The organism is Bradyrhizobium sp. AUGA SZCCT0105, assembly GCF_018129565.1.
In the GTDB taxonomy this organism is placed as follows: Bacteria; Pseudomonadota; Alphaproteobacteria; order Rhizobiales; family Xanthobacteraceae; genus Bradyrhizobium.
Genome location: NZ_JAFCMK010000011.1, coordinates 115344 through 162402, shown reverse-complemented (window position 1 = coordinate 162402; position 47059 = coordinate 115344). Strand labels below are relative to the sequence as shown.

Below are 47059 nucleotides of genomic sequence, written 5' to 3'. Positions count from 1 at the left end.
GAAGTGTCCTTCAGAAAATGTCGCTATCGGATCAACCGCTTCATTTCAGAAAGACGGTTGCCAACTGACCTAAAACGAGTTCGTGGGCACCGTCAAGACCCTCGCTCTCGGCACCGTAAAGGCGAAGATCGTTCCGGCTGAGCGCACCTCGGACAAGTCCCCCGACTTCCGAATCCTCGCGGGCGCCAACATCGAGTTTGGCGCCGTCTGGAAGAAGAAGTCCCAGGATACGGGCCGCGAGTATCACTCGGTCAAGCTGGACGACCCGAGCTTCCCGGCTCCGATCTACGCGACGCTGGTCGAGGTTGAAGGCGAGGAAGGCCACTCGCTCATCTGGTCTCGCCCAAACCGCGACTGAGCGGTCGCGCAAGAAGGCCCCGCCGCGAGGCGGGGCCTTCCAGCGTGAGCGGAAAGGAGAACGATCATGTGCAAGGTCTTGAACGCGCGAAAGGTCGGCAAACACTCTAACGCGACGCGGGTCTACATCGGCCGCCCGAGCAAATGGGGCAACCCGTTCGTCATCGGACGCGACGGCTCACGCGCCGACGTCATCGCGAAATATCGCGCGTGGATCGTCACGCAACCCGCGCTCATGAACGCGCTCGACGAACTGCGCGGCCGCGATCTCGTTTGCTGGTGCGCACCGCTCGCGTGCCATGGCGACGTGCTGATAGACCTCGCCAACAGGCGCTGATCACGCGCCTGTTCCATCGAGCGTCGCCAGACGCTCGGGCATGTCGAGCAACTTGATCGCCGCGGCGGTTGAGGCTTCCGCGATCGTCGGATAGGTTTCCTCCGAGCTTACCGAGACGCCGTCCGGGAATGTTACGGTCGCCTGGTAGCCTTTGCCCTTCGGCGTTGCGGAAAAGTTGAATCGTCAGCATGTCACAGTGTCTGCTGTGCCAAACCACATTACCGATAGGGATGCGGGTAGACGAGACATTCGCTCGGGATGTAACCCGGATCGGCGCGCTTCCTGATCGCTGCCTTGGCAGTCAGTTCGTCGCGCGGTAGCGCGGTCAACCCGGAAATGAGCGCATTCGTTTTGGAATCGCGCTCGTAGAGCGCGCCGGTAAGGCTTCGCTTGCGCAGCGGCGCAACGATCGCGTCGTCCGTGCCGCGCGTGTCTACCCCTCGCTTTGCCTTGATAGCTTCCTCCGATTGTTCATCGCGCCACCCTGGTTTCGCTGGCGCCATTTCCGTTCAGGCGCCTCTCGAGCAAGTTGATGCTCCCGAGCACGGCCTCAAAACTTGGAGGGTCGCCGAAGATCATGCCTTGCATGGCCCTGTAGTCGGCGCGCAACTGCTCGATCATCTCGTCATGAGGCGCGAGCGCGAACGAGCCGGGTGCAGCGGTTGCGAGGTCGTAGTCCGGTCGATTGAAAAACATCCTGGCGTGCGCAACGCAGTCCGCGCCGAGCGCGGCGTCTTCGATGGCGGCAGCACTCACTGGCGCTGCGGTGAGCCGGTGCAGGTCATAATAATGACGGGACACTCGCTGTCCTCCGCCGCGCAGTTCGCCGCGCTTGTCAAACCAGCGCCGCAGGCCGTGGAGGATGACGACCTTGTCCCAGAAGGTGCGTTCGGGATCGACGGTCCGGACAGCCGGCACCGTCAGGTCAAGCGCCGGCAGATCATCGTCGACATATGCTTTGATCGGCACTTCGCTGTTCGGGTCTAGCGCGGAATTCGCGCCCGACTCGATTTTGATTGCGGCCCGTACATAGTCCGACCGAGGTGTCGCGGCGGGATACCAGATCAGCAGGGTCTGCCGATCGGCGTCGGCGTCGTCCGCTTCCACCCGAGCGTCGCCGGCGCTAAGGCCGCGGCCTGTAGCCGTTCTCGTAAGATCGCCGTCAGTTCGGCCTGCAATGGGCCGTTGATGTAGGCCTGGCAGGCTTCCTTTATCGTGTCGAGGCGCGCACGGCGTTTGTTGCGGCTTAAGGCTTCGAGCTCCTCAATAGTCGCCGGTTCGCCGATGTCGTCCCGAAACACCGTGACGTCGATGTCTTCGGAGAAGCGGTTGATCAAGCCGAACCCTTTGGACAAGGAAGTGCCGCCCTTGAAGAGGAGACGAGGCCCTCCCCCGCTCAAGCCGTTGAACAAGGCATCCAGCGTCCAGCAAACCCAGAAGTCCTTCTCGATGTTCTGGGAAGCCGTGCCGGGTCGCTGCGCAGTCGTGTCAAAGGCGCTTAGTCTAGCATCGCGGCAGGTCCAGCTGCGAGAACTTCATCGAATGCCGGGTTCATGCCTTTGCCGCCTTCGTCGTCGCGCGTTTGGCGGTCCGAGCTTTCAGTGCCGAGTGCGGTTTCGGGTTTGACTGCGCCCTGATGGTCTTGTGGTGATCATCATCACCTGCCTTGTGGTGTCGCTGGCGATCTTGGTCGGCCGCAGCACGAACATCGTCAAGATGTTGACTACGATCGTCAGGATCGGTCTCGATCAACGGCTTGAGGAAGACCAGCATCCATGTCGGAAGCGCGGTCATGCCCGCGGCGAGATCGGCCCTGAGCGGCGGTCCCACAGCCGGATCTTCGAAGAGCTTCGCGAGCTTGCGCTGGACTTGCTCGCTTTCACCATCGCGAACCAGGACATCGCGTAGCCAATGAAGCGCCTGGACGACGCGCATTGCGGGCCGCCCGGCCCAAAACAACTTGCTGGCGGCGGTCGGACGAAAGGTGATTGCCACATTGCCAAGCTTGATTGCACGGCGACGGGCATCGGTGTGCACGACGATTTTGGCGGGAACGGCGTCGGTGAGACCCAGATCGTTTGCGGCGGTCATACCGTCGACAAGCATCCGCGTTTGGTCGCGGCGCCCGACGGCGTCGATGACGGAGCGCGGATCAGGCGGATTTGGTTTCTGGGTGAGTTTGTTGAACCCGGGCTGATCGTAAAGGCCGCGATCGATCCGCCTGAGGGCTTCGGCCTTCGTCAACCGCTGCAGTGTCGACGGCGTCCCGCGACGCCAAATCGACGAAATCACTGGGAGTCCAAACTTTGCGCGGCTCATCCGCACGGATGCGGCCGAGCATCGCTGTTTTCAGATCGGGTGAGTCGCTGTTCATGTCCGAAAATTGTAGCACTTTTTCGGACGACCTGCGAATCTTATGTCCGAAACTAGTATACAAATTTCGGACAACTCCCTGCCCTCCATCCCGCCCGCTATCGGCACAGCCTTTCAAAGAATGCCCCAGGCCCGATACCTCCCCCTCCCGGTGGCTTCGCGCAGACCCAGCTCGCCGACCTGATCCAGAGCGGCGCGGGACGTGATCCCTAGTTCCTCGGCGATCATGCCGACGGAGACGGGCCGGGTCAGCACATATTCCAACAGCGCGGGCAGCCGGGATGTCGAGCGACGACCATCGAGCTTGCGGGCCAGGAGAGTGCGGGCCATCAGCCAGCGGTCGTGCTCTTTCAGCCCGGCCTCGGCGGCGGCCGCCTCGAGCCCGACGGCAAGACACCCGGCGCGGTCGCGCGGTCGCCGCCGCTCGCGCGGAATGGCTTTGAGGCCGTCATGGAAACAGGACAGGTGCTAGCGGGTCTTGCCGCGTTCGCGCAGCAGCGCCGCGGCGAGCAGCCGGCCGAGCCAGGGCATGTACTGTAGCGGTTCGAGCGCGCTCCAGGCGTCGGCGGCGCTCGAATGCCGCTTCCGCTGTGACCATCACCACTAACCAGCCTTTGGGTGCGACCCAGTCTTATCTCCCGCGTGTGGAGCGAGACAAACGTCGTTTGGCGTCATCACTCGACGCTGTCGCCACGAGTTCTTTCCAGGTGTCTGGCGGATTTCCGCGGTCCAGCATCTTCCGAAACACGGCGTAGGCGTCGTTAGCGCTTTCATAGGCGCGCAGCGTCGAGTCATCGTTCACCCAGGCGAGGATGACGATTTTCACGTCCGCCGACTGCTGGTAGCGAAAGAACAGCCGGAACTGCTGCAGAAATTTCGCGCGGAACCAGTGCTTGTATTCGTCGCCGAGCGTGCCGCCCTGCCGATAGATGTCGCGGGTAGGGTCACTTGGGATATCTTCGAACGCCACCTTCAAGACGGCTGCGAGGAGCTTTGCGGCGCGCTTCTTCTTATATCCCGTTGGGTCTTTCTTGCGCGCCTTCTCGACCGCCGCGATCATCGCTTCGAGCTGGTCGAGAAAAAGCGGATGCGCATAGATCGTCCAACCGTTGACCTCGAAGGTGTCGTCGCTCACGCATCATCTTCCGGCAGAGCCGCGTCAAGGTCCACCTTGACGCCCTTGACCAAGCCCTTGCCGCGCGCCATCAGCGACTTCGGCACCGGCCGAATCCGGGCCGGCTCGTTCGCCATGTCGCGGGCCAGGAATGCGAGGAACGTGCCGATCACCGGATCGCCGACTTCGGCGCTCGATTGTTTCTTCGCGATCACGACGGTGCCGTCCGCGAGCCCGCGAAACACGACCTGGTCGCGTTTGCCGAGGGCGAGCATCTTGCGGATAGCGGCCGGCACGGTCGTCTGACCGCGGTCCGTGATGGTCGCGGGGATTTCGAGGATTTCAGCGGTCTTGGCCATAACCGGCTCCTTGCATGGTCACACCACCCCATGTAATGCATTTGCATTGTAAGTCAAGTTCAGCCGGGTCGCCCGCGCTGACACACGGGGGTTTGGACCGGACTGAATCCACCTATTCGGTGGGACACTCCGGGTGGCGAACGAGCGGGGGGAAGTAGTATGGCGCTGGTCCGTGTGCTTGAGATCGAGAACTTTCGGGCGGTGAAGGGCCTTCGTTGGTTGCCTGGTCCAGGTGTAAATTGCCTGATTGGGCCCGGCGACAGCGGCAAGTCGACGATCCTTGCTGCCATCGATCTTTGTCTTGGCGCACGCCGATCGCTTTCCTTCACTGACGCCGATTTCCATGCTCTTGATTTCGGCCGACCCATCCGCATTGCGCTGACTCTTGGCGCCCTCAATGACCCCCTAAAGAACATCGACACCTATGGCGACTTCCTCGTGGGCTTCGATGCGGCCACCGGGTTGGTGGAACCGGAACCCGGCGCCGGGCTCGAAACCGCGCTGACGCTGCAGCTCACTGTGCAGGACGACCTCGAGCCAGAATGGACGCTTGTCTCGCCACGGGCCCAGGCTGCAGGTCGGACACGCAATCTCAACTGGGCCGATCGCACGCGTATCGCTCCCGCCAGGCTTGGCGTCACCGGGGACATGCATCTGACGTGGCGGCGAGGGTCTGTGCTGACCAAGCTCACCGATGGCAACACGAACACATCAAAGGAGCTGACGCGGGCGGCTCGTGAGATGCGCGAGGCCTTCGACCAAAAAGAACTCGAAGAACTCAAGGAACCGCTCAAGGTCGTCACGGACGCGGCCGGGGATATGGGCGTACCCGTTGGAGCAGCCGTACAGGCATTGATTGATGCCGGTTCGGTCACGTTCACCGGCGGCACCATCTCGCTCCATGATGAAGAGGGGGTGCCGCTACGTGCTCTCGGTCTTGGTTCGTCGCGGCTGCTGATCGCCGCCCTGCAGCGGAAGGCGGCCGACAAGGCAACGACGTTTCTGATCGACGAGCTGGAATATGGGCTCGAGCCGCACCGGATCATCCGCCTGCTCGGTGCGCTGGGCGCCAAGGAAGAAGTGCCGCCGCTGCAGGTTTTTGCTACGAGCCACTCGCCGATTGCCGTCGCCGAGTTGAACGCACATCAGCTTCATATCGTCCGCAGCAATGGCGGGCAGCATACCGTTCGCCGTGCGAGCGACGCCGGGGATGTCCAGGGCACGATCCGCGCCCACGCCCATGCGTTGCTCGCCTCGTCCATTGTGGTGTGCGAGGGCGGAAGCGAAATCGGCCTGATGCGCGGTCTGGATCAGCATTTCACCGCTGTCGGCGACAAATCGCTGGCAGCCTGCGGTGCTACTATGGTCAACGGCAACGGCGATGAAACCTTCAGCCGCGCGATCGCCCTGCAGTCCCTTGGCTACCGGACAGCCATCCTGAGAGACAGCGACAAGCCCGCTCCAGCACCGGCAGAAGCCGCTTTTATCGCGGGCGGCGAAGGTGTTCGCATGGGGCGGCGGGCGAGCGCTCGAACAGGAATTGTTCGCCGCACTACCGGACGGTCCTGTGAGCGAACTGCTCGAGCTCGCTATTGAGACGAAGGATCGCACGTTGATCGAAGCGCATATCAAGACAATCTCCATTGGCGCGAAGGCGCTCGGCGATCTGGAAACCGAGGCGTTGATAGACGGCCTCACTCCCTATAGTCGCACCCTCCTCGGAAATGCGGCAGCGCGCTTTGGATGGTTGAAGACCATCAGCACGATGGAGACGGCGGGTCGGACTATCGTCGGACCCGCCTACGGCGAGGCTGATGCCAGCCTCACCAGCGTCATGGACGGCGTTCTGGATTGGGTCGAAGATGGCAGCCGCTGAGATCGACCTGCGTTCGATAAGCCGCGGGTTGGTGATAGCGCCAGCGGGCTGTGGCAAGACCCAGCTCATCACCGATGCTCTCGCGCGGCATGATGGGTCGAAACCCATCTTGGTGCTGACGCACACCAACGCGGGGGTCGCTGCGCTTCGCGGCCGCCTCGAAAGGGCTGGCGTGAAGCCGAGCGCTTACCGCGCCACGACACTGGACGGCTTCGCGATCAGGTTGATTTCGACGTTTCCGCAGCGAGCGGGGCACGATCCACGAATCGTAACCGGCGCCCGGCCGAACTACGAAGCCATCCGTGACACGGCAGCGCGGCTCGTTGCCGCCGGGCATCTCCATGACATCCTCGCGGCCAGTTTCGGATGCCTATTTGTAGATGAGTACCAGGACTGTTCGATCCGGCAGCACGCCCTTGTAACCTGGCTGGCTCAGAGTCTACCGACGGCCATCGTCGGAGATCCGTTTCAGTCTATCTTTGGATTCGGCGGCGACCCGTTGGCAGATTGGCAGGCGGACGTATTGCCGTTTTTCCCGATAGCGGGAGAACTCACGACCCCTTGGCGATGGAACAACGCAGGAGCGCACGATCTGGGCAACTGGTTGTTGTCGATACGGCCCGACCTTGCGGCAGGTAAACCGATCGACCTTCGGACAGCACCCGGCGGTGTCCAGTGGATTCAGCTCGATGGCCGGCAGGACGACGCGCTGCGGCATGCGGCCGCCGCGGTGGACGCGCCGGAAGAGACGAAGGTCTTGATCATCGGCGACAGCACTGACCCTCGTGGGCAGCGTCGTTTCGCCCGGCAAGTCGAGGGAGCGGTGACGGTCGAGGCCGTGGACCTGCGCGATCTCACTGATTTCGGCACCGCGCTCGACCTCGCCAGACCGGAGGCGCTCTCCGTCGTGGCCGATTTCGCTGAAAATTTGATGAGCGCCTTTTCTGCAGATGACCTCGTGCGGTCGGTCGCAGCGGCGAGCGCCGGAAAACTCGGTCGCGCCCTTTCCGACATCGAGCAGACGGCCGTTAGATTCGAAGCGTCGCGGTCGCTCGCGGACGTCGCCGATCTCCTCGCCGCCATCAATCGCGCGGGCGGCGTCCGATGCTACCGCCCGGCAGTGCTAGCGGCGGCGCAGCGGGCTCTGCAACTTGCGGCTTCGGCCAGCGGGCCGTCGTTCCGAGACGCGACGGTCACGATGCGGGAACAGTCCAGGCTCATTGGTCGGCCGCTTGCAAGGCGTTCCGTCGGAAGCACCCTGTTGCTGAAAGGGCTCGAAGCCGACATCTCGGTTGTCCTCAACGCCGGCGCACTCAACGCGCGCAATCTCTACGTCGCGATGACACGTAGCTCACGCCGGGTGCTTGTCTGCTCGGCCTCGCCGATACTCAATCCGCCATGGTGACGCTACGTGGGCTCGATCCAGAACACTTGGCCTGCGGTCATGTAAACGACAGCGCCCCGTTGCGCATTCGTGACGCGCAGATAGTCGCGCAGCTGCGCTGCGTGCGCGCCGTGCGCCGCCGCGGTCGGATTCACGTCCGACTTCCAGTCGATGACGAGCGCAATGCGGTTTCCCTCGATCGCTGCCGCGTCTGCGCGTCCGGCGAGGTAGTGCGGCGGGTTTGCCGCCCAGAGCGGGATTTCAGGAACGAGTTGCCCGAGAAGGGGCGCGAGTTCGGGGAGGGCCAAAGTTCGCAGGGCCGTCTCCGCCATTTCGAGCGCGTCGGGTCCTCCTTCGTCCCTCTCGTCGCGGACGTTCGATTGCAGCTGGACGAGTAGCTCGGCCGCGCGCGCTGCCGCCTGATCTCGGAACGAGCCGAGCTCGCCAGTGAGGAGCTCTTCCATAAGCTTGTGCAGAATCGTACCGCGCAGCGCGCCCGCTCCATCTATCTCCGGCAGCGCATGGGATGCGTCGTCGACAACGAACGCATCCACAATCTCGGCGCCGCGATCCGCGTCGCGTTCGCTTGGGCGGTCCCATATGATCGGCGGTGAAGCAACCGCCAGTCTCTCGCCTTCGGCGGCAAATACGGTTTCGGTCTGATCATTAGCGACGGACTGCACAACGCCCGAGACGGGCTCAGGCAACATGTCAGCTTGGATCTCGGGAAGTTCCTTTTGCCCGAGATTTATCACCCTCGACCATGAGCGTGAGGGTGCGCCCGGAAGCTCCGGGATCACCAGCAGATCTCGGGCGCGCGTCGTCGCGACATACCAAAGCCGTTCGCGCTGCCGTGCCTCGCGAAACTCCTCCTCTTCGCGGGCAGCCGCAAGCGCAGGCGGTTCGATACCTCCGATGATCCAGTGGATCGTATCGTCGGATTGCCGATAGACAAACTGGTCCTGGGGCTTGAACTGGCTCGATGAGTTCACCGTGATGACGACGGGCCATTCGAGACCCTTCGCACTGTGCATGGTGACGATCTCCACCGAGTCTTCGGAGGCGTCGACCCTTCCCTCCGGATGCCGGCGCTTGCCCTGCCATCCGCGTTGGAGATCGAGCGCGAAGGCGCGGAGACCAGCGACGTTGTAGGGCCTGGCGAGTTCGACGATAGCGTCAAGGTTCGCGAGTGCACGCGCATTCCGCTGGCCGTGCCGTGCCGCCATGACCACTCTCAAGTTAAGGCGCTCGATCGCGAAGGCGACAAGTTGCATCGGCGTGAGTTCGGCGGCCAGGCGATGAAGCGCTTGAAGCTTTACCAGGACGTCCCTTGCAAGGGGATGGGCCACTTCGTCCGATGGCGTGCGAAGCTGGAAGCGGCGACGGCCGTCCTGGTCGGGAGAGAGCGCCGCCGTAATATCAAGAAGGTCTTCGTCACGCAGGCCGACAACTGGGCCTCGCATGAGCGCGCCAAAGGCCAGCGTGTCCAGCGGGTCTGCAATCGCGCGAATGAGCACGAGAACGTCCTGGAGCTCCTGCCGCCGGAATAGCGCATGGCCCGCTTGAGAGGCGACCGCGATGCGCCGGTCTTCGAGGGCGCGCTCGTAGCGCCAAAGATCCCTGTGGGTCGGCGCGAGCAACGCGATGTCACCTGCCCGCAGGTGCCGCTCCGTCCCGTCCGGTCGGCTGATCTTCAGTGCGCCGATCAGGCGCGCGCAGAGCTCGGCGACGGCCGACGCTTCTGCTTCGCGCTGTTCCTCGGCGTTCGCGTCTCTCTGAACGTCGACTGTCAGTTTCGCGGCCGCTCCGAAAGGCAATGGCGGCACCTCGAGGGTCGGCGCGAGCGGTACGAAGCCCGGCTGGCCCGCCTTATCGAGAACGTCCTGGAACACGCGGTTCACGTGCGCGATAATTTCCGGGCGCGACCTGAAATTCGCGGTCACCGCAAGCAGGCAGCCATTCTTTGCCTTCGCAATGACGGACTTGGCGAGCGCGTAGGACTCCACGTCAGCGCCGCGAAAGCGATAGATCGCCTGTTTAGGGTCGCCAACGAGGAACAGCGCCCCGGGTCGCAAGATGGCGCTGCTCCAAGTCTCGGGATGGGAGTGCGCGGCGATGCAGACAACGATTTCCGCCTGCACTGGGTCGGTGTCCTGGAATTCGTCGACGAGCAGGTGCGCGTAGCGGCCAGCGAGCCAGGCGCGAATGTCGGCATTCTCGCAGATCAGCGCTCGCGCCTGCCGCAGCAAGTCATCGAAGTCAAGGACGGCCGCCTCGCGCTTTCGCCGATCGTACGCGTCGATCACCCCGCTCAGGTGCGCAGCCAGTTCGTGCACGAGGCCTTGCGCGATGGCGCCGATCAATGCCCGGTAAGCCGATCGAACCGTTTCGAAGTGTTCGGCTGCTTCCTGTCCGCGACGCCGCCCGTCTGCTTCGCCGAGCGCCTGCCTCCAGGCGCGCACCCTGTCGTAGGGCAGCAGGTCGATGCTCCTCTGCCGCATCATGCTGATGCGCGGGGGCTTCGTCAGGCGCCAGAGCGCGGAAAATCCGCTGTGCGCGTGATCGCCCTCGAAGAACGCAGCTAGGCGCTCAAGATCTCCGATGAGATCCGCTGTCCACGTCTCTCTGGGTCCCGCGGCGTACCAGCGGGAAAATGCCGTGACCGCGTCCGCGAAAGTGCGGTCCGGCCGAGACGAAAAATCCGGGGCGGGCACGGTCGCACCACGATGCTTTCGCCGGAGGTCGGCTAGTTCGCGGATCCGCTCCACAACGCCCAGGGGGTCGTCCTTTGCAAGAACCGCGACCGGGCCGTCCTGCTCGCCGTCCTGCGCCAGCATCCCCTTCAGCCAAGCCGCAAGCACCTCATCGAAGAGGGCGTCAGCGATGGTTTCGTCGACCACGCGGGAACCAGGGTCTAGGGCGGCGTCGATCCCGTGCGAGCGAAGGATGACCTGGCAAAAGCCGTGAATCGTCGTTGCCGTGATTTCCCCGATGCGCGGGGCGGCCGCATCGAGCTGCGCACGCATCGCGTCGCCTAAGGGAAGCGCGAGAATTCCCGAGAGTGCGGGGGGCAGCCTGTCATTGCGGAGCTCGTTGATGGTCCAGCGTATACGCGCCTCGAGCTCGCTCGCCGCGGGCTCGGTGAAGGTGATCGCCGCGATCTTTGCAGGATCAATTCCGGTCGCGATCATCATCGCGACGCGAGCGGCCATCAACGACGTCTTACCGGTGCCAGCCGCGGCCTCTACCAGCATGTTGCAGTTGAAATCAGTGAGTGCCCGCCTGCGGGCGTCGAAGTCGGGCACGCTCACGGGCTGCTCCAAAGCTTGTCGAGCGCACCGTTTGCCTGAGCAAACGAACGACGCTTCACACGGCGATACGAATCCAGGTCCGCCGGCAGGGCAACGGAGAGCGGGTCGAAGAATGCCGGCGCCGGTCCAGGCGCGATCTCGCCACTGCGCTGCAGGCGAGCGCCCGCGTCGGTGAACACGACCGCCTGCTCAATGGCCTTTTCAAGCTCCTCGTTTGTCAGGCTTAGGGTGCGCGCGGGGTCGTGCTTGAGGTACGTCAACTGCGAGCTCACGCTGCGAAGCTCTGGAAGCAGGGAACGCACCGCAAGGGCGTAAAAGACGCGCTGAAGTTCAGCACCGCGATCGAACACGACCGGCTTTTTTCGGTCAGGCGCCGTCCCGACCTTATAGTCAGTGACGATCGCTGCGCCGCGCGCCGCATCTTCGTCGAATCGATCAATCCTCCCCCGGAAGGAAACGCCGGTCTGCCCGATCGGGACGGGTGCGAGTGTGATCCACGGGTGAGGCGCGTCGCTTGGCTCGCCGAAGGAAAGCTCTGTCCAAGTCACGCCGCGCTGTTCGCCCAGAGCTTCTGTAAGGCCTCGCAGCGCACGCTCGCGAGCCATCGCTATTGTATGGCTCCAGAGAAGGCCGGGTGGAACGGCCCTGGCGATCGGCCACGTGTCGGCAAGGCGCGTCGCCTCTCGATCCAGAGCGATCCCGATCTCGTCGGCGTTTCGAGGGACGCCGTCGCGCAGCACGCCTCCGATGAGGGAGTGAACGAGTTCGCCGAACGCGCGATGGTCGAGCGCGAGCGGCTGTGGGTCTAGGTTAGGCTCTCGCCAGTGAAGCGCGTATTCCCAGACGAACCCCAGGGGATCGCACAGAAGCCGGTGGAGAGACGTCGTGGATTGAAATCCCGCGAGGGCATCAACGATAAGCGGGTGGTCGGGGCGGACCCGCCCATCGTGCGCGGTGTGCTGCTCGCTGTCCCACCATGCTCGCCAGCAGGCACGACTTGCGCGCACCTGCGGGTCCTTTCCGGCGTCGGCGGGGCGGGCATAGAGGCGATCGCTCTCGCTGAAGGCGTGCGCGGGGATTGCGCTGCGCCCGACAACGCGCTCCTTATCTCTCGGCCACAAAGTACTGGCTGCCTGCAGAGACCCCGTCGCACTCCTGTAAGCGCGTGAAAGTGTATAACTCTGCGATTGATCGATGATGATGTCATGCATCGCCTGATCATTTTCGGCCGCTTTAGCAGACGGGAGTCTGAGATGTCCCAGCAGGTGTTGCGGCAACAATGGGCTCTCGCTTGACCGTCTCGGCCACGCGTTTGCGTCAAGCCCAATGAGGCGAACATGCGCGCGAGGGGCTGCCGCTAGGTGACCGGCCGGTCCCCACGCGATCGAGTTTCCAGGTTCGCGTCCGTCGGCCACGCGCAGCGCCTGCAACGAGAGCTCGATGGCTTGCGGGGGCGCCATACGCAACGCGTCGCGCCACAAAGTCAGTGCGGGTCCCTTCAAGAGACGGCGCCCGACCGCGTCCGCAGCTGCGATGCCGCGGGCCAAGTCATCCAGAATCGGCAACAGTGCGCGCTCCGCGAGATCGCCGTTTGCTCGCTCGCCCCGCGCTTGCTCGAGAGCGTGCCGCCAAAGTCCGGGACTTGTCAGGGCCGCGCTCCGCCGCAGGCCCTTGGCCCAGTCACTGGGCAGGCCTTCTTTGGCCGGGCTGCGCGTGAGTCGCGCAAACAGGAGCCTCACGCGCTCTTGCGACAGCCCGCGCAGCAGGATGTCCCCGAGGGCAGCACAGGCCTGCCCTTCGCGGGTCGCTAGCGCCGGGATACCGTGTGTGAAGTGCACGGGAAGGCCCGCCTCCCGCGAGAGAACGAGAAACGCGTCGTCCCACGCCGCTGGCGTAGCGGCCGAAATGCCGATCTCGTCGGGAGAGGCTTTTCCGGCCGTCACAAGCGCGCGCGCCCAGCGCAACGCCTCTCTCACTTCGCTTCGTGGATCGGCGCAGAGATCGGCGCAGAGGAGCAATGCTGCGCCTGAGGGACGTGTCTCAATCTCTCCAGCGAACCAGGCGCGCCCACTGTGTTGTGATCCAATCCATCGGACCGGCACGGCCTCGCAGAGCGCCTGTAAGAGCGGACGCCAAACGGGCTTGACGTCGGGAACGCCTTGAATGGTGACGGCGCCGACTAACTTCGGCGCGAATTGAATTCGCTGCAGGGCCGTTTTGACCAGATCAGGAGGCGACAACATTCCTGGCGGCAGGGCGCCTCGCACGCGGCGCTCAAGCAAGGTGAAGTCTCTGAGACGCGCATTGTCGGGCAATGAGGCCGGGACTTCCATGTCCCACCAGTCTCGGAGAGCGGACAGCACAGCCACCGGCATCCCGGGCAGCTGGCAAACCTTGTCAATGTCCTCGTATCCGCCGGACTCGAGCGCCTGCCGTATGGCCGGATACAGGATTTCTTGCGTTGCCGGTGCGATGAATCCCCCGGCGATCCGTGCGGCGAGCAGGGGGAGCGTCAGGATTTGGCGACCTGTAGCCCCTTCCCGCGCGGCATCGAGACGCCGTATTCGCAGCGCCAAGGGGCCGTCGACAACCTCACTATGAATCTGCATGTGGCGCCCCCCACCGGTGCCGCCCACTTCGCGCCTTATTTGTCATCCGGCCGTACCGGGTTCGCGTTAACAGCCGCAGTATTGTGGACCGCGCCGACATCTTCAAAGAATCTCCAATGGCCGGTACCGCCCTGCCTTCGCCTCGCGCAGTCCAAGCTCCGCGACCGGGGCCTAGCGCGGCGCGTGCGGTAACCTTCAACTTCTCGGTGATCATCCCGTGGTGATGACCGGCCCTGGCAGGATGTAGTCGATGAGCGCCAGCAGGTGGAAAATGCCGGAATTTTGCATCGGCGTCACGGGCGCCGGATTCTCGGTTAAATGTCTGGTTCAAGGTATCTTATCAAATAACGGCTCTCTCTCAAACTATCCATCAATTGCTAACGTATTGAAATCGCTAATTCCTCATGCGCAGGGCTAGACGGCATACACAGACCGAGGCCGAAGGGATGGGGATAGAACCGGGATGAGCGTGGTCTTTATAGGGTGCCCATCATGAAGGTCTTTTGGTCCTGGCAAAACGATGTATCGCGAAACGCCACCGCCACTTCATCAGAGATTGTCTCGAGGAGGGCCGCCCATCTTGGCCACTAAAACGATCTTGCTCGGCTTTCGGCTCATTCCAGGTTGCTGCGACAGGGCGGAGGTCGACGGTGTAAATTGCCAGCAACTAACGCCGATATGGCGTATCGACATGGTCCTGAGCTGCCGATTTTCCTTTGGCCGCCCGTCGGAATGACCTCACGGCGCGAGTATATGATGGCTTCTTTTGATCTCATCGACCTCCTGGCGGGGGCAAATGAAAACCTCGGCATCGAATTCAAGGCGTGGATGGACCCAACGAACCTTGAGGCGCGGGCGAAGCTCGCCCGACATATTGCCGCGCTGGCGAACCATGGGGGCGGATACCTGATCTTCGGGGTTGACGATAAGACCCGGAAACCTCTCGGCGCGACGGAGTTGGATCTGGCTCTATTCGGCCAAGACGCGATCTCGAACATCGTCAAAAAATACCTTGAGCCGCGGATTCAAGTCCTGGTCGACTACATTCAGTACGGCGAGGCGACCTATCCGGTTGTCATTGTCCCCTCGCATGGCGCGCGCCCGGTCGTCGCGATTGCCGACGGGCCGCAGGACGACCGCGGCAAACCCATCGGGATATCCCAAGGAACGGTTTACGTTAGGATGGCGGGACCCGAGAGCGCGCCGATCCGCAGCGCGGATGACTGGAACACCCTTTTCGATCGCTGCCTTTCCCATCGGGCTGATCTGCTCGGAAAAGTCCTGCGGCAGTCGCTTTCTCACCAGTCCAGACCGGATCAGAAAGTCGTCGCTTTCCTACAGGCGGCTCTTGATGACACGGCTCTAGATTTCACCGCCCAAACTCGGCTTTTAGCCGATAAAGCTGATCCTAAGTATCGCAACGACATTCTCCGGGCAGGGACAAATTACTCTGCTCTTGGGTATGCGCTCATCGATAGCGAAGGAAGGCTTGTCGAGATCCCCAATCCGAGAGCGGTGAATGACCGTGTCTCTATCGAAATGCATCGATACGCTTATATGGGCTGGAGTTCATTCTTGCCCCTGAACGTGCCTGAGCGAGCCCCTCAGGTTCGTATGGGCATGATTGCCGGACAAGAGGTTACGTATCTTGAAGGCATGCGGCTCGAGAATACCGGTTTGATCAGCGCTGCCTTCGACTACTGGCGGATCTATGACTGCGGAATCGGCGCCATTCAAGGTGTCGAGCGGCACGAGCACCTCTGTTCCCCTGCAGGCAAAGGGCATGGTGTAGAGCAACGAGACCATGTGCCGGCGGCGGGATTGGAAATAGTCGACGGCCGCGCCCACTGTGTCGAGCGTGATCCTAGGTCCGAAGGTTTGGCCATGGGTTCTGAAAGCGCTGGCAATCGCGGCCGTCTGCAGCATCGTCTGGAGGTAGCGACCGACGACGCCAGCGTCAAAGCGTAGAGACAATGTCTCCCGAACGGCCCGGAACACTGGGGCGATATCGGACAAGAGTCGCTCGTCGAGAGGGATTGCGCAAAGCCATGCCCTTACACGCAAATCCTCGATGCCAAACCGTGGCAGGTTGATGAATTCCTCGACGGCACGGATCGTCCCATGCCACGACGTCACAGCCTCCGTTCGCCGATGTCGCGCGAGGAACGATAAAAGGCCTTCGCCATGAGCGACCAATTGCGCTTCAATCAGCGACCGGACGTCGTCACCGTAAATTCTCCGAAACCCAGAAGCCGACGGCGGCGATGCAGCGCCCATTACGCAGTCACCTGGTGCTGGCGGTCTGATTGAACTTTGAAACCGGCGGTATGCTCACCTGCCGCCCGACTCAAAATACGGGTCGTCGAATATCCACTTCATTCCCACCCCTGGAATCGTTTTTGTCTTTCGGCATTTGTAGCGCAAATGCCCGCAACAATCCTTTCGCCTTTCGATGATTAGCGAAAGCTCCCGCCGCCCCAGATTCTGATCTGCCGCGATATCTACGGCTCGATCCTCACACCCGTACGGTCGCCTCCGGGAATATCCGGTGATTTCTTGCCTCCGGTCTTGAGACCGGGACTTATCCTCATTAGGATTCTCATTAGAAAAAACTAACGAGGATTACGCATGACCATGCTTTTGGCCGAAATACCCGATCAGAGCGTCAAAGGCGTTCTCGACGCGCTGGCCCCTTTCGTCGCACCGGAGAACATCAAACTCTTCGGCCCCGTCCCTCTGCCAGCGGTCCAAAACGACGACGAGCTCACACAGCTCGCGCAGTCTGTCGTTGCCGCCGTTCGCCCGAAGCCGAGCCAACCTCTTCGCAAAGAGGCTTTGCGGAAGCTGCTTGGTGGGCATGACACGTTCAGCGATCAACGCGGCGAACCCGATCCGGCCTTGCGGAACGCCATGGGTGCTATCTCGAAGGCGCTGAAATCAGTCTTCTTTCATGATCAGGCAGTGCACCGGCTCGCAGTACCAAAGAAAACGCATTTCCCCGATGGCTCATATCGCGGAACGGTCTACGTCTTAACGCCCCTCGGTGAAATCGTGCGCGACCTGTTGAAGGCCGAGAAGGCGATCTGAATGATCAATGTGTCGAGCGACGCTAGCAGGCCCCACGATTCTCGGAGAGGCTGCGTTCGACGCTATGCTCGCGGCGTTCCAACACGCCGCTAAGGCCAAGACACAAGAAGCTTTGACGGCCCTGGTCGATGCCGCGCGCACGACACGATGGCGAGAGCTGCCGGAAGCGCTGGGACCACTTGCGAAATACGCAGCGCCAGAATGTCTGTCGGCAATTGCGACGCCCGGCGTGAACACCGACGCTGCCCTGGTGGTGTTGCAGTCGCTCATCAATCGAATGGAAGCGATGGCTGAGGGCGCGTATCGTGTTGAACACGATCAATCGAAGAATCTGCTTACGTACCACGACCTTCTTCAACGCTTCATCGATCACGATCAGGAAGTCGAGTTTCAACAGACTGAGATTGCATCTCTGAAATTCCCGCTGAAGCTCACAGAAGTCACCCAGGTCGACTCCAAGACAAGTCCTGCGGTACAATTGGCCGACGTCATGATCGGCGCCGCGATCGAGGCAGCAAATAATATGACTGGGCTAAAATCCGGCGGGTTAGACCCAGAGGCGGTGCTGTCGCTCTACGCCGACAATCAATTTATCCATATGGTTCCATCAATCGACTTCGAGGAGCAGCGCCGTTTCAGGCAAGGTACCCAGGCGTCTGAGTTGATCGATTATTTTTCTGCAAACTTTTCAGGGCCGCGCAAAGGGTGAACCGACCCGGACGAGCCTGTCCAACTATTTCCGGGGCGAAGCCCACGTCCGAGAAACACGCAATGCCCTGCACGGGGAAAAGCCGCGGGCGCGTCACCGGCGTTTCTCCCATGGCCCGCCCTCGGATCATCAACTCCCTTTGCGCCCACCAGTGGTCGCTTCGGTCCGTCCGCTTGTATCGGCCTGGCGGGCCTCCCAGGTGGCAACAAGGAAGGTTGCCATGGCACCGGCCAGATTAACAGCTAGCTCGGCATGCCGGGCCTGCGGGCGCGCGCGCTTCGGTCCAGGACTGTGCGCATCGCCCAGTTTATTTCGGAGCGCTCCAAGCGATTCGACCACAGATTGGCAACTTCCAAGGATCTGCTTGAATACCTGCTCCGTATGATCGTCGGGTGCAAGCTTCAAAACCTTTGACAGCTTGCGATAGAGCACGGGCAGATCGTCCGTCTCCTGCCAGGTTTCCCCTGCCTGATCGAGGATCCATTTGCTCACATCTTCCAGCAATGTGCGAGCCAGCGTGATCGCGCCCGCAGGCTCAGAAGCGCGTCGGTCCAATGCCATGGTCCATCGCGCATGAACCTGCGTGGGATCGAACACCTCCAGCGTTGCCGAAATGCTCTCGTCCGCGGGAGAGCCCTTTGGCGCCGGTCGTACGGCATAAAATGGGCTTCCGGAAATTCGTCCTGCCAAGGTCAACGTGTAGCCATCGTGCCTCAAAATGCCGTCGATCTTCTCGGCCAGTTCAACCTGCTCAGCCCCCGAAAACGCATCTGGAGCCGTGACCGCGGCGAGGAATTTGAACAGCTGCGCACGCGAGCACGTCAGCAGACCCAGCGTCTCCAACACGTCGCGCTGGGTCAGGTCATCATTCCGGATGGTGTGCCGGTGCAGATAGTCCTCGAGAGACGCCTCAGCGCTCGGGTGGGGCGCACGGAGCGAGGCGACGGGCCAGAGGCTGCGGATTAGCTCCAAGTCGTCGATCTCTCGCGCCAGCGGACGGCCTTCGAAGAGAGCAATCAGGCGGCGTCGGGTCAGCGTCGTCACCGCCGGCTTACCGATTTCGTCGATTTTGGCCAGTTGCTCGCTGAGCTGGAAATGGCTCTCCTCGGCGACAAGTTGGCGTGTGCTCGCGACCACTTGTTCGGCCGAGACCTCCATGATGCGCTTGTGGGCGTATTTGAATTTACTGGAGAAGGCTTCCTGATCGTCGCCATCGGCGAGGTTGAGGCGTCGACACAGGCCCGGCACGTCATAAGCTTTGGCGTCAGCGATCGCAGACGCCAATAGCTGTCGGAGCTCCTTGATCATCGTGGGTGGCAAAGATACGGGCATAGTGCGGTACATTATTCGCTTTGAATCGGCCATCCTAAAGAATTCCCCAGGCTCGATACCGTCCTCGCCCGGTCGCTTCGCGGAGCCCGAGCTCCGCGACCAGGTCTTGGGCGGCCCGCGGCGTGATCCGCAACTCCGCGGCGATCATGCCGGCCGAGACGATCGGTCGGGTCAGCACGTAGTCGAGCAGGGCCGGCAGCCGGGAGGTGGAGCGGCGGCCGTCGAGCTTGCGGGCGAGCAGGGTGCGGGCGGTCAGCCAGCGATCGTGATCCTTCAGCCCGGCTGCGGCCGCGGCCGTGATGGCCTCGAGCTGGACGGCAAGGCGCCCGGCGCTAACACGCGCCCGCCGCCGCTCCCGCGGAATGGATTTGAGGCCGTCATGGAAAGAGGATAGGTGCCAGCGCGTCTTGCCCCGCTCGCGCAGCAACGCCGCGGCGAGCAGCCGGCCGAGCCAGGGCGTGTGCTGCAGTGGTTCGAGCGCGCTCCAGGCGTCGGCGGCGATTGCAGCCGCCAAAGTCGGTGGCAGAGTGTGCGTCTGGTTGACGACCGCGCGCCATGCGTCGAGGCGTTCATCCTCGTCCCAGTCAAGGTCATACACAAGCGGGTCCCGTTCCGACGAGCGGCTGGTGGCAATCTCGCCGGCAAGAGTGCGGTCGGCTTTGGCGATCGCCGCGTCGACGGCGGCGAAGGCGTCGGCCAGTTGGTCGTCGGTTGGGGTTACGCCAAGCGGTGCGTCCAGCTCGGTCTCGTCGAGATCGGCCTCCCCTCCCCTGTCCTCCTTCCGCTCGTCGGTCTCTTCATCCCGGTCGCCGCACCCTTTCCTGCCCCGCAGCCCGGCGAGCCCGGCCGCCGAGAGTGCCCAATCGGGTTTCGCCTCGGTAACGCGACGCCGCGCCCGCAGCACCGCATAGGCGCGGGTCAACTCGTGGGTCGGGGCACGGACGTCCATGCCAGCGTCGTGGAGAACGAGATCTTCCAGATGGACGAGCTCGCCCTCGAGCCACAGACTGGCGCAGGCGTCGGTGAAGTGGGTTCGAGCGATCCAGCCCTCGCGGATCGGGCTTTTGGCGAGCCGCTCGTCGAGCCGCGCGAGCGCATCCTCGGCGGCGGCGAGCGGTCCGGCGATTGTTGTCCAAGGGAGCGGATCGGGGATCTGGTAGGCTGTCGTCAACGCGTTGATAACCTTCTAGAGATCAGTGAAACGGAAACTATCATGCGAATAGCTTCCGTCATAGCGATGCCTGTTTCCAAACGCTTCTCACTATCGATAACTACCTCTTATCGATAGTGTTGGACATGAATCCGCAAATCAGCGATTCTGAGCGCCCTCAGCCCGGAAATTCACGCCCGCCGGGCCTCCGATCACGAGAGAGGATACGCAGCCGTTGCCAGCCCCTCCCCTCTTCCGGACGCATTTCGGCCGTCGCCACGATCGTCCTCAGACGTCGTCGAGCTCCGCGTTGAGGTACTCGAAGCCCGGCGCCATCTCGCTGGCCTCGATCGCGGCGATGTCTTCGTCGGTCAGATCGACGCTCCGAACGATCTGACGATCGCGGCCGGCCGCCTGGCTCCGCTCGATCGCGCCGGCCTCGTCAGCCACCGCCGACGGCGTGTTGTTCTGTTTCGCGTGACCACCCATGGCGCTTCCTTCCGTTCGTTCCCGATACTAGCGCAACGGCGACCTGCCCGCGCGGTGCCTGTTGAAAATCGCCGCAACGCCGCTTATAGTCACGATAGTCATTATAGTCACAGGAGTAGATCGTGACAACGTCCCGAAAGACCCCGGCGCCCGAATCCGACCACTGGACTGTGGCGGGCGCCAAGGCGCGCCTCTCCGAGGTGATCGAGCGCGCGCAAACCGACCCACAAATCATCACCCGCCACGGTAAGCCCAGCGTCGTCATCGTCTCGGCCGACGAGTGGGCGCGCAAGACGGTCCGCAAGGGGACGCTGGCAGAGTTTCTGATGGCTTCGCCGCTGCGCGATTCCGATCTCGATCTCGATCGGGTCCGCGATCAGCCGCGCGACCTCGAGCCATGAAGGTTCTGCTCGACACCAATGTGCTGTCAGAAGTCAGGCGGCCGGCGCCGGAGCCCAAGGTGCTCGCCTGGCTCGATACGATCGACGAGGACCGGGCCTTCATCAGCGTGGCGTCGATCGCCGAGCTGCGGCGGGGCATCGCGCTGATGGACGACGGCCGGCGTCGCGAAGCGTTGGCCGCCTGGCTGGCGGTCGATCTGCCGGGGCGCTTCTCGGGACGAATCTTGCCCATCGATCCGGCGATTGCCGAGCGTTGGGGCGACGTCATGGCGCAGGCGCGCCAGAGCGGCTTTGCGCTCTCCGTCATGGACGGCTTCTTTGCAGCCACGGCGCTCGTGGGCGAGCTCGTGCTCGCGACCCGCAACACCAAGGACTTTGCGCCGCTTGGCGTGTCGCTGTTGAACCCCTGGACCGACGAAGGAGCGCCGGAATGACCGCGCCTGTCCGCCTTCCGGATGCGGCTTCCCTTGAAACCGCCCTGGCCGGGCTGGATCCGGTCTCGGCCGACACGGACCTACTCCCTGCTCTCACCGCCGCCTTTCCGGGCTTTGAATTCGGCATCGCGCGGATCGACGACGACTATTGGCGCGATACCCTGTCGGTGATGCGGCCGGACGGCACGCGGCTCGGTGAGCTGCGGCCGTGGATGATGGCCGAACTGGCCAAGGAGAACGGCGACGTCATGGCGGTCTGGCAGCGATTGAAGGAGACCGATCTGCAGATCACCGAATGGCGCGGCTCCAGCGCCTTCGTGTCGGCGCCGACCGGACCCGGCGCGGCCGACTATATCCAGATTGCGCTGGGACGGGAGATCGAATGGCGCGCCGGCCCGATCGTTAACCCGGACTATCGGCCCTGGGGAGAATCGGAACTGCTCGATCCGAGCTGGCCTCGGACTGAACAGCTCCCCGACTCGGATCGCCTTGCCGGCCCGGTCTACCGCCTGCTCGGCCGCGCCGGCGGCGCGGTGATCCATGTCCGCAGCTTCCTCGATCGCTGCGGCCGCGTCGAGCGGGAGAAGCGGGAGGCCAAGCGGCCCGAACTGGAACGGCGGGTCATTCGCGAGGTCGGGCCGGGCGGAACGCGGGAGACGCCGTTCCTCGATGCGGTCCCGGACTATTTTGATTTCGTGCCGAGAGAGCTGCGGTTCTTTCAGGACTGGGAGGAATCGAGCGCCAGTCCGCAGCGCGTCTTCGCGCATTGGGCGCTCGACGTCCGCGATTACACCCACAAGGGCGAGCGCGAGGTCGGCTTTATTCCCCGGCCGCTGAAGCCCCCGAAGGAGCGGCTGCTGATGACGCCGGGGGCTTCGGTGCATGCTTTGATGGATCGGATCGAGTCCGTCGACCGCGAGGTCGGCCTGCCCTTCGTCTGGTTCTTCCTGATGACGCATGGCCATTGGGTCGACCCTGACGTCGGGCTTGCGATCGCTGAAGGCCTGAAGAACCAGCGCATCCGCCTTCCCGACCCCGACGCCCGCGTGTTGCTGCGCTGGGCGGATCGAAGCTACGGCTTCTGACGGAGCGCCACCATGGACGACATCACCCCCCGCGCGCTGGCCTCCGACCCGGAAACCCGGCGCGCCCTGCAGCTCGACACGCTCTCGGCCATCCTGCCGATGGAGCGGCGAGACCGGCTCGCCGAACTCCTGACCGACGATGATGTCGCGACGCTTAAACATCTCGCGCGGGAAGGCATGGGCGAGAATACGCTGCGGGCGCTAGCGTCGGACCTTGCCTACCTCGAGGCTTGGGCGCAGGCCGCGACCGGCGCGTCGTTGCCGTGGCCCGCCTCGGAAAGCCTGGCGCTGAAATTTGTGGCGCACCACCTCTGGGACCCGTCCAAGCGCGAAACCGATCCCCAGCATGGTATGCCGACCGACGTTGCGGCCGCGCTGCGCGAAAGTGAGATGTTGCGCAGCCCGGGCCCGCATGCGCCTTCGACAGTGAAACGGCGGCTCGCAAGCTGGGGGACCTTGCACCGATGGAAAGGGCAGGAGGGGGCGTTCGCCTCGCCGAGCCTGCGCTCGGCGCTTCGGCTGGCCGTGCGAGCCAGCACGCGACCGCGTCGGCGCAAAAGCAAGCGCGCCGTGACTCGGGATGTTCTGGACCGGCTCATCGCAACTTGCTCGACGGATCGGCTCGCGGACACCCGCGACCTCGCGATTCTGCTGCTCGCCTTCGCCTCTGGCGGGCGTCGGCGCAGCGAAGTAGCGCGGCTGCGGACCGAGCAGCTCAGCGAGGAGCCGGCGGTGCCGCTCGATCCGCGTGATCCGAACTCACCGAAGTTGCCGTGCTTGGCGATCCAGCTCGGCCGCACCAAGACCGGCGACGCCGACGATGAGGGCAGGGTGCTTCTGGTCGGGCCGCCGGTCGAGGCGCTGCGCGAATGGCTGGAGCGGGCGGACATCAGCCAAGGGTCGATCTTCCGCGCGATCGATCGCTGGGAGGCGATCGAGGAGAGGGCGCTGACGCCACAGTCGATCAACCTGATCGTCAAGCGCCGCTGCGCAATGGCGGGACTTGAGGCGAGCGAGTTTTCCGCGCACGGGTTGAGGTCGGGGTATCTAACCGAGGCAGCTCGCCAAGGCGTTGCTCTGCCGGAGGCGATGCGACAGTCCCGGCATAGGTCCGTCCAGCAGGCCGCAGCCTACTACAACGAGGCGGAGCAAGCGATGGGCCGAGCGGTGCGGCTTGGGGTTTGATCGTTCAAGCCCGGTGTGCCCCGCGACAATTTCTGGCGCCAAGTGCCGAGATGGATCGGCTGCCCAGCGACGTGGGTAGCCGTTTGGGTGATCGCAGAGACCAATCGGCTCGAGTCTTTAAATTGACAGCCGTGCAGAACGCAAAATTTATCTGTGAAATCAATTGTTTGAATGTCATTTACAGGTCATTTTTTGCGCCGCATGGCGTGCCGGGGCTGTTGTTCGAAGCCTTGGGGGAGCGGCACTTTTGACTACCGTTAACTTTTCGTTAACGGAAAAATCCTTGCTCGATCAGGAGAATCGGGCATCATTCACACTTCAGGCGTGATTTGCGTCGGAAAAACGCTATTTGGGACCCACAAAGATGGACGCGATTGCTGCCAACACCGTCGATCTCGATTTCGACACGACCATCCTTGAACAAGGCGAGCGGGTTTCCGACAAGCTGAACATATTGCGATTCGAGCAATTTCCGCCGGACGCGAACAAGGGCCTGCGCTCGTTCTCGCTGGCCGAGGTTGCGGAATTCCTGGGGGTCACCCCTAGCCATATCAAAAAGCTGCACCTGGAGGGCAAGGGGCCCGAGCCTGAAACGACGATGTCCGGACGGCGGACTTACACCGCTGAGCAGATGACTGAGCTCCGCCAGTTTCTGGACAAGCATGGTCGAGCGGATGTGAAGCGCTACGTTCCTCATCGAGGGGCAGGGGAGCAGATGCAGGTTCTGTCGGTGGTCAACTTCAAGGGCGGCTCTGGCAAGACGACGACAGCGGCGCATCTGGCCCAATATCTGGCTCTCACCGGTCACCGCGTTCTTGCTATCGACCTCGATCCTCAGGCTTCGCTATCGGCATTGCATGGGATCCAGCCGGAGCTGGACAAAAACCCTTCGCTGTACGAGGCGCTGCGTTACGACGAGGACCGAAAGCCGATCTCACATACGATTCGACCAACCAATTTTCCGGGGTTGGATATCGTGCCGGCGAACCTGGAGCTTCAGGAGTACGAATACGAGACGCCCCTGGCGGCGTCCGACAGAAGTTCGACCGAAGGGCGAACGTTCTTCACACGAATCTCATCAGCACTCAGAGAGGTCGATGACCGCTACGATGTCGTCGTTATCGATTGCCCGCCTCAGCTCGGATATCTCACCCTCACTGCGCTAACTGCATCGACGTCTGTTCTGATCACGGTTCATCCGCAGATGCTCGACATCCTGTCGATGTCTCAGTTCTTGCTGATGCTTGGCGGCATCCTGCGCTCAATCAAGGGGGTGGGCGCCACGGTGAAGCTGAAGTGGTTCCGCTACCTCGTTACACGCTATGAGCCGACCGACGGCCCACAGGCCCAAATGGTGGGATTCATGCAGGCCATGTTCGCGGGAAATATGCTCTCCCATCACATGCTGAAATCGACCGCGATTTCGGACGCGGGCATTACGAAACAATCCCTCTACGAAGTCGAAAAATCGCAATTCATTCGGGCGACCTACGAACGTGCCATCGAAAGCATGAATGCGGTCAACAGCGAGATCGCGGACCTGATTCACAGTGCGTGGGGCCGGCGATGAAGGTGGAATTGACAGCCGTGCAGACATTGATTTCTGCCAGTCAAATCAGCTATTTGGACGGCAGATAGAGGGCTTGCTGATGCGAAAGAACTTGCTTGGCACCATTACCGGCGCAGACACCGTCCAAAGGAATCCTGAGATTCCTGCAGCTACGACGTCGACCCGTGCTGATTACGCGATGCGTGGCGCATCCGGTGCCATGAGGCGATCGCTGGACGAAATCGTCGAAGCTTCCCAGCGGATCATGGACGGAGAAACGATCATCAGCCTGGATCCCGCGTTGATCGATCAATCGCCGGTCCTTGATCGGATCCAGGAGGATGACGAGGAGTATGCCGCATTGCGGGACCTGATCAGGGAGTCTGGGCAAGATACTCCGATCCTAGTTCGTCCTCATCCCGTAGGCGGCGGGCGCTACATCGTCGTATTCGGCCGCCGGCGGCTGAAGGCTGCGCGCGAGCTCGGCCGACAAATCAAAGCCGTTGTCAAATCGATGGACGACACGACAGCCATTGTTGCGCAAGGGCAGGAGAATGCCGCGCGTTCTAACCTGTCCTTTATCGAGAGGGCGCGCTTCGCCAAGAGGTTGGTGGAGCTCGCCTACAACAAGGATACGGTAAAGGCCGCATTGGCAATTGACGACACGTTGCTGTCGCGCATGCTGTCGGTGGTCGAACTGGTCCCAGACGTCGTGCTGGACGCCGTCGGTGCGGCAAGGGGCGTCGGCCGCGATCGCTGGGAAGAACTGAAAAAGATCGTGCAGACTCCGGCAAATGCCGAGAAGGCTTTGTCGTTTATTGCCGGCGAGCCGTTCGCCGAAGCGCAATCAGACGACCGCTTCAACAAGCTGTTGGGTTTCTTGCAGGGGCTGCAAAGACATCGGACGAAAGGAAAAAGCGCAAAGCCCTCGACCTGGTCGCCGGCCGACCAGACCGTCAAGGTTACGGGAAAGAGTAGCGGAAAATCTTACACCCTTGCGCTCACGGCCAAGGATGGCCCCCAGCTCGGCGCTTGGATTTTGAACAACCTGGAGTCGATCTATCGCGACTTCAGAGAGGCGAAGCAAACAGGAGATTAGACGAGCAAAAGAAAAAGGCCCCCGAAACGACGTCCCGGAAGCCCTTCTCTGTAGTGTGGCAACTCTGAGAATCTCACTTCCGCGAATCACAGTCAAGAGTCCTTGACGCCTGTTTTTTCGGCGAGCGGATTTCTTTTGCCCTAACCAAGGGTGAAAAACATGGAACCGCGCCTATCAACGACGCCCTTTGGGCGGCGATCGCTGACTCTTGCCCATGTGGCAAGCCAAATGGGGGCCACGGCACGATCGCCCGAAAAGGTCGTGCATAAATGGAACATCTTCCACGCCATCTGTACGGCGCGGCCGCGCCTTGGGGTGTCGGAGCGCTCGCTTTCCGTGTTGAACGCGCTTTTGACCTTCCACCCGGAGACGGCACTGACAGGGGAGGACGACCTCATCGTCTTTCCGTCCAACGACAAGCTGACGTTGCGGGCACACGGCATGCCCGCTTCGACATTACGCCGCCACCTCGCCGTCCTGGTCGACGCTGGGTTGATCATTCGGCGCGATAGCCCAAACGGCAAACGCTACGCGCGGAAAAGCGGCGCCGGCGAAATCGAGCTTGCCTTCGGCTTCGATCTGTCACCGCTCGTCGTGCGGTCAGAAGAGTTCGAGCACCTGGCGGCCGACATCGAAGCAGAGGCGCGCGCGCTCAAGCTTGTGCGCGAGCGCATCACGCTGTGCCGGCGCGACATCGCCAAGATGATTGCCACCGGCATCGAGGAAGGCGTCCCGACGCGCAGGGGAGGGCAGGGGCCGGCCGACTGGCAGGAAGTCCACGCCGCCTTCAGGGCAATGCTAGCCCAGATTCCGAGGACCGCTACGCGTCAGCAGCTCGAGCCGATCGCGGACGAGTTGTCTCAACTCGCCGACGACGTACTCAATCTGCTGGAGGCACACATCAAATCCAAGAATCCGAGCGCCAATGAGTCCCAGTCTGAGCGCCACATACAGAATTCAAATACAGATGCCCCTATTGATCTTGAACCTAGCCTCCAAAAAGGCGGGGCGGGGAGAGCTGAGCCAAAACTTCAACCATCGCGAGTCGCGGAAGGTTCGTATCCGTTGGGAATGGTCCTGAGTGCATGTCCGGACATCGTCGATTATGCGAAGGGCGGGATTTCGAACTGGCGCGATTTCCTGGCCACCGCGGCCGTTGTGCGATCGATGCTGGGGATCAGTCCGAGCGCCTGGGAGGAGGCGCAAACCGTCCTGGGCGAAACGCAAGCGGCGGTCGTCGTCGCATGCATCCTGCAGCGTGGGACCACGATCCGATCAGCTGGCGGCTACTTGCGCGGACTGACGCGGAAGGCGGAGGTCGGGGAATTTTCCCTTGGGCCAATCCTGATGTCGCAGATCAATTCCCGGCTGCACGAAAAGCGGCGGGCCTGATGCGATGGGAAGTCCAGTCTGTGCCTCGCAACGATCAGCGTCCTGGGTCGTTGTGGTGGCGCGCCTGTCAATCGGCGTTGGAAGGGGACCCGACCCCCATATCGGCATCCAACAGGATTCCATGCCGAAACACAGGAGGGCAGCTTGCGGTAACGTGTCCGACGCGAGAGACCGCGATCTGCGCGATTTTCCTGGGCGATCGCGCGGGATACGGCTGAGGAACTCATCAAGCGCCGCATCCGCAAGACGACCGGACGCAGCGTCAACGTCATCACCCGTTGGGCCGCGGCGCAGGCGGCCGGCTATCCCGCCGGTATTTGGGGTACGCCCGCTACATCGCCCCCTGGCTGAAGTGCTGCGTTCCGACAAGCGCGCCATCTTCACCGCCGCGAGCAAGGCGCGTGAGATCGCCGACTGGATGCACACCCGGCAAGCCAATGCTCATCGGCACGACGTCAGGGGGCGCCGCATAGGCGCTCCTCTGCCGGCCGTTTCAAGGGCTCCAACCGGGTGCGATCAGTTGACCGCACCCGGTTGGAACAACGTTTCGATCAGCGGGCATTCCGGCAACGTGCCGTCGGCGCATTGTGCGACCACCTCCTTGAGCACCCGCTCCATGCGTTTCAGATCGGCGATCTTCGCCCGCACGTCCTCAAGGTGTGCGGCGGCGACGGCGCGCGCCTCGGCGCAGGGCTGGTCGCGCTCATCGACGAGACGCAACAGCTCACGGATTTCATCAAGGGAGAAGCCGAGCTCGCGCGCCCGCAACACAAAGCGAAGGCGCCGCTCATGCGACGTGTCATAGTTGCGATAGCCGCCGGCCGTGCGCGGCGGTTCGGGCAGAAGACCGACCTTCTCGTAATAGCGGACGGTCTCCAGATTGCACCCCGTCCGTTGGGCGAGCTCGGCTCGCTGCAGGCCCTTCACCACGGCGTGATCGCGCATCGCAAAAACCCTCTTGACCCTGTAGCGACTACAGACTGCATGGTACGGCACGCATAGGGTTTCGGCAAGGAAGAGTGGTCGGACATGATTGCATCACGATCGGGAACGGCAGCGGTCACGTCGGCCGCAGCGAATCCGCCGGCGTCGGAGCGTGGCGAGGTCGGACGGCAACGTCTGATCGCCGTTGGCGGCATTCTCGGCGCGCTCGCGGCGTCGTCCTGCTGCATCGTTCCGCTCGTCCTGTTCAGTATCGGCATCGGCGGCGCCTGGATCGGCAATCTGACGGCGCTCGCGCCCTACAAGCCGCTCTTTGTCGCGGCGACGGCAGGCCTTCTCGGCTACGGCTTCTACCTCGTTTATTGGAAGCCCAGACGGGCCTGCGCTGATGGCGCTGCCTGCGCACGCCCCATTTCCAGCCGCCTCGTTCAGCTCGCGCTCTGGATCGCGACCGTGCTCGTGGTGGCTGCCTTCGCCTTCGACTACGTCGCCCCGCTGCTGCTTCACGCCTAATACCAAGAGGAGACCTCCCATGAAGAAGAGCTTGAGCGCGTTCGCCCTGATAGCCTCCGTGATGACGGCATCGACTGCCTTCGCCGGCGAGCGCACGATCACCTTCGTTGTCGACAATATGACCTGCGCCTCGTGTCCCTACATCGTGAAGAGTTCGATGGAGGGGGTCCTCGGCGTCGCAAAGGTCGCCGTTTCGTTCCGAGCCAAAACCGCGATCGTGACCTTCGACGACGCGAAGACAAACCCAGCCACCATCGCGGCCGCCAGCATGAACGCGGGCTATCCAGCCCATCCGGTGCAGCAGGGCAGTTGAGGTGAATGACCGCGCCCTGATCGGTGCAGGCACGGCTGGCGCCGTCCTCGCCGCGATCTGCTGCGCGGCGCCGCTGCTCGCCGGAATCCTGCCACTGGCCGGCCTCGGGGCGTGGCTGGCAGGTGCGGGTCTGGTGGTGCTTCCCCTGATGGGAGCGTGCTTCGGTCTCGTCGCGTGGGCTATCCATCGTCGCCGTGCAAACGCCGACTGCGGCAAGACCTAGATTAAGAAAGGCGTGAAGCCATGAACGACTGCTGCGTATCCTCCTCGTCCCGGGGCAAGCTTGAAGCTTCCGCATCCGCGGCACTGCCGAGCTACACCGTGCGGCCGGACGTGATGTTTCCGGATTGGTCTGTGGTCACATCGCCAGCGGTCAAGGGCGCCCTGCTGGCGATGGTCGGGTCCGACCATGTGTTCGATCGCTGGAGCGGCTACGATCCCGTCACCGACCGCGTTCGCATCGCGCTGCTCCAGCTCTACGTGGAACATGGCCGAGCTCCAGCCGCAGACGCGCTTGCGGAGCGCGCGGGAATGAGCGAGGCCGCCATTCGGCGGCCGCTTGAAGACCTTCGCAATCGCGATCTCATCGTACGCGACGGCGAGCGGATCGTCGGCGCCTATCCCTTCACCGACCGCGACACGGGCCACCGGGTCACACTGGACGGACGTGTTCTCAACGCCATGTGCGCGGTCGACGCACTCGGCATTGGCGCCATGACCGATCGCGACATCACGGTTGCATCGCGCTGCCGCCATTGTGGTGTGCCAATCCGGATCGCCACGCGGGACCAGGGGCGGGCGCTGGCGCAGATCGAGCCACGGACGGCTGTCATGTGGCAAAGCGTTCGCTACGAAGGAGCATGTGCTGCGAACTCGCTGTGCGCAACCACCGCGTTCTTCTGTTCGGACGACCATCTCTCCGCCTGGAGCCGTGAACAGGCTGCGGACGAGGCCGGATTTCGGCTGTCGATCGAGGAAGGGCTGGAGGCTGGTCGCGCTCTGTTCGGACCGAGCCTCGCCGGCCTCGATACGGCGGTACAGTCTTCGGTCGGCTCGACATCGAAGGGCGCTGCAGTGGAGGACCGTCGCTTTCGCACGTCCGGTCGCAATGGTGGCGCCTACGATCTCGTCGTCATCGGCGCCGGCTCGGCCGGCTTCTCGGCCTCGATCACGGCCGCCGATCAGGGCGCACAGGTGGCTCTCATCGGCAGCGGCACCATCGGCGGCACCTGCGTCAATATCGGCTGCGTGCCGTCAAAGACCTTGATCCGCGCCGCCGAGACGCTTCACAACGCTCGCGTGGCATCACGTTTTGCCGGCATCGCGGCGAAGGCCGAACTGACCGACTGGCGCGGAACCGTTCGTCAGAAGGATGCACTCGTTTCCGAACTGCGCCAGGCCAAGTACACGAACCTGCTCCCCGCCTACAACGGTATCGCCTATCGCGAAGGACCGGCACGCCTCATGGAAGGAGGTGTCGAGGTGGACGGCGCGCGCATTCCCGCCGGCAAGATCATCATCGCGACCGGTGCGCGGCCGGCGGTGCCCGCTATCCCCGGCATTGAGGCGGTGCCGTATCTCACCAGCACGACCGCGCTCGACCTCGAGGAGTTGCCGCGATCGTTGCTCGTCATCGGCGGCGGCTACATCGGGGCGGAGCTCGCCCAGATGTTTGCCCGCGCCGGCGTCAAGGTGACGCTCGTGTGCCGGTCCCATTTGCTCCCCGAAGCCGAGCCCGAGATCGGCGCGGCGCTGACCGGATATTTCGAGGACGAAGGGATCACCGTGGTCTCCGGTATCGGCTACCGTGCGATCCGCAAGATCGAGAACGGTATTGCGCTTGATGTTTCGCGCGACGGCCAGAACACGACGATCGACGCCGATCAGGTGCTGATCACCACCGGGCGCGCGCCCAACATCGAAGGCCTTGGGCTCGCCGAGCACGGGATCGCCGTCTCGCCGAAGGGGGGCATCGTCGTCGACGACCGCATGCGCACCACCGGGGCCGGCATTTATGCCGCCGGCGACGTCACCGGCCGCGACCAGTTCGTCTACATGGCCGCCTATGGTGCCAAACTCGCGGCCAAGAACGCCCTCAATGGCGACAGCCTGCGCTACGACAACAGCGCCATGCCCGCCATCGTGTTCACCGACCCGCAGGTGGCGAGCGTCGGCCTGACCGAGGCCGCGGCGCGCACGGCCGGGCATGCCGTCCGTGTTTCCACGATTGGTCTCGACCAGGTGCCGCGCGCGCTCGCCACTCGCGACACCCGTGGACTTATCAAGCTCGTGGCCGACGCCGGTAGCGGCCGGCTGCTCGGCGCGCATATCCTCGCGCCGGAAGGAGCCGACAGCATCCAGACCGCGGCGCTGGCGATCCGACAGGGTCTCACTGTCGAGGACCTCGCGGACACGATCTTTCCGTATCTCACCACCGTCGAGGGTCTGAAGCTGGCGGCGCTGTCGTTCGGCAAGGACGTCGCCAAGCTGTCCTGCTGCGCCGGTTGAGCACACAATACGCCGCGCGATTACCGCGAGAGCCTCATCGACAGGCGCGGAATCCAGCGCACATAAAGAAGCTCACTCACGAGTTAGATGATCGTCTGGGTGACGATCACGGCTGGAAGCATCGGAACGCCTCCAGGGACCGCGAAGGCAAGCGGCAGAACCACGAGCGAGTTGCGCGTTGCTGCGCTGAATGACACCGCACGGATGGCGCTGGGCTCAAGGTGTAGGTTTCGTGCCACGAACCAGCCGATCAACGGCGCGAGAATGGCATAAGCTACGTAGATCGGCGCCGCTGTCAGCGCGGCAACCCCCGCTTCGCCGATCCGCGGCATGACGGAAGTCAGGACGAGGAGCAAGACGAGGACCGTCGCGGGCACCGGAAGAAGCCCGAGTGCCGCTGCCGCCCGAACGCCACTCGTCGTTCGCCGGGCCCATAGCTGGATAGCTCCGACCAGGACCAGCGGAATGGCGATCAGCCAGACGAAGGAGTGGATGAAGGGCCTAGGCTGGGCGAGGCCGGAGGCATCAATGTTGGTTTGAACCAACACGGCCGCAGCTCGCCAGGGCGCACGTGGTTTCTGTTGCCTTTCGTCGCCGTCACCAATCGTCCGTCTGAAATTTTCTGTTTTGCCCTCGGTCCACCTGACTCTTCTGGCAGGGGATCTTGTGCTCGATTTTCGACATTGTCGGGAGCGCACTGCGTCCGCAGCAGCAGGTGTTGGTTCAAACCAACACCTGAAGCGAAGAGCCGCGTTTAGCCAAGACCGTGGCGGCCAACCGCGCAAGTGAATCGAACGAGCGCGGTTCGGAGCAGGATAGATGAAGACGGGCGCAGATAGCCTCATCACGGATCGGCCGATGAACATCATCGTGATCAACAATCAAAAGGGCGGTGTCGGGAAGACGACCCTCGCTGTCCATCTGGCCTGGTTCATGGCGGAAGCTGGCCGCCGGGTTCTGATGATCGATGTTGATGCGCAGGGCAATGCGACAGACACGCTCAAGCATCATGCAGGACCAACCTCGGCGGCCGATCTCTTCAAACCAGCGGCGCGGATTGTCGCTAGCGAAAGCAATGGAATCACGTTGGCGCCGGCCGATAGTTCCCTGACTGATGTCGATCGCGGCAATGCCGCTGCCGTCATGACGCTGCAGCAGAACCTCGCTCATGCATCCGAGCAGTTCGATATCTGCGTGATCGACACACCGCCATCGCTTGGGCTCCGTAGCGTCGCGTGCCTGGTCGCGGCCTCGCATGTGCTGGCGCCGATTTACCTGGAAGACTATTCCGTAAAAGGCGTCAAAGGCCTGATGCAGACCGTGATCGGTGTTCAACGGCGTTATGGTCGCGAAGACACGACATTCCTCGGCCTGCTGCCTTCGAACTTCAACACCAAATCGCCCCGTCAACGAACTCATCTCGAGCAGTTGTTGCGGGAAGCCGGCAAGTACGTTTTTCCGGGCCAGATCGTTGCACGTGATGGCTATGCCGAAGCCGTAGCGGAACGCGTGCCGGTGTGGTGTTTGAAACGCCGCTCTGCGCAGGAGGCGGGTCGGGAAATCCGCACGGTCCTCGCCAAGATTGCGGAACGGCTCGACCAGGAGAGGACTGATGACGCTCGATCTCAGCTTTAAGGACCTTGCGGATGTTGCCGAAAGAGGAAGCGCAGGAGCGGGGCGCCCGCTTCTGATTGCGATCGAGACCATTGACGAGGACCCTGATCAACCACGCCGCAACTTCAGCGAACAGGAACTGGAGGAACTTTCCCAATCGATTCGCGAGCACGGCGTACTGCAACCCATTGTGGTTCGTCGTTCCAACCTGGAAGGGCGACACGTCGTTGCCATGGGTGCGCGCCGTTACCGTGCTGCGCAACGTGCCGGATTGCATGAAATACCAGCTTTCATTCAGGACAGTCGTGAGCCGGATCGATACGCGCAAATGATCGAGAATATTCAACGTGATGATTTGCGAACGCCGGAAATCGCGGCGTTTATCGCGGATCGTCTGGATGCTGGCGACACCCAAGCCGATATCTCGCGCAAGCTTGGCAAACCAAGAGACTGGGTGTCACGGTACGCCGCAGTTCAAAGTATGCCGGAATTCCTCCGGGCGAGGCTTGAGAATTGTTCGATTCGTGCGCTTTATGAACTCTACCAGGCTTGGCGCACGCATCCGGATGCGATCGAACGCCTATGCGCGACGCGGGACAGCTTCACCGATGCACAGGCCCGCCAATTGGTCCGGGACGTCCGCGCCGAGTCCGATCGCGCGGACGCTCAGCCCGAATCGTTTGCTGGATCACCCAAATCGGCCCGAAGCGACCTCGTGCCGGGAGCATCTCTGTGGCGCACACCAAGCATAGCCGCAAAAGCAACAGTCGATCATCCGTCGGCAACACCTCGCGTCGTTTCACCATCCCGGACGGCAGCATCCCTGACCATCAGGGTGCGGCATCAGAACCGGGTCGGTCGGCTTCTTATTGATCGGATCGCGTCGCAAGGGTCCCGTCACGCTGTGGTGTTGGTCGATGGCGCTGAGGAGGCAGCAGAAGTTCCGGCCTCAGCGCTCACGATCGAGGAAATCCTTTCGACATGACCTTGTGCGGCCCCCTTGTCGCAAACACAGACGGTCCCTGTGTGCCGGCAGAGCGACTTTCCCATCCGAAGGATGGCGCGTTAGCGCAGCAGCCGAAGGCCGAACGCGCTCCCCATAGCGCTGTAGTGAGGCCGCAGGCTGCTCGAAAGTTGCGGTCCACAACCTCGGAGCCCATTGGTGGATTTGTCTCCCGCGGTGCAGGCGAGCCGGAGGTAGCACTGGCTGGGTCGTCCAAGACTGACCCCAGGCAGCATTCGACGTGGATGGTGGGGCATTTCACGCTCGACTGCCTGACCATGGCGAGCCTCGAACACAATGGGTGTTGTTGGTTTAAACCAACATGGTGGAGGGGCTCTCTGCGGAGAGGGTGTCAGCGTTTTCTAGTGCAGGATAGGCTTCGCGCCAGCGATGTATTACATCGCGATTGGGATTGGAGTGGATGGCTCTGATCTCGCTTCGCGTCCCCGACGAAGTCGCGGCAGATTTCTCGGCTCTTGCGGCTACCCAGGGCGGCAAGTCGGCGCTGTTGCGACGTCTGATCGGGGACGCGCTGAACGCGACGTCGGCGCGCGTGCCGACATTGGCGGTCGGTCGGCCGGAAAAGGTGACTGTCCGATTTCGTGAGAGCGAGATGCGGCAGCTCGCGGAAGTCTCACATCAGCGTGGCATGACCCGAACCGGCTGGATTGTGGCGCTAGTGCGCTCACGATTGGGATCACCTGTTCAGCATTCTCCCGAAGAACACACCGCGCTTCGCGCCATCGTCCGCGAGCTCAATCGGATCGGCGGCAACATCAACCAGATCGCGCGGGCCGCAAACACCAGCGTACTGCAGGGCAGGGCGGTTGAGTCGGATCTATCCGCAATTGGCGAAGCCAGAACCGTCATCGAATCGGCGCTCGCGCTATTGCGTGGTGCCCTCGATGGCAACGCGGATTACTGGGAGACGCGACGGTGAGCCGGCGCCGTCCACCACAACGGCCCAACCTGCTCGCCGAGCTGCCGCCGATCTCGTATGTATGGGAAACGCCCAATCGGCGCCCAAGGCGGCCGGAGTGGGACATTCCCGATTCGGCTGCTCCTCGCCGCCTCACGCCGGCAATGCGTGCAAAGCTCGAACGAATCGTGGGCCGAGTGCCAGAGGTGATGGTCAAGATCACCGGCCGCACCAAGGGCGTGGCACATCTCAAGTCGCACCTCGCATACATCACTCGAAATGGTGAACTCGATGCGGAAACAGAGCAGGGGGCTGCGATGACCGGCCGGGTCGGATTGAAGGACCTGCAGCAGCGGTGGGCGGACGATGCAGCGCTCGATGACAAGCGTCGCCGCGATGGATCGCTGTCGATCAACATCATCCTGTCAATGCCGGCGGGGACGGATGCCATCGCGGTCAAGGAGTCCGCGCGGGCGTTTGCTATCGAAACCTTCGAACACAATCACGACTACGTTTTCGTCCAGCACCTCGACGACAAGCATCCCCACGTCCATTTGACGGTCCGGTCCCTCGGCCATGATGGCCGACGCCTCAACCCCCGCAAGGCGGAGCTTCACGCATGGCGAGAACGGTTTGCCGGAGAGCTCCAGCTTCGCGGGATCGCGGCAGAGGCAACGCCACGGCGAACCCGCGGACGCATTCGAAAGGCCGATCGTGGGGCGGTGCTGGCCTTGCGCGAGCGAAAGATTACGCCCGAGGTCGATCGTCTGGCGCGGGAGGAAGTTCTCCGGGAGGTGAGGGGCGGCGAGACTGCCGAACGCCCTTGGGAGGATCGGATCAGGTCACGTCAGGATGCGATTCGGCGCCGATATCTCGATTACGCCGCCGAGCTTGAGCGCTCCGGAACAGCACGCGATCGCGCGCTTGCATCGCAGATCCGTCAATTCGTCAAGGATATGCCGGCGATCGAAACCCGCCGGCATGTGTTGAAGAAGGAGCTTTCGGAACTCGCCAATAGCCGGCGTCGCGACGCGGAGCAGGGCGGCGATGCCGATCAACGCGGCGGTACGCGAGACAACGAGCGCAGCAAGTAAACGATCTGCGATTTTAGATTGAGTTCAGTAGCCACCATTTGGGCTACGTCGAATGTCTCTGGGGTCCGCAGCCATCGGTACATCAGGAATATGTCCCAGTTGCCGCTCCAGGCCGATCAATGTTTGTCGGGCTACCTCCAATTTCGCAGTCGCCTCGCTCAGGGCGGACCCCGCTTCGTTCGATCGCGACACTGCTGCAGAGCCAGTTTCAAAGAGGCTATCCTTGAGTGACGGCGCATCGTCCTCGAGAATGGCGCGCCCCAAATCAGGCAGCATGCTCGTCAGCGCCCGATGCGCGGAAGCTTCCTCTTGTTCCAGGTTCTCAACTGCGGTGAGGGCCTTGCGATATTGCCGCAACGCCTCGATGGTCTTCTCTTCAAGATCGGTATCGTCGATCAATGGCTGTTTCTCCTCATCGAATCATTCGAGCCATTAAATGCGTTTTTGAACAAACGAAGGCTTAACACGCGCCGAATGAGAGCTGCGATGCGTTGCGTTGAGACATCGGTCCTTGAACCGAAACTGCTCGTCATTCTCCGCCCAGAAGCAGTTTCCCGGACAAACCCCAATGGCATCGTCCAAGAGCGGTAGTTCTCACAATATCTGGTTTTTAGATAATCTGTAAATCCGATTATTTGTCTGCCCCCTTGTCTCTGGGGCAGAAAATGCCACGAACACTCCGATCTCCTCGGCAAAAGGCCCTGATCGCCCTGCTTATTGAGCAGCGGAAACAATCAGGGTTGACGCAGGCCCAGCTCGCAAAACGGCTGCGGCGTTATCAGTCTTTTGTGGCCACGGTCGAAAGCGGCCAGCGCCGGATTGACGTTATTGAGTTTTTGGATTTGGCAGATGCTATTGGGTTTGATCCGATCGATGCAATCAAAAAGCTTCGCGCGTCGGCGCGTCCTCAGTAACTCGCAAGGCTCGCTTCGCTACAGGAGATCGTAAGCACTGTCGGCCCGCGTAACCGCATGAGAGGCGCAAACCGATTGACTTGGAAGCGCACATGCAACGACCGTCGCGGTTTGATCCGTTGTCGCGCGCATTCGGACGCCATTTGTCAACCGGGCAAAAATTCGAGCGCGCCTGGCGAAACCCGCGCCTGTTTTGCTTCCGCATCCGTCACCAGGATTGGCAGGCCGGGGTAGGAAAACAGTTGAATGTTTCCCTATTTGTCCTATGATAGCTGGGTACGCCCCGCTTGGTCCCTGCACTTGCATACCTTCGGGGCAAGCTTTTTAAGAGGCTTGGTCGAGCGATTGCTCCCGGCCTTTTCCTCGTTCTAAGCCATTGATTCGCATAAGCTATCTTATGGAATGTTTTCCTAGATTTACCATGCGCCAGTCCGATGGCGTCCCACCGTGTCTATTTCGTTTCGCGTGCTGCGGCCCGCGCGTCCGCAATGGCCTGCTTGAAACCAGCCGCGTCGAGCACGCCGGGGACACGGAACGTCCCGACGATGAAGGCGGGAGTACCCTGAAAACCAAAGGCCTCGGCCTGTTCATTGTTGCGGGCCAACAGCGCCTCGATGGCAGGTTGGTACGTCGTCATGTCCTTGACGGCCCGGTCGATGTCGACGCCAGCCTTCAAGAGCAGGTCCCGAACGATTTTCTCGCTTAGCTTCGTGGTCGCTCCGATCAAGGCGGCATGCGCCTCATGGTACTTGTTCTGATATTTCGCTGCGAGAACCATCTTCGCCGCATATTGCGAGGCTGCGCCGAAGATCGGCCAGTCCTTCATCACGATGCGCAGCTTTCCATCCTCTTTGGCGACCCTGGCTAACTCCGGAGCGACTTTCTTGCAGTACGGGCATTGATAGTCGAAGTACTCGACAATGGTGATGTCTCCTTGCGGATTGCCCATCGACGGAACGTCGGGGTCGCGCAGGACGCTTTCCCTGAAGGAATCGGCGCTCTCCCCCGAAGCGAAGGTTGAAAGGCCGACGAGGTTTCCGACGGCGACGCTGGTTGCGATGGCGACGGCGATGATCATTTTCTTCATGGTGTGATCTCTATTTGGAACGTGCCGCCGCGTCATTGAACGCAGCCGACACAGACGATGCGGAAAGGATTTCGGAAAGCGCGATGCCGTCAAGGGCCCCGGGGCCGAAGACGATGTTGAAGGGAATCCCGTAGCGCCCGTGCTCGTGCAGAAACTGCGCGATCTCCGGATCCGGTTTGGTCCAGTCGGCGCGCAGGGGCACCACGTCCGAGGAGAGCCGCCCCGCGACCTCCTGCCCGTCGATCACAAAAGCCTTGTTGATTTTGCAGGTAATGCACCAGTCCGCGGTGACATCCACGAACACCGTGCGACCCGCGGCGACGAGCGAATGCAGTTCGGGGGTGGAAAACGTGCGCCATGGAATCGGCTGGGCAGGCGATCGATGCTGCGGAGTGAAAGTAGCAAGAGCTGTTATGACGACTGCGATTGCCGCGCCCGCCCCCGCGACCCTCCTGGGTGGTGCCCCCTTCGCCAAGCCGAGGACGGCGAGTGCCGAGGCCAACGCGACGCCGATCGAGAGAGCCAGCGTCGTGCCAGCGACCTCGCCGAGCACCATCAGGAGCCACCCGGCGGTCGCCAGCAGCGCGATGCCGAAAACCTGTTTGACGTGAGCCAACCATGGCCCCGGCCTTGGCATGACCTTCGCTATCCCGGGAAATGCGGCAACAATCAGATATGGCGACGCCATGCCGATGCCGAGGGACGCGAAGATGATCATGATCTCGCCAGTTCCCTGCGACAGCGCAAAACCCACGGCCGTTCCGACAAGAGGAGCCGAGCACGGCGTCGCGAGGAGGGTCGCCACGAAGCCGCTGAGAAAATGCGACGTCGTGGACGTTCCGCCGGCGATGCCGCTCACTTTTGTCAGCAATGCGGATGGCGCCGCGAGATGAAGGAGATCGAACTGGCTGGCGGCGAACAGCGACAGGACGATCGACATTCCCGCCAGGAATAGCGGCTGTTGGAATTGAATGCCCCAGCCGACGCTTGCGCCTGCCGCCTTCATGCCTGCTAACACGCCCGCAAGAGCTAGGAACGACAGGAGGATGCCGGCCGCCGTTGCCGTGAATCCCTTGCGCACCTGTCGCTTGTCGGCCGTGCTGCCGTGAACGAAGGATAGAAGCTTTAGCGAGAGCACCGGAAATGCGCACGGCATCAGGTTCAGGATGAAACCGCCGGCGAGCGCAATGCCGATGAGTGCGAGCAAAGTTGACGGCGCGGAGGCCGGCCGGGGATCGACGGACGCCGGCAAACTCCCGCTCTCCCTGGCCCGCACGGCTGGTGAGACCGCCAGCACGCTTTCGCCGCCAGAGACCACCGTGGCCGTCACTGTGCGGTCGCGGTTGCTGTTCGCGGTCTCACCGGGCAGGTCGACGGCAAGCGTTGCGCGGTTGCCGTGATCGAACGTTACGACCGGCTTGTCTCCGCTCAGCGGAGGATCGCTCTCGATAAAGGCGTCGGGTGCGCGAAAAGGCTTGCTCGAGGCGACCTCGATCCGTAACGACGCGGGCCCCCTAGAGGAGCGTTCGATGGAGAGAACAGACAGCACGAGAGATGTGGCCTCTGGAACCTTCGAACGCCATGCGTCGATGGCGGCCTGGGATGGACCGCCCGCCCCCGGCTGGATCGTGGCGTCGAGCACTCGCTCTTCGCGGACGCAGACGGTGCTACAGGCGTAAACCGCGAGCCTGAGGCGGACGCGTGTCTCTACGTTCGGATCGCGGACCTTGAGCCTGACCGGAAAGAGGACTTCGTGCGTGTATCCAACCGTCTCAAATCCTAGAATGGACAGCCGAGATGGCGCAGGCCACTGCACCTCCGCATCGATGACGTTCGACGAACCGGACCAGTCGAACTCAGTCGGCAGTCCGGCATCCCCCGGTGATTTCCAATAGGTCTTCCATCCCGGCCCGAGATTGAGGTCGACCCCCAACCACGTCCCATCACGGGCCGCCGTCGAGTCGCCTACCATGAGGTCGGCCCTGATATCCGGCTTGTTAGCCACCGCCGGTGTAAAGGTCTGACCTGCCGCGGCGGATGCCGCGAAGACGCCGACGACGAAGGCGGCGATGGTGCGCAGCATGATGTTCGTCCTCATCAGCGCACCTCCGCCTTGATCGATGTTTCGGCTGCGACTGATGAGGTCGCCCGCGATTCAGCCTCGGAGAGAACAACCACCTTGGATCCAACCGGGACGCGGTTGAAGAGATCGATCACATCCTGATTCAACAGCCGGATGCATCCGCTTGACACGTTCTTGCCGATACTTTCAGGCTCGTTGGTGCCGTGGATGCGGTAGAGGGTGTCCTTGCCGTCCTGATAGAGATAAAGAGCTCGCGCTCCCAGCGGGTTGGTAATGCCCGCGGCCATGCCCTGCCGGTACTGCTTGAGCTCCGGCTGACGGGCCACCATCGCGGAAGGCGGCGTCCAAGTCGGCCACTGCGCTTTGCGGCGGATGTCAGCCGTTCCGGTCCAGCCGAAGCCATCGCGTCCCACGCCTACGCCGTAACGCAAAGCGAAGCCGCCTTCCTGCACCAGGTACAGAAACTTGGCGTAGGGATCGACGACGACGGTGCCGGTGGGATAGTTCGTCGCATAGCGCACGCGCTGTTTGACGAATGTGGGGTAGATCGTCTCAGCTTCGACCGCAGGGATACGGACGGCGCCGTCCGAGAGTGCGGCGTATTGCGGTGGTAGCGGTGGCGCAAAGGACGCTTGCTGAAGCGTCGCCTGATTGCAGGCGGCCAGCAATACTGTCAATCCGGTCGAGCACAAAGCGCGCAGCAACGGATGCGACGCCGCACGAAGTGCGGCTAACGGCGATATCATGATTGTTCTCCAGGGATCTATGGACGCAATACGGCCGTCAGCGCGAAGCTGCCGACGTTATGCGTGGATCCGTGGAGGCCTGAACTGCGGAGCGCCGAGCCACTGCACCAGGAGCGCCATGTCGGCGAGGGGAGTATCTCCGGCAGCGGAAGACTGAGGTTCAACGAAGACGGAACTCGTCGCATCAAGTGCGGCCATGGCACCTGCGCTGCACGATGTTCCCACGGCCCCCGGAACCACGCGCTGGCAAGGCTTGCCGCCTTTAATCGTATGGTTCTTGACGAACACGGTCTGATCCGCCTTCGAGACGACCCGTGCCAACACCGGCTGCAAAAGCGATGCACACAGGCCCACCACGCAAAGCACGGCCAGCAGGAAACGAGACAAGCTCGTCCGCCGACGCGCGGTTCCAATGGCATGGGCGGGATTCGGGTGCATCCCTGCTTTCTTCTCTAGCCGGCGCGCAACTGGCAAATCACCAGTCCGTGATACCTAAGTGTTCCACGCTTGCCAATCACATAAGCATTCACTAATTTAGAAATTGCTAATAAGGACTCTGACGATGGTTCCCGATGCCAAGGATTTCGCGGACTTCCAGAAGAACGCGACGGAAGTCGCGGAGATACTGAGCGCGCTGGCCAACGAGCGGCGCCTCATGATCCTCTGCACGCTGGTAGAATATGGCGAAGCGACGGTGGGCTCTCTTGTCGACGCTGTCGGCATAAGCCAGTCGGCATTGTCCCAACACCTTTCGAAGTTGCGCGACGAGGGCATCGTCACGTTCCGTAAAGAGAGCCAGACGGTTTGGTACCGCATCGCCGATCCTCGCATCGAAAAGCTGTTCGCGACGCTTCACGACCTGTTCTGCCGCACCGCGCGCAAAGCTCGTAAGCCACGGGGCGCGCTCCGATGACCGAATTCACCCCAGGATCGGCTCTCGCGGGCGGATTAATGATAGGTGCGTCCGCGTCGCTGCTCTTGATCTTCAACGGAAGAATCGCAGGCATCAGCGGAATCGTGGCAGGCCTGTTTCAGCGCGATCTTCTGGAGGTCTCATGGCGGGTTGCCTTCGTGGTCGGCGTGTTGCTGGCGCCCTTCCTCTATGGAGTCATCTTCGGTTCCCTGCCTCCGGTCGCGTTCGATGCCTCCGCGGGCGTGATCGTGGTCGCAGGGCTTTTCGTCGGCTTCGGCACGCGGCTGGGATCGGGGTGCACCAGCGGTCACGGCGTGTGCGGCCTGTCACGCGGATCTCCGAGGTCGCTGCTCGCGACCGGAGTCTTCATGTTCACCGCCGTCGTTACGGTGCTCGTCACCCGTCACCTGATCGGACAATAGAGATGTTGGCCCTCTCCGCATTCGGCACCGGACTCATCTTCGGCCTCGGGCTCATCGTCTCGCAGATGGTGAACCCTGCGAAGGTGCTGGCATTTCTGGACGTCACCGGATCATGGGATCCGAGCCTCGCTTTCGTGATGGTCGGCGCCATTTCCGCGTCCGGAATCGGATATGCGGTCGCAAAGAGCCGCGGTGCCCCTGTCCTCGGCAACAGGCTGGAGATACTAAACCGCCCGGATTTCGATGCCCGCTTGATAGGAGGCGCCGCCCTCTTCGGGATCGGTTGGGGCATGGTGGGACTGTGCCCGGGCCCTGCGGTGGCCACGCTGCCGCTCGGTCTCTGGCAAGTATTGGCGTTCGTCGTCGCCATGCTCGCGGGCATGGGTCTTTGCGCCGCTCTTCCGTCCGGCAAGACACAACTTTCTCCGCGGAAGGTCGAAGCCTGATGCCGGATCTCGTCACCAGCATGCTCACGGTCGGTTCGGGAGCGATCGTTGGGGTCGTGCTGGGCCTGGTTGGCGGCGGCGGCTCGATCCTCGCGGTGCCTCTGCTCGTCTACGTGGTCGGCATTAGGTCTCCGCACGCTGCCATTGGCACAAGCGCCGTCTCCGTCGCGGCGAGTGCGGCGGGAAACTTGCTTTCGCACGGGAAGAACGGAAACGTCAAATGGGGTTGCGCCGCCGTCTTCGCGGCGGCCGGCGTCGTCGGCGCCTTCGGCGGTTCGACGGCGGCCAAGGCGGTCGACGGTCAAAGGCTTCTGGCATTGTTCGGACTGGTGATGGTCGTCGTCGGTCTGCTCATGCTTCGCCCCCGGTCCTCGGAAGGCGATCCCGACGTCAGATTGACGACGGAGTCCGCCAGCAAGCTCGCTCCGCTTCTCATCGGCGTAGGATTCACCGTCGGATTGTTCTCGGGGTTCTTCGGGATCGGCGGCGGCTTTCTGATCGTGCCGGGCCTGATGTTGGCGACCGGCATGCCGTTATCGAATGCCATCGGGACGTCGCTATTTGCCGTAAGTGCGTTCGGCGCAGCGACGGCCGCGAGCTACGCGTTCTCGGGCCTCATCGACTGGCCCATGGCCGGCCTATTCGTTCTCGGCGGTCTTGTCGGCGGCGTGGTCGGTGTCCGGATCGGGAAGGTTCTGGGCGCCCGCAAGCGGGTGCTGACCCTGGTCTTCGCGAGCCTAGTCATACTTGTCGGAGTCTACGTCGTGGCCAAGGGCTTTTGGCATCCATCCGCCGCGGCATAAAGGAGAAATAAAATGACGAACGAGAAATCCACCGGGCGGCACGGGCGACCCGTCGTGACCGGATTCTTCGAGAAGCGCACGTCGAGCGTCCAGTACGTCGTGGCCGATCCGGAAACGGGGGAATGCGCCATTATCGACCCCGTTCTCGATTTCGATCCGAATTCCGGCGCTACGGCGACGACTTCGGCGGACGCCCTGCTGGCCCACATCGAACGCGAGGGTTACAGGTTGGTCTGGATCCTGGACACGCATCCGCACGCCGATCACTTCTCTGCGGCGGGCTATCTCAAGGATAAGACCGGCGTGCCGAGCGCGATCGGCGAGAAGGTCGTCGAAGTGCAGAAGCTGTGGAAGCGAATCTACAATTACGACGACACGTTCGCAATCGACGGATCACAATGGGACAAGCTCTTCTCCGACGGCGAACGGTTTAAGATCGGCAACCTTGACGTGGAGGTCTTGCTGACGCCGGGCCACACGCTGGCTTCGATCGCTTATCTCGTTGGTGACGCCGCCTTTATTCATGACACCATTTTTATGCCCGATGGTGGCACTGCCCGCGCGGATTTCCCGGGCGGCAGCGCACGCGCGCTGTGGTACAGCATTCAGAGGATCATGGCTCTTCCCGACGACACTCAATTGTTCACGGGCCACGACTACTGTCCCGGCGGACGCAGGAAGCCCCTCTGGGAAAGCACCGTCGAACGGCAACGCGTCGAGAACATCCATTTGACGAAGGCGAAGACCGAGGAAGAGTTCGTAGCGCTGCGCGAGGCCCGGGACCGCGAACTTCCCATGCCAAAGCTCATCCTGCACTCGCTACAGGTGAACATCAGGGGCGGTCGGTTTCCGGAACAAGAGCCGAATCGCCAACGTTACCTTAAAATACCACTCAATGCATTTGAAGCGGCACCGTGGGCCGATTGATCGCTCTTTTCCCGCAAATGACGCAGCAAAGGATCGCCACATGAAAAGCACCAAAGAGCTTGTCAGCGAAGCCAATGAACAAAATGAAACGCTAAGCGCCAACGAGGCTATGAAGCTTACCTCCGACAAGGAAATCGTCTTCGTGGATTTACGGGAGCCTGGTGAGGTGGAGAAAGGTTCGCTCCCGGGCGCGGTGCACGTCCCACGTGGACTTCTAGAGTTCCAGATCGACCCGGAGAGCCCCTCGCATAATCCAAAGCTTGCCGGAAAAAAGAAGCTGGTGCTGTACTGCGGCTCGGGCGGCCGTTCGGCATTGGCTGCCAAAACTTTGAAGGATATGGGCGTAACGAACGTGGCTCACGTAGCCGGCGGTTTTCCTGCGCTGCAGAAGGCTCTAGGCGGGAACAAGCCGTCCTGAAGCGGAGCAGCCAGAAGCTTGGGTCAACTTCGCAGAAATCGGCTGAACTGAAAACGCTGCGTGTTGCCGCCGGGAGTCATATGATCGTGCCGCCGGGACTCTGCCAATTCGAAGGCTGGTCCAAGCGTCGAGGCAAGCTCATCCGAATCGTAGCGCACTGTCCCGGTCGCCCGCTCTTGGTGCGTCGGCGCTGTCCATCATCCGCTTATACTCTCCCCGGTCCTTTAGACCGCGTGCCAGTCCCCTGGAAATCGACCACAGGCCGCTGCCGCCGATGCCTGCCCGCAATCCCATCGCATGCGACATCAGGCGACTAACACGCCCATTGCCGTCGACGAACGGACGGATGTAATTCAGCCGGTGATGCGCCGTCGCAATGGCGATGATCCGGGGGCTCGCCTGGCTCTCGGCTGCCGCAAAGCGCTTCTCAAAATAGTCCATGAAGGTCTGCACGACCTCTGAGGATGGCGGGACATGGCGGCCAACGGAAATGTCCTCTTCCGTTGAGGATCTGAACTTACCGGGCACGATGTCGATCTCCATACCATCGTTGCGCTTCGCCACTCGGAATTCTGCGGAAATCTCGTCGTAGAAGGATTTGTGGAGGAGCGAGATGAATTTCATCGACACCGGCACCGGTAGCTTTCCAGTCGCATACGCAACGTCGATGCCTCGTTGCACCTCGACGTGAGCCTTCGCCTCCAGTGCGAGCGGCCGCTTCTCAGGTTCAATCGCTGCACCGGCAAGCGCGCGCTCAATATCGAGCGGTCGCGCCTTGTGACCCTCGATCAGATTGGAGTAGTAGCTGTTCATCATGCGGACGAGGTCAGCGAGTTCGGCCAGACTATCCTTGTTCAGGCCTTGGCCGAGATCGGCCGATTCCTTCTGTATTTCTACCGCGAGATCTGCCACTGCCCGCGGAACGTCTTCCTCGAATAGGCATGGTTCGATGCGAGTAGGTGTTTCAAGGGCTTCCATGCCGATATTTTGGGCAGATTTAAGCAATAGTTTCAACTTAATAACGTTCATTGAAGCTGAAAATTGCCGATCGTAGCTGCCGATGTTGGTCCTTTGACATTACCGATCCATTGACATAAATATGTCAATTGCATCAGTAGCTTGATAGGATAAAATGTCAATCGTGCCGATCTGGCGTGCCGATATGAGTTCGCTTAAGCCTAAACGCTGGAGTTTGTCTCTAACAGACGCCCGTCCCGCGCCAGTACCGTCGCTGCTGGTGGTACCGGTCCAAGCGGCCTTTGCACGTCGGCGCTGGCGTCGGTGCTGGCGGCCACTGGATGAAGCCAGGCGAAGCCAACCAGCGCGTTTTATCAACACCGGGCGCAACCGCGTCCGGGCGCCGACGCGCACTGCGCACGGAATCTCCGTCCCGCCGCAGCCCTTCAATGAACGCGACAATGACAAGCCGTTGAGGTTCGCGCGGAGATCCAACCTTGGACTGCTTGGCCACGCTAAGGCCTCCCCAGCAGCACCCACGCAGGACGCTCTACTTACGCCTGCTTGGCTGAAAAAGAACGCCCCCCGTCCCCGCCAAGCTGTTTCCCTCCGCAATCCGTGATGGCGCACCCGCTATGTTCCACAGCGCTTTTTGTTCCTATCGTTCACGACAGGACCATGACGCCGAGCGATGCTTAATTAGTTGCCAAATACGCCATGTCGTGCGCTTTTTCAGGCCACGAAGCTTGAAAGTTCGGGGCGATGAAGCGGGTCATTTTTGGCGTATTCCTGGCGACCGGGTGCA

General features: G+C 62.2%; 48 protein-coding genes and 2 pseudogenes (1 of these 50 running past the window's edge). 31 read left to right on the top strand and 19 right to left on the bottom strand.

Annotated features, from left to right (window positions below; all coding sequences use genetic code 11):
• The first annotated feature begins 82 nt into the window (after positions 1–82).
• Together JQ573_RS35085 and JQ573_RS35080 are read left to right on the top strand one after the other, a co-directional pair.
• Positions 83–358, top strand: coding sequence for a DUF736 domain-containing protein (locus JQ573_RS35085; RefSeq protein WP_212319052.1), 276 nt, complete (start codon positions 83–85; stop codon positions 356–358).
• A gap of 66 nt (positions 359–424) precedes the next feature.
• Positions 425–694, top strand: a complete 270-nt coding sequence (locus JQ573_RS35080; protein WP_212319054.1) for a DUF4326 domain-containing protein — start codon at positions 425–427, stop codon at positions 692–694.
• Positions 695–912: 218 nt separating this feature from the next.
• Here JQ573_RS35080 and JQ573_RS35075 read toward each other — a convergent pair whose 3' ends face one another.
• The 6 genes and pseudogenes from JQ573_RS35075 to JQ573_RS35050 form a co-directional block, all read right to left on the bottom strand.
• On the bottom strand, positions 913–1197 hold the full coding sequence (locus JQ573_RS35075; protein WP_212319056.1) for a hypothetical protein: 285 nt from the start codon (positions 1195–1197) through the stop codon (positions 913–915).
• A pseudogene (locus tag JQ573_RS35070) lies at positions 1166–2249 on the bottom strand (nucleotidyl transferase AbiEii/AbiGii toxin family protein). Before JQ573_RS35070 ends, JQ573_RS35075 begins: the two are co-directional and overlap by 32 nt.
• Positions 2246–2986, bottom strand: a complete 741-nt coding sequence (locus tag JQ573_RS35065) for a DUF6088 family protein (protein ID WP_312011728.1) — start codon at positions 2984–2986, stop codon at positions 2246–2248. The pseudogene JQ573_RS35070 and the gene JQ573_RS35065 overlap by 4 nt, the downstream one beginning before the upstream one ends.
• A 195-nt stretch (positions 2987–3181) precedes the next feature.
• Positions 3182–3637 (bottom strand): annotated as a pseudogene (locus JQ573_RS35060) (DUF1612 domain-containing protein); the annotation flags it as partial.
• A gap of 61 nt (positions 3638–3698) precedes the next feature.
• The gene (locus tag JQ573_RS35055) at positions 3699–4202 is read right to left on the bottom strand and encodes a type II toxin-antitoxin system YhaV family toxin (RefSeq protein WP_212319058.1); all 504 of its coding nucleotides are present in this window, start codon (positions 4200–4202) and stop codon (positions 3699–3701) included.
• The gene (locus JQ573_RS35050) at positions 4199–4540 is read right to left on the bottom strand and encodes a type II toxin-antitoxin system PrlF family antitoxin (RefSeq protein ID WP_212319060.1); all 342 of its coding nucleotides are present in this window, start codon (positions 4538–4540) and stop codon (positions 4199–4201) included. The genes JQ573_RS35055 and JQ573_RS35050 overlap by 4 nt, the downstream gene beginning before the upstream one ends.
• A gap of 159 nt (positions 4541–4699) precedes the next feature.
• On the opposite strand from JQ573_RS35050, the gene JQ573_RS35045 reads away from it, so the two are divergent.
• Genes JQ573_RS35045 through JQ573_RS35040 form a run of 3 tightly spaced genes read left to right on the top strand, consistent with a single transcriptional unit; the run spans position 4700 to position 7821 of the window.
• Positions 4700–6136: an ATP-dependent endonuclease gene (locus JQ573_RS35045; protein WP_249132653.1), complete on the top strand. Its 1437-nt coding sequence runs from the start codon at positions 4700–4702 to the stop codon at positions 6134–6136.
• Positions 6108–6416 carry a hypothetical protein gene (locus JQ573_RS40420; protein WP_249132652.1) on the top strand — a complete coding sequence of 103 codons (309 nt, stop codon included), beginning with the start codon at positions 6108–6110 and terminating at the stop codon, positions 6414–6416. The genes JQ573_RS35045 and JQ573_RS40420 overlap by 29 nt, the downstream gene beginning before the upstream one ends.
• On the top strand, positions 6403–7821 hold the full coding sequence (locus tag JQ573_RS35040; RefSeq protein ID WP_249132651.1) for a UvrD-helicase domain-containing protein: 1419 nt from the start codon (positions 6403–6405) through the stop codon (positions 7819–7821). The genes JQ573_RS40420 and JQ573_RS35040 overlap by 14 nt, the downstream gene beginning before the upstream one ends.
• Positions 7822–7823: 2 nt before the next feature.
• Here the strand turns inward: JQ573_RS35040 and JQ573_RS35035 are convergent, their stop codons facing one another.
• Together JQ573_RS35035 and JQ573_RS35030 are read right to left on the bottom strand one after the other, a co-directional pair.
• A complete protein-coding gene (locus JQ573_RS35035) occupies positions 7824–11111 on the bottom strand; it encodes a UvrD-helicase domain-containing protein (protein WP_212319063.1) in 3288 nt (1095 codons plus the stop codon).
• Complete coding sequence (locus tag JQ573_RS35030; protein WP_212319065.1) at positions 11108–13720, bottom strand: PD-(D/E)XK nuclease family protein; 2613 nt, start codon at positions 13718–13720, stop codon at positions 11108–11110. The genes JQ573_RS35035 and JQ573_RS35030 overlap by 4 nt, the downstream gene beginning before the upstream one ends.
• A 756-nt stretch (positions 13721–14476) precedes the next feature.
• Here JQ573_RS35030 and JQ573_RS35025 point away from each other — a divergent pair.
• The 3 genes from JQ573_RS35025 to JQ573_RS35015 all read left to right on the top strand — a co-directional run bounded on the left by JQ573_RS35025 (position 14477) and on the right by JQ573_RS35015 (position 17516).
• Positions 14477–15688 carry a helix-turn-helix domain-containing protein gene (locus JQ573_RS35025; protein WP_212319067.1) on the top strand — a complete coding sequence of 404 codons (1212 nt, stop codon included), beginning with the start codon at positions 14477–14479 and terminating at the stop codon, positions 15686–15688.
• A gap of 660 nt (positions 15689–16348) precedes the next feature.
• A complete protein-coding gene (locus tag JQ573_RS35020) occupies positions 16349–16807 on the top strand; it encodes a hypothetical protein (RefSeq protein WP_212319069.1) in 459 nt (152 codons plus the stop codon).
• Positions 16808–16871: 64 nt separating this feature from the next.
• Positions 16872–17516, top strand: a complete 645-nt coding sequence (locus tag JQ573_RS35015; RefSeq protein WP_249132650.1) for a DUF3800 domain-containing protein — start codon at positions 16872–16874, stop codon at positions 17514–17516.
• A gap of 129 nt (positions 17517–17645) precedes the next feature.
• Here the strand turns inward: JQ573_RS35015 and JQ573_RS35010 are convergent, their stop codons facing one another.
• The 3 genes from JQ573_RS35010 to JQ573_RS35000 form a co-directional block, all read right to left on the bottom strand.
• Entirely contained in the window at positions 17646–18881 is a 1236-nt protein-coding gene (locus tag JQ573_RS35010; protein WP_249132649.1) for an abortive infection family protein, read from the bottom strand.
• 1 nt (position 18882) lies between these two features.
• Positions 18883–20019 carry an RHE_PE00001 family protein gene (locus JQ573_RS35005; protein WP_212319071.1) on the bottom strand — a complete coding sequence of 379 codons (1137 nt, stop codon included), beginning with the start codon at positions 20017–20019 and terminating at the stop codon, positions 18883–18885.
• Between the two features lie 267 nt (positions 20020–20286).
• The gene (locus tag JQ573_RS35000; RefSeq protein WP_212319073.1) at positions 20287–20487 is read right to left on the bottom strand and encodes a hypothetical protein; all 201 of its coding nucleotides are present in this window, start codon (positions 20485–20487) and stop codon (positions 20287–20289) included.
• A 122-nt stretch (positions 20488–20609) separates the two neighbouring features.
• Between JQ573_RS35000 and JQ573_RS34995 the strand changes: the two genes are divergently transcribed.
• The 7 genes from JQ573_RS34995 to repC all read left to right on the top strand — a co-directional run bounded on the left by JQ573_RS34995 (position 20610) and on the right by repC (position 27632).
• Complete coding sequence (locus JQ573_RS34995) at positions 20610–20888, top strand: type II toxin-antitoxin system Phd/YefM family antitoxin (protein ID WP_212319075.1); 279 nt, start codon at positions 20610–20612, stop codon at positions 20886–20888.
• Positions 20885–21322, top strand: coding sequence for a type II toxin-antitoxin system VapC family toxin (locus JQ573_RS34990; protein WP_212319077.1), 438 nt, complete (start codon positions 20885–20887; stop codon positions 21320–21322). Before JQ573_RS34995 ends, JQ573_RS34990 begins: the two co-directional genes overlap by 4 nt.
• A complete protein-coding gene (locus JQ573_RS34985; protein ID WP_212319079.1) occupies positions 21319–22407 on the top strand; it encodes a hypothetical protein in 1089 nt (362 codons plus the stop codon). The genes JQ573_RS34990 and JQ573_RS34985 overlap by 4 nt, the downstream gene beginning before the upstream one ends.
• A 12-nt stretch (positions 22408–22419) precedes the next feature.
• Positions 22420–23592, top strand: a complete 1173-nt coding sequence (locus JQ573_RS34980; protein ID WP_212319081.1) for a site-specific integrase — start codon at positions 22420–22422, stop codon at positions 23590–23592.
• 364 nt (positions 23593–23956) lie between these two features.
• The gene (repA, locus tag JQ573_RS34975) at positions 23957–25162 is read left to right on the top strand and encodes a plasmid partitioning protein RepA (RefSeq protein WP_212319083.1); all 1206 of its coding nucleotides are present in this window, start codon (positions 23957–23959) and stop codon (positions 25160–25162) included.
• 79 nt (positions 25163–25241) lie between these two features.
• Positions 25242–26240, top strand: a complete 999-nt coding sequence (repB, locus tag JQ573_RS34970; RefSeq protein ID WP_212319085.1) for a plasmid partitioning protein RepB — start codon at positions 25242–25244, stop codon at positions 26238–26240.
• A 159-nt stretch (positions 26241–26399) separates the two neighbouring features.
• Positions 26400–27632 carry a plasmid replication protein RepC gene (repC, locus tag JQ573_RS34965; RefSeq protein ID WP_212319087.1) on the top strand — a complete coding sequence of 411 codons (1233 nt, stop codon included), beginning with the start codon at positions 26400–26402 and terminating at the stop codon, positions 27630–27632.
• Positions 27633–28148: 516 nt separating this feature from the next.
• Here repC and JQ573_RS34960 read toward each other — a convergent pair.
• Positions 28149–28577 (bottom strand): helix-turn-helix domain-containing protein, encoded by a 429-nt coding sequence (locus tag JQ573_RS34960; protein WP_212319089.1) that lies wholly within the window; start codon positions 28575–28577, stop codon positions 28149–28151.
• A gap of 84 nt (positions 28578–28661) precedes the next feature.
• On the opposite strand from JQ573_RS34960, the gene JQ573_RS34955 reads away from it, so the two are divergent.
• From JQ573_RS34955 to merBA, 4 genes are read left to right on the top strand one after another with little or no spacing between them, the layout of a single operon-like run.
• Positions 28662–29087 carry a mercuric transporter MerT family protein gene (locus JQ573_RS34955; RefSeq protein WP_212319091.1) on the top strand — a complete coding sequence of 142 codons (426 nt, stop codon included), beginning with the start codon at positions 28662–28664 and terminating at the stop codon, positions 29085–29087.
• Positions 29088–29106: 19 nt separating this feature from the next.
• A complete protein-coding gene (locus JQ573_RS34950; protein WP_212319093.1) occupies positions 29107–29400 on the top strand; it encodes a cation transporter in 294 nt (97 codons plus the stop codon).
• A gap of 1 nt (position 29401) precedes the next feature.
• A complete protein-coding gene (locus JQ573_RS34945) occupies positions 29402–29623 on the top strand; it encodes a mercury transport protein (protein ID WP_212319095.1) in 222 nt (73 codons plus the stop codon).
• Between the two features lie 20 nt (positions 29624–29643).
• On the top strand, positions 29644–31908 hold the full coding sequence (gene merBA, locus JQ573_RS34940; RefSeq protein ID WP_212319097.1) for a mercury(II) reductase: 2265 nt from the start codon (positions 29644–29646) through the stop codon (positions 31906–31908).
• 83 nt (positions 31909–31991) lie between these two features.
• On the opposite strand, the gene JQ573_RS34935 is transcribed toward merBA, so the two are convergent.
• Entirely contained in the window at positions 31992–32456 is a 465-nt protein-coding gene (locus JQ573_RS34935; protein ID WP_212319099.1) for a bile acid:sodium symporter, read from the bottom strand.
• 271 nt (positions 32457–32727) lie between these two features.
• Here JQ573_RS34935 and JQ573_RS34930 point away from each other — a divergent pair, with 271 nt between their 5' ends.
• The 4 genes from JQ573_RS34930 to JQ573_RS34915 all read left to right on the top strand — a co-directional run bounded on the left by JQ573_RS34930 (position 32728) and on the right by JQ573_RS34915 (position 36538).
• On the top strand, positions 32728–33543 hold the full coding sequence (locus JQ573_RS34930) for a ParA family protein (protein WP_249132648.1): 816 nt from the start codon (positions 32728–32730) through the stop codon (positions 33541–33543).
• Complete coding sequence (locus JQ573_RS34925) at positions 33521–34507, top strand: ParB/RepB/Spo0J family partition protein (RefSeq protein ID WP_212319101.1); 987 nt, start codon at positions 33521–33523, stop codon at positions 34505–34507. Before JQ573_RS34930 ends, JQ573_RS34925 begins: the two co-directional genes overlap by 23 nt.
• A gap of 439 nt (positions 34508–34946) precedes the next feature.
• Positions 34947–35465: a plasmid mobilization protein gene (locus tag JQ573_RS34920; RefSeq protein WP_212319104.1), complete on the top strand. Its 519-nt coding sequence runs from the start codon at positions 34947–34949 to the stop codon at positions 35463–35465.
• Positions 35462–36538: a relaxase/mobilization nuclease domain-containing protein gene (locus tag JQ573_RS34915; RefSeq protein WP_312011727.1), complete on the top strand. Its 1077-nt coding sequence runs from the start codon at positions 35462–35464 to the stop codon at positions 36536–36538. Before JQ573_RS34920 ends, JQ573_RS34915 begins: the two co-directional genes overlap by 4 nt.
• A 24-nt stretch (positions 36539–36562) precedes the next feature.
• Here JQ573_RS34915 and JQ573_RS34910 read toward each other — a convergent pair whose 3' ends face one another.
• Positions 36563–36937: a hypothetical protein gene (locus JQ573_RS34910; protein WP_212319106.1), complete on the bottom strand. Its 375-nt coding sequence runs from the start codon at positions 36935–36937 to the stop codon at positions 36563–36565.
• A gap of 266 nt (positions 36938–37203) precedes the next feature.
• Between JQ573_RS34910 and JQ573_RS34905 the strand changes: the two genes are divergently transcribed.
• Positions 37204–37452 (top strand): helix-turn-helix transcriptional regulator, encoded by a 249-nt coding sequence (locus JQ573_RS34905; RefSeq protein WP_212319108.1) that lies wholly within the window; start codon positions 37204–37206, stop codon positions 37450–37452.
• A 451-nt stretch (positions 37453–37903) separates the two neighbouring features.
• Here JQ573_RS34905 and JQ573_RS34900 read toward each other — a convergent pair whose 3' ends face one another.
• From JQ573_RS34900 to JQ573_RS34885, 4 genes are read right to left on the bottom strand one after another with little or no spacing between them, the layout of a single operon-like run.
• A complete protein-coding gene (locus JQ573_RS34900; RefSeq protein WP_212319110.1) occupies positions 37904–38539 on the bottom strand; it encodes a DsbA family protein in 636 nt (211 codons plus the stop codon).
• A gap of 10 nt (positions 38540–38549) precedes the next feature.
• Positions 38550–40622, bottom strand: a complete 2073-nt coding sequence (locus tag JQ573_RS34895; protein WP_212408782.1) for a protein-disulfide reductase DsbD — start codon at positions 40620–40622, stop codon at positions 38550–38552.
• 14 nt (positions 40623–40636) lie between these two features.
• Positions 40637–41368: a L,D-transpeptidase gene (locus JQ573_RS34890; protein WP_212319114.1), complete on the bottom strand. Its 732-nt coding sequence runs from the start codon at positions 41366–41368 to the stop codon at positions 40637–40639.
• Between the two features lie 57 nt (positions 41369–41425).
• Positions 41426–41806, bottom strand: coding sequence for a hypothetical protein (locus tag JQ573_RS34885; RefSeq protein ID WP_212319116.1), 381 nt, complete (start codon positions 41804–41806; stop codon positions 41426–41428).
• A 124-nt stretch (positions 41807–41930) separates the two neighbouring features.
• Between JQ573_RS34885 and JQ573_RS34880 the strand changes: the two genes are divergently transcribed.
• Genes JQ573_RS34880 through JQ573_RS34855 form a run of 6 tightly spaced genes read left to right on the top strand, consistent with a single transcriptional unit; the run spans position 41931 to position 45297 of the window.
• Positions 41931–42281, top strand: a complete 351-nt coding sequence (locus JQ573_RS34880) for a helix-turn-helix transcriptional regulator (RefSeq protein ID WP_212319118.1) — start codon at positions 41931–41933, stop codon at positions 42279–42281.
• On the top strand, positions 42278–42703 hold the full coding sequence (locus JQ573_RS34875; protein ID WP_212319120.1) for a YeeE/YedE family protein: 426 nt from the start codon (positions 42278–42280) through the stop codon (positions 42701–42703). The genes JQ573_RS34880 and JQ573_RS34875 overlap by 4 nt, the downstream gene beginning before the upstream one ends.
• Positions 42704–42705: 2 nt before the next feature.
• Positions 42706–43149, top strand: coding sequence for a DUF6691 family protein (locus tag JQ573_RS34870; protein WP_212319121.1), 444 nt, complete (start codon positions 42706–42708; stop codon positions 43147–43149).
• Entirely contained in the window at positions 43149–43952 is an 804-nt protein-coding gene (locus JQ573_RS34865) for a sulfite exporter TauE/SafE family protein (protein WP_212319123.1), read from the top strand. The genes JQ573_RS34870 and JQ573_RS34865 overlap by 1 nt, the downstream gene beginning before the upstream one ends.
• 12 nt (positions 43953–43964) lie before the next feature.
• Positions 43965–44879: an MBL fold metallo-hydrolase gene (locus JQ573_RS34860; protein ID WP_212319125.1), complete on the top strand. Its 915-nt coding sequence runs from the start codon at positions 43965–43967 to the stop codon at positions 44877–44879.
• A gap of 40 nt (positions 44880–44919) precedes the next feature.
• Positions 44920–45297: a rhodanese-like domain-containing protein gene (locus JQ573_RS34855; RefSeq protein ID WP_212319127.1), complete on the top strand. Its 378-nt coding sequence runs from the start codon at positions 44920–44922 to the stop codon at positions 45295–45297.
• A gap of 138 nt (positions 45298–45435) precedes the next feature.
• On the opposite strand, the gene JQ573_RS34850 is transcribed toward JQ573_RS34855, so the two are convergent.
• Complete coding sequence (locus JQ573_RS34850) at positions 45436–46326, bottom strand: Fic family protein (protein ID WP_249132647.1); 891 nt, start codon at positions 46324–46326, stop codon at positions 45436–45438.
• 690 nt (positions 46327–47016) lie between these two features.
• Here JQ573_RS34850 and JQ573_RS34845 point away from each other — a divergent pair.
• On the top strand, positions 47017–47059 hold the 5' portion of the coding sequence (locus JQ573_RS34845) for a carbohydrate porin (protein ID WP_212319129.1). Its footprint extends 1952 nt past the window's final position; 43 of the gene's 1995 nt are visible here — the first part of the coding sequence; its start codon is at positions 47017–47019; the stop codon falls past the right edge of the window.

What these genes read in the sequence shown, in the direction of transcription:
- JQ573_RS34925 (WP_212319101.1), top strand. Translation starts at nt 33,521, where the DNA reads ATGACGCTCGATCTCAGCTTTAAGGACCTTGCGGATGTTGCCGAAAGA.
- repA (WP_212319083.1), top strand. Translation starts at nt 23,957, where the DNA reads ATGGACGCGATTGCTGCCAACACCGTCGATCTCGATTTCGACACGACC.
- JQ573_RS35050 (WP_212319060.1), bottom strand. Translation starts at nt 4,540, where the DNA reads ATGGCCAAGACCGCTGAAATCCTCGAAATCCCCGCGACCATCACGGAC.
- JQ573_RS34855 (WP_212319127.1), top strand. Translation starts at nt 44,920, where the DNA reads ATGAAAAGCACCAAAGAGCTTGTCAGCGAAGCCAATGAACAAAATGAA.
- JQ573_RS34890 (WP_212319114.1), bottom strand. Translation starts at nt 41,368, where the DNA reads ATGATATCGCCGTTAGCCGCACTTCGTGCGGCGTCGCATCCGTTGCTG.
- JQ573_RS34880 (WP_212319118.1), top strand. Translation starts at nt 41,931, where the DNA reads ATGGTTCCCGATGCCAAGGATTTCGCGGACTTCCAGAAGAACGCGACG.
- JQ573_RS35075 (WP_212319056.1), bottom strand. Translation starts at nt 1,197, where the DNA reads ATGGCGCCAGCGAAACCAGGGTGGCGCGATGAACAATCGGAGGAAGCT.
- JQ573_RS34885 (WP_212319116.1), bottom strand. Translation starts at nt 41,806, where the DNA reads ATGCACCCGAATCCCGCCCATGCCATTGGAACCGCGCGTCGGCGGACG.
- JQ573_RS34960 (WP_212319089.1), bottom strand. Translation starts at nt 28,577, where the DNA reads ATGCGCGATCACGCCGTGGTGAAGGGCCTGCAGCGAGCCGAGCTCGCC.
- JQ573_RS35020 (WP_212319069.1), top strand. Translation starts at nt 16,349, where the DNA reads ATGACCATGCTTTTGGCCGAAATACCCGATCAGAGCGTCAAAGGCGTT.
- JQ573_RS35010 (WP_249132649.1), bottom strand. Translation starts at nt 18,881, where the DNA reads ATGGCCGATTCAAAGCGAATAATGTACCGCACTATGCCCGTATCTTTG.
- JQ573_RS35015 (WP_249132650.1), top strand. Translation starts at nt 16,872, where the DNA reads ATGCTCGCGGCGTTCCAACACGCCGCTAAGGCCAAGACACAAGAAGCT.
- JQ573_RS34875 (WP_212319120.1), top strand. Translation starts at nt 42,278, where the DNA reads ATGACCGAATTCACCCCAGGATCGGCTCTCGCGGGCGGATTAATGATA.
- JQ573_RS35040 (WP_249132651.1), top strand. Translation starts at nt 6,403, where the DNA reads ATGGCAGCCGCTGAGATCGACCTGCGTTCGATAAGCCGCGGGTTGGTG.
- JQ573_RS34905 (WP_212319108.1), top strand. Translation starts at nt 37,204, where the DNA reads ATGCCACGAACACTCCGATCTCCTCGGCAAAAGGCCCTGATCGCCCTG.
- JQ573_RS34950 (WP_212319093.1), top strand. Translation starts at nt 29,107, where the DNA reads ATGAAGAAGAGCTTGAGCGCGTTCGCCCTGATAGCCTCCGTGATGACG.
- merBA (WP_212319097.1), top strand. Translation starts at nt 29,644, where the DNA reads ATGAACGACTGCTGCGTATCCTCCTCGTCCCGGGGCAAGCTTGAAGCT.
- JQ573_RS34920 (WP_212319104.1), top strand. Translation starts at nt 34,947, where the DNA reads ATGGCTCTGATCTCGCTTCGCGTCCCCGACGAAGTCGCGGCAGATTTC.
- JQ573_RS34870 (WP_212319121.1), top strand. Translation starts at nt 42,706, where the DNA reads ATGTTGGCCCTCTCCGCATTCGGCACCGGACTCATCTTCGGCCTCGGG.
- repB (WP_212319085.1), top strand. Translation starts at nt 25,242, where the DNA reads ATGCGAAAGAACTTGCTTGGCACCATTACCGGCGCAGACACCGTCCAA.
- JQ573_RS34990 (WP_212319077.1), top strand. Translation starts at nt 20,885, where the DNA reads ATGAAGGTTCTGCTCGACACCAATGTGCTGTCAGAAGTCAGGCGGCCG.
- JQ573_RS34900 (WP_212319110.1), bottom strand. Translation starts at nt 38,539, where the DNA reads ATGAAGAAAATGATCATCGCCGTCGCCATCGCAACCAGCGTCGCCGTC.
- JQ573_RS35030 (WP_212319065.1), bottom strand. Translation starts at nt 13,720, where the DNA reads ATGCAGATTCATAGTGAGGTTGTCGACGGCCCCTTGGCGCTGCGAATA.
- JQ573_RS34955 (WP_212319091.1), top strand. Translation starts at nt 28,662, where the DNA reads ATGATTGCATCACGATCGGGAACGGCAGCGGTCACGTCGGCCGCAGCG.
- JQ573_RS34860 (WP_212319125.1), top strand. Translation starts at nt 43,965, where the DNA reads ATGACGAACGAGAAATCCACCGGGCGGCACGGGCGACCCGTCGTGACC.
- JQ573_RS35080 (WP_212319054.1), top strand. Translation starts at nt 425, where the DNA reads ATGTGCAAGGTCTTGAACGCGCGAAAGGTCGGCAAACACTCTAACGCG.
- JQ573_RS34865 (WP_212319123.1), top strand. Translation starts at nt 43,149, where the DNA reads ATGCCGGATCTCGTCACCAGCATGCTCACGGTCGGTTCGGGAGCGATC.
- repC (WP_212319087.1), top strand. Translation starts at nt 26,400, where the DNA reads ATGGAACCGCGCCTATCAACGACGCCCTTTGGGCGGCGATCGCTGACT.
- JQ573_RS35025 (WP_212319067.1), top strand. Translation starts at nt 14,477, where the DNA reads ATGGCTTCTTTTGATCTCATCGACCTCCTGGCGGGGGCAAATGAAAAC.
- JQ573_RS35000 (WP_212319073.1), bottom strand. Translation starts at nt 20,487, where the DNA reads ATGGGTGGTCACGCGAAACAGAACAACACGCCGTCGGCGGTGGCTGAC.
- JQ573_RS34985 (WP_212319079.1), top strand. Translation starts at nt 21,319, where the DNA reads ATGACCGCGCCTGTCCGCCTTCCGGATGCGGCTTCCCTTGAAACCGCC.
- JQ573_RS34895 (WP_212408782.1), bottom strand. Translation starts at nt 40,622, where the DNA reads ATGCTGCGCACCATCGCCGCCTTCGTCGTCGGCGTCTTCGCGGCATCC.
- JQ573_RS34980 (WP_212319081.1), top strand. Translation starts at nt 22,420, where the DNA reads ATGGACGACATCACCCCCCGCGCGCTGGCCTCCGACCCGGAAACCCGG.
- JQ573_RS35045 (WP_249132653.1), top strand. Translation starts at nt 4,700, where the DNA reads ATGGCGCTGGTCCGTGTGCTTGAGATCGAGAACTTTCGGGCGGTGAAG.
- JQ573_RS34930 (WP_249132648.1), top strand. Translation starts at nt 32,728, where the DNA reads ATGAAGACGGGCGCAGATAGCCTCATCACGGATCGGCCGATGAACATC.
- JQ573_RS34850 (WP_249132647.1), bottom strand. Translation starts at nt 46,326, where the DNA reads ATGAACGTTATTAAGTTGAAACTATTGCTTAAATCTGCCCAAAATATC.